This is a genomic window from Draconibacterium sediminis, from assembly GCF_000949475.1.
GTDB classification, from domain to species: Bacteria; Bacteroidota; Bacteroidia; order Bacteroidales; family Prolixibacteraceae; genus Draconibacterium; species Draconibacterium sediminis.
Window position 1 is genome coordinate 576,715 of sequence record NZ_JRHC01000001.1, and the last position, 57,671, is coordinate 634,385.

Here is a 57,671-nt window from a genome sequence, read left to right on the forward strand (position 1 = left end):
ACACACGCCTACAGTCGGAAAATATAAAAGAGTACAAGGAAGCTTTTGATCGCGCTAAAATGTATGTTTCGCATTTTATACAGGTGCTGCAGTTTGCATCAGAACGTGGCGAGATAAACGGTGGAATTAAGTGTTACGGAAACCTGGCTTCTTTTGAAGGGAAAGTGCCGCCACTAAACACCGAAGAAGATATAATTGAGTGGGGCAAAATAATGGTGGAAGGCGAACAAAAGCGTAAACAAAATGGTGGGAGTGCCATTTACAATCCATCAATAGCACTGGTAAAATTTAAGGTGGAAGAATTGCACGATGCTTCGGTATTTCAACAAACCTTAAAACGAAATACTTTGCGTTCGTTCGATAAAATGCAGAAACTGCGTAAGATTACCAACGACTTTATAAGCAAGCTGTGGACAGAGATTGAAGAGAGTCTTGAGGTGGAATCACCAAAAGTAAAACGTCAATTGGCACAGGAATACGGTATTGTTTATGTATTTCGCCGTAACGAAAAGAAAAAGCTTTCGGCAGAAGAAATGCAGACCGATCTCTTATTTGAATTTGCTTAGAGAAAATTATTGTATTGATATTTTAGATCCCGGATTGGTGAAAACTGATCCGGGATTTTTTTTATACCGGAATTTCTTTCCCTGCATTCTGGCGTTTCAGCATCATCAGAAACACAAACGTTAGCGCAAGACTGATTCCGGCCATGTAATAACTGTCGCCGGTAGATCCGATTTCTTCATATTGTGGATTCATCATCCCGTTATTTATAAAGTACATGGCAATTACGGCAATAGCATTATTCAGGAAATGGGCAATAATGGGCAACCACATCGAGCCGCTCCAAACCAGCATATAACCAAACAGAGCACCAAGTAAAACCCGTGGTACAAAACCATAAAACTGCATGTGCAAAGCGCTGAATAGTATGGCTGAAATCCAGATTCCCCAATGGTGACTGCGCGTCATTTTGCTAAAAATCTTCTGAATAACTCCACGGAACAAAAGCTCTTCGCCAACTGCAGGTAGCAGAGCAATCATAAACACATTGAAAGCAAGTCCGCCAATGGTTTTTACATTTAAAAAGGCTTCGGTAATATCGGCGGCATTTTCTTCTGCATTGCGCATCCATTCTTCCACTCCCGATAGCCAGTCGGGGAAACTCATATTGCTGTTTAATTCCCCGATCAGGTTAATAAGCGGAGAGGCAAAAAACATCATCACAACAACCAGAATAACACTTTGCGAATTGAAGGTTTTATCGAGATAAAGGTATTCGTTTGATTTGCCATGAAACAGGTAGCCCAAAATAAACGGAGGGACGATAAAAAAGCCGATTGCCTGAACAACCTGGATAAATTTATAGAGGTTAATAATATGTTGTGGCGTTTCGGAATTTATTGCCGGAAGGTGCAAAACAGTGTTGAATCCCCAGATTGGAATGGCCACAGCAAGCGATAATACAAAGAAGATTAAAATGCTGGCCACCACAACAAATGCGGCAAAAAACAATTGCGAGAAGGGTTTCAGATCTCTGAATGCAGTAAATTCCATTTTTAAAAATGTTTCGGGCAAAGATAATTTTTATTGAGAAACCTGTAGTCACTAAAAATTGGGCTTATAATAGTTGGCTCAAGTTGAAATTTGATCTTAGTTTTTTGACCCTCTAAATCCCCCGAAGGGGGACAATTCCTCTCCGTCAGCTGACGGAAGGTTAGGTGGGGTCTTGATATGCATCTAATATGGCTTTTGAAAACTTCAATTAAGCTGAAACTACAATTCCCTGATCTTAATATTCCGGAACATAGTCAGTCCGCCATGATCCTGCAAGCCGATATGCCCCGATTTTGCCATACCATAGTCCGGAACTTCAGCCCACTTGCTTGCAGCTTTATTTTGCAGCCATTGGTCGGTCCAGAGTTCATATTCCACAACTTTGGTTCCGTTTAGCCAGTGCTCAACGTGGGGGCCTTTAACAATTATTCGCGTTGTGTTCCACTCGTCAACCGGTTTTACCTTTGCATTTTGAGGTGGATTCATACCGTAATTGGCGCCTGAATGCTGCCAGCCTTCCAGTTCGGTTGGCAACCCTTTGTCGTCAATCAACTGGTATTCCGGGCCCGATTCGTAAATGACGTCTGTAAGTCCTTCCTGAACGTGGTAAAAAACACCCGAGTTGCTTTCAGGTGTTACTTTCCACTCCAGGTACAATTCAAAATTGGTGTATTGTTTTTTTGATATAATGTCGCCGCCATGATCCGCCCCAATGCCTGAATTGTGCAATTCGCCGTTAATTACCTTCCATCCGGTAACTGCACCTCCGTTAAAGGTTTTCCAGTTATTGGTGGTTTTACCGTCGAACAGCAATTCCCATCCGGCCTCAATTTCTTGTTTTGTTAAGGTGTTTTCGCTTTTCTCCGTTGAACATGACAGGAAAATTAGTGCATAGCAAACGAGCAAAAGGGAACTATTTTTCATCTTTTGTTTTTTTGACTTAGGTTACAGGATGTAAATGTACAAAATCAGTGGCAATCAAAACGATAAGTGAATTGTTTTTGGTGATCGGCAGAAATTCCATCAATTCAGTTAACTTTAAGGAAACAAAATAATAAAGCGTGGAACTCAACAAATCAATAATCGGGATGGTGCATGTAAGCGCCTTGCCTGGTACTCCCAAATACCACCTTACTATACCGGAAATTATTAAAGCCGCTATCAGTGACGCACAAAAGCTTGAGCAAGGCGGTGTGGATGTCATTATGATCGAGAACATGCACGACCGGCCTTATCTGAATCGCGAAGTTGGGCCCGAAATTGTGGCTGCAATGACCGCCATTGCAACAAAACTGAGACAGGAGGTTTCGCTTCCTTTGGGAATACAGATTTTGGCCGGAGCCAACAAGCAGGCGCTGGCTGTGGCCTATGCTGCAGGTTTCGATTTTATCCGGGCCGAAGGATTTGTATTTGGGCATTTGGCCGATGAGGGAATGATGAACAGCGATGCTGCAGAACTTCTGCGTTACCGGAAACAAATCGGTGCCGACGACATAAAAATCTGGACCGATATTAAAAAGAAACACTCATCGCATGCCATTTCAGCCGACATTTCGATTTGTGACATGGCGAAAGCTGCCGGGTTCTTTTTAGCCGACGGTGTTATTGTTACCGGAAATGCAACGGGCGAAGAAGCATCGATAAAGGATGTGCAGGCTGTAGTTGAGGCGGTTAGGCTGCCGGTGCTGATTGGCTCCGGAATAACGGAGCAAAATATTGCCGGTTTCTGGCCGTATGCCGATGCCTTTATTGTGGGATCATCGTTTAAATACGATGGCAACTGGCAAAATGAAGTGGAATTGGAAAGGGTTCAGTCGTTTATGAGCCGGGTGAAGCATTTACGAAACAATTATCGACATTCGTTTGATTAAATTGCTTAGAATCAGTCGTGTGTGTCTGTTTGGGGCAAGGATGATGGTGTCGGGGCGTGGTCTAAAACGTCTGAAATACAATAAGATGCTAAAAAATTTTAATTTTATTTAAGTGTTAAATATCAGAATATTCTTTTTGCTGGTTGATTAATAATTAATGTTAATGCCATACATTTGATTAACAAATTGATAGAACATCATTTCCAAACCAACTTCGTACTAAAACAAATTTTAAGATTGAAAACAAGAACGATTCAGGAGAGCGTGCCGGATCGGTGATTGAAAGAAGGCTGTTGAGTTAACATCAGGCGCCGGATGGCAATTCATATAGCATTCTCTGAAATCAAGGCCGGGAACTGTTCTGTTTCACAAAAAACTTTGAATTATGAGTATAAAAAAACAATATTTAAAAAGTAAACCTGAGTGTAAAGTATCGTTTAGAGTAGCAAAAGCAGATGCTCCGGATGCTGATACAATTAAGATTGTGGGTGAATTTAATGGCTGGAACGAAAGTGTTGAGCCAATGAAAAAACTGAAAAGCGGTGATTTTACACAAACACTGAATCTTGAAACCGGTAAAGCTTACCAGTTTAAATATTTAATCGACAATTCGGTTTGGGAAAACGAAAGCGAAGCCGACAGTACTGCTCCCACCGGTATTGTTGAAGGCGAATTTAATTCGGTACTCGACCTGAATTAAACGCAATCAAGAAATTAAAAACAAAGGGATCTGTAGCCAGACGAAACGATCGTTTTCGCAGAACTAAGTTTGGAGTTTTGTTACGCCCGATTTCCCAAAGGGATGCAAAGCAGCAAGGTTAGCTTCACTGCAGATTGACAAAATAATTAGTCCGGACTGTCTGATCCGGGTTTCCAAAAAGGTATTTCACAAAGCCGCTTTATCTTTCCCGGTAAAGCGGCTTTTTCTTGTTTTTACACTGAATGCAGCTGGTTTTTCAGGCGACAGCAATTTTCATCACTTGATGTGATAATTCTAATCACAAGACAGCAAGAAATTTATCACTTGAGGAAAATAAAAAGATCACTTGAGGAAAAAACAAAAATGACAAGTGAAAAATATTCATGTGTCAAGACCCCCGGAAAGACAGAGCAGATCTCCTTTTAAGTCTGGTTTAATAATGCCCTTTCATCCTCCCCCACCCATCAAAATTTTTCTATATTTGCATGTTTTTTAAAATCAGTGGATTATAAGGTATTCTTATGAGTAATAAATTTCAGGAATATAAGCAGTTAGATTTAGCACAGATAAACAAGGATGTGCTTGCGCGTTGGGAGAAAGACGATACCTTTCATAAAAGTATTTCAACCCGCGAAGGGCACGAAACATTTGTATTTTACGAAGGACCGCCATCGGCAAACGGAATGCCGGGTATTCACCACGTGATGGCGCGTGCCATAAAAGATATTTTTTGCCGCTACAAAACCATGAAAGGTTTCCGTGTGCACCGTAAAGCCGGTTGGGACACGCATGGTTTGCCGGTGGAACTGAGCGTTGAAAAAGCGCTGAACATTACAAAAGACGATATAGGTAAGAAAATTACCGTTGAAGAATACAGCGACGCCTGCCGCAAAGAGGTGATGAAATACACCCGCGAGTGGGAAGAACTGACACGTAAAATGGGATATTGGGTAAATATGGACGATCCGTATATTACCTACGAAAACCAGTATATCGAGTCGGTTTGGTGGTTGCTGAAACAAATTTATAACAAAGGCTTGTTGTACAAAGGCTACACCATTCAGCCCTACTCGCCGGCAGCCGGAACAGGATTGAGCTCGCACGAGCTGAACCAGCCAGGATGTTACCGCGATGTAAAAGATACAACAGCCATTGCCCAGTTTAAAGCCTTGAGAAACGAAAGGTCGGAGTTCCTGTTCGAAGGAGTGGAAGCCGATCTTTATTTCCTGGCGTGGACGACCACTCCATGGACATTACCATCGAACACGGCACTGTGTGTGGGGCCGAACATTAAATATGTAAAAGTTCAGTCGTTTAATCCGTACACCGGCGATCCTGTAACATTGATTTTGGCGAAAGACCTTTTCCCGGTTTATTTCAGCTCGAAAAATGCAGAGTTGTCACTGGAAGATTACAAACCGGGCGATAAAAATATTCCATACAAAGTGCTGGCCGAGTACACCGGCGAGCAGTTAAGAGGTGTTCAGTACGAACAGCTGATTGATTGGGTAAAACCCGAAGGAAAAGCTTTCGAAGTAATTACCGGCGACTTTGTAACTATTGAAGATGGTACCGGAATCGTACATATCGCTCCTACTTTTGGTGCTGATGACGACCGCGTAGCAAAACAACACGGAATTTCGCCGCTGATCGTTATTGATACTGAAGGAAAACGTCAGGCTTTGGTAGACCGAAAAGGACGTTTTTACCCAACTATAGATTTAGATCCGGAGTTTGTTGAGAAGTATGTAAATACCGAAACCTATCACGAGTTTGCCGGCCGTTCGGTGAAAAACGAATACGACGACAAGCTGGAAGACGATGCTTCAACTGTTGATATCGATATTTCGGTAATGCTGAAACAGCAAAACAAGGCTTTCAAAATAGAGAAACATGTTCACAGTTATCCGCACTGCTGGAGAACTGATAAACCGGTATTGTATTACCCGCTTGATTCGTGGTTTATAAAATCAACCGCGGTGAAAGACAAAATGGTGGAGCTGAACAATACCATCAACTGGAAACCAAAATCAACCGGAACAGGACGTTTCGGAAACTGGCTGGAAAACCTGGTTGACTGGAACCTTAGCCGCTCGCGTTTCTGGGGAACACCGCTGCCAATCTGGAGAACAGAAGATGGTTCGGAAGAGATCTGTATCGGTTCGATGGAAGAATTGATGGCGGAGATCGACAAAGCGGTTGCTGCCGGATTTATGGCGGAAAATCCATTTGCCGAATTTAAAGTTGGCGATTACGAAAAAGCCAACTACGAAAAGATCGACCTGCATAAATCGCATGTCGATAATATCATTCTTGTTTCACCGTCGGGACAAAAAATGGAGCGCGAATCCGACCTTATCGATGTTTGGTTCGATTCGGGTGCGATGCCTTTTGCACAGCGCCATTATCCTTTCGAGTGGAAAGAGAATTTTAAAGATGTATTCCCGGCCGATTTTATTGCTGAGGGTGTTGACCAGACACGTGGATGGTTCTTCACGTTGCATGCCATTGCAACAATGATCGATGAGTCGGTAGCATTCAAAAATATTATCTCAAACGGACTGGTACTGGACAAAAACGGCGTGAAAATGTCGAAACGTCTGGGTAATGCTGTCGATCCGTTCGAAACCATCGATAAATACGGTTCCGATCCGTTGCGCTGGTACATGATTACCAATGCGCAGCCGTGGGATAACCTGAAATTTGATATCGAAGGTGTTGAGGAAGTAAAACGTAAGTTCTTCGGAACATTATACAATACCTACAATTTCTTCGCATTGTACGCCAATGTTGATGGTTTTACTTATGCTGAAGAAGAAATTCCTGTAGCGCAACGTCCGGAGATCGATCGCTGGATTATTTCGTTGCTGAACTCACTGATTAAAGAAGTGGGCGACAGCTACGAAAATTACGAGCCAACACGTGCAGGCCGTGCTATTTCGGAGTTTGTAAGCGAAAACCTGAGTAACTGGTTCGTACGTTTAAGCCGTAAACGTTACTGGGGTGGCGAATATTCTACCGATAAAATTTCGGCTTATCAAACGCTTTATACTTGTTTGGAGGTGGTGTCGAAATTAATGTCGCCAATTGCGCCGTTTTATGCCGACCTGCTATACAACGATCTGAATAAAGCTACCGGAAAAGCCGAAGATCAGAGCGTGCACCTGGTTGATTTTCCTGCTTTTGCGGAAGAACTGATCGACAAAGACCTGGAAGAAAAAATGGCCATTGCGCAAAAAGCTTCTTCAATGATTTTGGCACTACGCCGAAAAGAAAAGCTGAAAGTACGCCAACCACTCGCTAAAATTATGGTACCGGTATTAAATCCGCACTTTAAAGAGCAATTCGAGGCGGTTTCAAATATCATTCTGGCAGAAGTAAACGTTAAAGAAGTTGAGTTCTTAACCGATACGGCAGGGGTGATCAAAAAGAAGATCAAGCCGAACTTTAAGGCACTCGGTCCGAAATACGGTAAAATGATGAAACAAATTGCCGGAGCGGTAAATCAGCTGGATCAGAATGCCATTTCGGCTTTTGAAAGTACCGGAGAATATGAGTTGACAGTGGGAGAAGAAAAAGTTATGCTTTCGTTGGACGACGTTGAAATTCAAACCGAAGATATTCCGGGATGGACAGTGGCCACCGAAGGACAAATGACTATCGCTTTGGATATCAATGTGTCGGAAGAGCTGAAACAAGAGGGAATTGCCCGTGAATTTATCAACAAAATACAGAACTTACGAAAGGATAATGATTTTGAGGTAACCGATCGGATTAAGTTGCGTATTGCAAAACACGAAGAGTATAATGTAGCGGTTGAAAACCACAAAGAATACATTTGTACACAGACTCTTGCCGACGTTCTTGAATTGGTTGATAGTGCTAATTTGACAGGGGCCACCGAGGTGGAGATTGACAAAGAGGTAGTCGCCAAAATTGAGATAAAAAAGGTTAGCTAAATATTTGTTAACAAGGACAGCAAATGATGGACTTTTTTATTACTTTAGGGCCTTGTTGAAAAAAAAGAGGAACTTAAAACCCACGAATTATGGGAGACAAAAACAGATATTCGGATGAAGAGTTGATGGAATTCAAAAAGATCATTCTTGATAAGCTTGAAAAAGCGCAGGAAGATTACACAATGTACAAGAATTCAATCACTCAAAGCGATGGTAATGATATTTCTGATACCTCGCCAACGTTTAAAGTATTGGAAGAGGGCGCAGCTACACTTTCTAAAGAGGAAGCTGGAAAATTAGCTCAGCGTCAGTTAAAATTTATTCAGCACTTACAAGCTGCTCTTATTCGTATCGAAAATAAAACTTATGGCGTTTGTCGCGAGACCGGCAAGTTAATAGCTAAAGAAAGATTGCGTGCAGTTCCTCATGCAACACTTAGTATTGATGCGAAACAAGGAAAATAATAAGTAAAAGAAACGAATTGGAATTGCTCTTCGAAAATACTGATTAGAATTTTCGAAGAGCATTTCTGTTATAAAGGGTTAGTATATGTCGCGTTCCGTAAAATCACTGATAATTATATTCTCCATTTTAGTTGTCGATCAGGTTCTGAAATTCTGGATAAAAACCAACCTGTCGATCGGTGATGAGATTGTGGTGTTTAAAGATTGGTTTATCCTTCATTTTGTGGAAAATAACGGTATGGCTTTTGGTTTTGAGTTTGCCGGCGAATATGGAAAAATGTTCCTGAGTGTTTTCCGTATTGTTGCGGTAATTGCCATTGGTTGGTACCTGTTTAAACTGGCCAGACAAAAAGATGTGCCTTTTGGTTTTGTAGCTTGTATTGCACTGATTTTTGCCGGTGCCATCGGGAATATCATCGACAGTCTTTTTTACGGAATGATATTTAACCACAGCTACGGACAGGTGGCTACATTGTTTCCTGCTGAAGGCGGTTATTCCAGCTTCCTGCACGGAAGAGTGGTTGATATGTTTTATTTCCCGCTGCTTGAAGGTCGCTATCCCGAGTGGATACCAAGAATTGGAGGAAATCCGTTTATCTTTTTCCGTCCTGTTTTTAATATCGCCGATTCGGCAATTACAGTAGGTATCTTTTCAATTTTGCTTTTCTACCGCAAGTATTTTAATAAACTGGAAGAAAGCAAAAGCGATAGCGAAGAGGTGGAAGCTGAGCAAACAGCTTAGGTATTCAGAACCGCAGGTTAATTACGGTTTACCTTTATGCAGAGGGACTTGGTAACAGTCACAAAATCACTCATTTTGTTTTACCTTTGCAAAATCATACGATTTCAGAAAAATTATGAAACGAGCAGAGAACTACATGGAATTAATGGAAGCCATTAAGCAGCGAGTTACATATGATACCGCTGAAAACGAACAATTTTAATCATATGAATCAACTATACATTTATAATACGCTGAGCCGAAAAAAGGTAGCGTTTAAGCCACTTGTTGAAGGTCGTGTTGGTTTGTACGTATGCGGGCCAACAGTTTACAGCAACTCGCACCTTGGGCACGCCCGCCCGTTTATTACTTTCGATTTGTTGTACCGATACCTTACTTTTCTCGGAAACAAAGTTCGTTACGTGCGCAACATTACCGATGTTGGTCACCTTGAAGATGAGGTGGAAGGTGTTGGCGAAGACCGTATTGCCAAAAAAGCGCGTTTGGAGCAGCTGGAGCCAATGGAAGTGGTTCAGAAATACATGAACACTTTTCATCGGAATATGGACGATCTGAACGTTACACGTCCGAGCATTGAGCCACGTGCGTCGGGTCATATCATTGAGCAAATTCAGGTGATTGAGGGTATTCTGAAAAACGGGTATGCCTACGAAGCCAATGGCTCGGTTTATTTCGATGTAGATAAATACAACAACGATTACAAGTACGGAAAACTTTCCGGCCGTAATCTGGATGACATAAAAACCAACACCCGCAAACTTGACGGGCAGGATGAAAAGAAAAACTCTTTTGATTTTGCCTTGTGGAAAAAAGCGGCACCCGAGCACATTATGCGCTGGCCTTCGCCATGGAGCGATGGTTTCCCGGGATGGCACCTCGAATGTTCGGCAATGAGCACAAAATATTTGGGCGAACAGTTTGATATTCACGGTGGCGGAATGGATTTGACATTCCCTCACCACGAATGTGAGATTGCACAAAATACAGCTTGCCGCGGGCAGGAATCGGTGCGTTACTGGATGCACAATAACATGATCACCATTAACGGGCAGAAAATGGCGCGCTCGCTGGGTAACTTTATTACTTTGGATGAGTTGTTTACCGGTACGCACGAAATTCTGGAGCAGTCTTATTCGCCAATGACCATCCGCTTCTTCATTTTGCAGGCGCATTATCGCAGCACCATCGATTTCTCAAATGAAGCGTTACAGGCCTCAGAAAAAGGTTTGGAGCGTTTGATGGCTGCTATGAAGACCCTTGGCGAATTAACTTCTGCTGATACTTCTACAGTTGATGTAGCACCATTGAAGGAGAAATGTTTCGCTGCCTTAAGTGACGATTTAAACAGCCCGATTGCTATTGCGCATCTTTTTGACGGGGTAAAAATGATCAACTCGATTAAAGCCGGTACGGAGAAAATTTCTGCAGCTGATCTTGAAGATCTGAAAGCCTTTTACAATGCAGTGGTTTTCGATATTCTTGGTTTAAAAGAAGAAGGTGAAACAGGAAGCGGAAACAACGAAGTATTGGGTGGTGCTGTTGAATTGCTCATAAACCTGCGAAAGGATGCAAAAGCCAATAAAGATTGGGGAACTGCCGATAAAATTCGCGACGAATTAAATGCCATTGGCATTGAGTTAAAAGACACCAAAGATGGTGTAGAGTGGAGTGTAAAATAATTGTAGAATGATGAATGTGGATTAACGATTGATAAAGGAAGATCTGAAGTCAAAAATCGTTAATCGAAATTCGCAAATCAAAATATAAAGCTATGTTTTCAGGAATAGTTGAAGAATACGGAACTGTAGTTGCCGTTGAAAAAGAGCAGGAGAATGTGCATTTTACCTTAACCTGTTCGTTTGCCGACGAGCTGAAAGTTGACCAGAGTTTATCGCACAACGGCGTTTGTTTAACCGTTGTTTGGGTGGATAAAGCTGAAAAGAAATACAAAGTTACTGCGATTAAAGAAACGCTGCTTAAGTCGAATCTTGGCTTGCTGGAAGTAGGGTCGAAAGTGAATCTGGAACGCAGTATGATGATGAATGGCCGATTGGATGGGCACATTGTTCAGGGGCACGTTGACCAGACTGCAAAGTGTGTAAAAATTGAAGAGGCCGACGGAAGCTGGTATTACACTTTTGAATACGAGTTTGATCTGGATAAAGCTAAACAAGGTTATATGACCGTTGAAAAAGGCTCGGTAACAGTTAATGGTGTCAGTCTTACCGTGGTAAACTCAAAAGATAATTCTTTCCAGGTGGCTATTATTCCTTTCACGCAGGAAGTTACCAATTTCCACACTTTTGAAGTGGGATCGGTAATTAACCTTGAGTTTGACATTATTGGAAAATACCTGAGTAAATTGAATTCGTACAGCAAATAGAAAAACCACATAGTGTTTTTAATAGGGTCCGTTTTGCGGGCCTTTTTTTGTTTCAATTTTCTTCGCCTCATAAAGAAAAGATTTCACGCAGAGAACGCTAAGAATATCGCAAAGTATACAAAGTCGTGTTTAATACTTATATCATCTTTGCGAACTTTGCACTTCTTCATTTCTTTGCGTGAAAAGTTATATATAACCTTCCACTTCTGTTGGTTGTTCACGGAAATCACGTTTGTATTTTTGTGAACATAAGTCTGGCCATCCTGTTCTTATTAGAAAAAATAACTAACTTTTCAGAATGAAACGAGCACGTAAACATTCTCCTCTGTGATAATGATTAGATGTGCGAGTTACATACGATACCTTAAAAATAAACAGTTTTAATCGTATGAATCGAACAGCATTAATAACCGGAGCATCAAAACGTATCGGCCGATCGTTAACAGAACATCTGGCCGAAAAAGGCTGGAATGTTGTGCTGCACTACAATTCTTCGGCAAAAGGAGCCAATGAGCTGGTTGAAGAACTTGAGAAAAAATATCCAGATCAGGAATTCAGGGCAGTACAAGCCAACCTTGCGGAAACAGATAAGGTAGTGGCATTGATACCCAAACTGGCTGCCCGAAACATCAAAGTTGATTTGTTGGTAAATAATGCTTCTGTATTCGATCGTGGCTACCTGAAAGGCACCTCAGTTGAGCTTTTTGATTCACAGCTGGATGTCAACCTAAAAGCTCCGTTTTTTCTTATCCGTGACTTTGCCAATTATTTCAAATCAGGCAACATCATTAATTTTGTAGATACGCGAATAACCTCAAATGCTTCAAACTTTGCGGCTTATTCCATCTCGAAAAAAGCACTTTGGGAACTCACAAAAATGGCGGCCTTGGAATTTGCTCCCGATATCAGGATAAATGCTATTGCACCCGGTGTTACCTTGCCTCCTGAAGACGAGGATGAGGATTACCTGGAAAAGCTGGCGCAGGGTATTCCGATGAAAAAACCGGGAGGAGTGGAGCCGATTTTGAAAAGTTTGGATTATATTTTGGAAAATGATCATCTCACCGGGCAATTGCTGTTTGCCGACGGCGGAGAAAACCTTGGAAAAAACCTTTAAATATGGCTAAAATACGCGTAAAAGATTTGCTAATCAGAACCTACATCGGATTTAATCCCGATGAATTGGTGAATAAACAGGATGTAGTGATCAACCTTGAGATTGAAACTGATATTCCTGAATCGGCCCTCGAATCAGACGAGCCCGAAGACATTTTCAACTATAAAGTGATCACCAAAAAAATAATTACATTGGTTCAGGAGGGGCGCTTTAAATTACTGGAAGTGCTCACCAAACGTATTCTCGACACGATAATGGAGGATGAAAAAGTCAAGTGGGCTCGTGTTGAAGTGGATAAGCCACATGCTTTGCGTTTTGCTGAATCGGTATCGATGGAAATGGAGGCCAGTCGATGAACATTGTAATTATCGGCATAGGCTCAAACATAAACCCAGATGAGAATATTGCCAAAATGATTGAAATCCTGAATGAGGAGGTTACGGTGCTTGAAGTTTCTTCAATGATAAAAACCAAACCGATTGGAATTAAGTACCAGGCCGATTTTACTAACGGAGCGGTAAAGGTTTGCACACGTTTGACTGAGCCTGAACTGAAAAAGTTACTTAAACAAATTGAAGACCGGATGGGGCGCGACCGGACGGGGCCAAAATTCGGACCACGTTGTATCGATCTGGATATTGCCGTATGGAACGGCGAGGTAGTTGATGAAGATTATTACACGCGCGACTTTCTGAGAAATAGTGTGGAGGAGCTGGGTGGAGTAGCAAAAAAGTAAGGTCAAACCACCGGTTCTATATTTAATGATTTGACCTCCTATACCAATGTTGGTTAATTAACCATTCTTTTTATTTTACCCCCGACCCCTAACGGGGAGCAGGGCAAGTCCCCTTTAGGGGATTTAGGGGTAAAATAAATCCGTCTTCTATTATTTTTTATTCTTTAAAAACAGTTCGTTTAAACCTGAAATTCCGCCAACTTCTTCAAGGTCGGTAACCACAAAATCGGCACCGCCTTCAGCTAATTCCTTCTCGTTGTTTTCGCGGGCAATACCCAGTGTTAAGCCAAATTCTCCTTTTGCTCCGGCCTGAACACCTGAAACAGCATCTTCAACAACAATGGCTTTTGCAGGAGTGGATTTCAGCATATCGCAGGCAGTGGTAAAAATATCCGGTTCCGGCTTGCCGTGTAAACCCAGCTCTGCCGAAACTACGCCGTCAACGCGGGCACCAAACATTTTTAGCATGTCAACAGCCTCCAAAACCGGCGCACAGTTTTTGCTCGACGATGCCACTCCCAGTTTTATACCTGCTTCTTTAAGGTCGTTTAGCATTTGTGCTGTCGATTCGTAAACCTCAACGCCATCACGGTCAATGACTTCGTTAAAAGCTTCGTTTTTGCGGTTGCCTAGCCCACAAATCGTTTCCATACCCGGAGCATCGGAAGGATCGCCAAACTCGATGCTAATATTACGCGACTCTAAAAACGAAGCCACTCCTTTGTAACGTGGTTTTCCATCAACAAAAGCCAGGTAATCGCTTTGTGTAAATTCATTAAAAGTTTCTCCTGTTTCTTCAGCGTGTTTTTGCAGGTATTCGTCAAACATTTTCTTCCATGCTGCGGCGTGCGTTATGGCGGTTTTGGTAATTACTCCGTCCATATCGAAAATAACTGCTTCAAATGCTAAGTTTCCCATTTTCTATTCCTTTTTCTTATTTGCCACAAAATTAGGCATTTATTGCGGAAGAGGATTTAAAATTGCGTAAAACTGATATTTATCGTGTTGCAAATTGATTTAAGCGCGTTAAATTTGTAGCGTAGTAAAATTAAAAGTCATGATTAAATTTTTAATGGCTATCTACCTCCACAACCGAAGTTTCCTGAATATCAAAAACAGGGACGCTTACGCTATTCTGTAATTCATTCGCGTGCCGGGAAAGCTCCGGCTAATCAATTTTTTTTAGTAACACGAAAGTATTTTGTCTGGCAGCAGCGAGGCTATAATCTTTCATTCAATTATGAATTATGGAATTACCATTTGCAGAATCATATAAAATCAAGATGGTGGAACCCATCTATAAAAGTACGCGTGAACAGCGCAAAGAGTGGATAAAACAAGCAAACTACAACCTTTTTAATTTACGAAGCGAGCAGGTTTTTATCGACCTGTTGACCGACAGTGGAACCGGTGCCATGAGCCAAAATCAGTGGGCCGCAATTATGACCGGCGACGAAAGTTATGCCGGATCATCGTCGTATTATCATTTAAAAGATGCAATAAAAAACATTCTTGGTTTTGATTACTTTTTGCCAACTCATCAGGGGCGCGCTGCCGAAAATGTCTTGTTTTCGGTGCTGGTAAAAGAAGATGATGTAGTGCCCGGAAACAGTCATTTTGATACCACAAAAGGCCACATTGAATACCGGAAAGCATCGGCTGTTGATTGCACGATCGACGAGGCTTTTGATACTGAATCATTGCATCCGTTTAAGGGAAATCTGGATTTAAACAAGCTGGAAGCCGTTTATTCAACACACCCGGCAGAGCAAATTCCTATGGTTATTGTCACGCTAACCTGCAACACTTCAGGCGGGCAGCCGGTGTCGATGCAAAACTTACGCGATGTGCATACGCTGTCGAAAAAATATGGAATAAAAGTGGTGTTCGATTCGGCTCGTTTTGCCGAAAATGCCTGGTTTATTCAGCAACGTGAAGATGAATACCGCAACAGCACGATCAAGGAAATTGTGGCTGAAATGTTTTCATATGCTGACGCCATGACCATGAGCAGTAAAAAGGACGGCATTGTAAATATTGGTGGTTTTATTGCCATGAAAGACGAAGAGCTGTTAAAACAAGCGTCAGTTTTTAATATCATGTTCGAGGGTTTTAATACCTATGGCGGAATGGCCGGACGTGATATGAATGCCCTTGCTGTTGGACTGGACGAGGTTACAACAGGGTATTACCTTGAAAACCGGATTCAGCAGGTGGCATATTTGGGCAACAAATTGATTGAGTGGGGAATTCCGGTGCAGAAACCCATTGGCGGACATGCTGTTTTTGTTGATGCCAAAAAGTTTTTAGGGCACGTTCCTAAAGAGGAGTACATCGCGCAAACACTGGCCATCGAATTGTATCTTGAGGCAGGAGTTCGTGGGGTAGAAGTAGGAACATTGCTGGCCGACCGTGATCCCAAAACGCGTGAAAACCGTTATCCGAAACTGGAAATGTTACGTTTGGCAATTCCGCGCCGCACCTACACCAACAACCACATGGATGTAGTGGCGGTGGCGCTGAAAAATATCTTCGACCGAAGGGAAGAGATTGATCACGGTTACCGCATTAAAAAGGAAGCGCCAATTATGCGCCATTTCTCAGTAGAGCTGGAGCATGCCGAAAAGGGGCGTAAAAAATAAGCCGGTTTGTTATAATTGATCGGCGTAGTGATGGGTGAATTCTTTAAAGCTTAAGGCATAGGATTCACCCATTGTTTTTTCATATTTTGAACGAAACGACTCGAAATTGAACTTGGCTAAATGCGTATTATTTGCTTTTTGTAAAGCCCATATTTGCAGGTAAAGCGCTTCTTCGTTCAGGTCGTCGTAATCCAAAATACGTTGCGATACCTTTTCAACTTCTTTTGGTTTATTCTCTTTTTTATAATCGGAAGCCAGCTTTAACAAATTGTCAATTACCTGGTTGCCGGTAAATCCTCTCACTTCGTCGAGCCATGGCCAGTCCACTCCTTTTAAGAGCCGGCCTTTTTTAACCAAATGGAAAAACAACTGCAACTGCTGCCGCGACATGCCATCAGGAATTTTACAAAGTTGAAAAGCCTCCACGTAATCGCAGAAAAAGTCTTCCGAAAGATTTAAATTCAGATAACCATTCTGAGAGGTAATTTCTATTTTGTTGAAATGAACCAGAATCTTTCGCAATTTATTCAGTGTAACTGCGCGGTTGTTAGCCACCTTTTTGTCCTCAATTCCGTACCACAGCGTTTCGTTAACATCGGGAATAGGCGCACCAATTCCATTCTTCATAGTGTGGATCAGCGTGAAAATAAACAACTCCCGAACTTTTGGAGTGAATAGATCGGTAACATCTTCGTTTTTGTTGTTAATCGCCTTGAATTCGCCAAAAAGCTGAATCTGGTTTTTTGTTGGTGTTTCAGGTTTATTGACTAGTATCGAATGTTTTCGTGCATTCATTTTTCGGAGCAAAACAAAAATCAACACCAGGAAAACAAAGGTGATTGATCCCAGAATGGCAACAATTGTTTTGGTTGAAAGTAAGGTGCCCGGGGCTTCCGTTGTTTGGTAAGTAATTTCTTCATCGAGTGCCAGCCGGCTAATTTCTTCATTACCCAACGGACGGTTCCAGATATACAGGTTGTCGATGTACCCTCTAAGACTGGCTCCGCCTGAAAGGGCACTGCCAATAAAAATATCGTTGGTACCGGAGTAGGGTGGATGGCCATCGGAACCACCAACATACAGTCCATTCACAAAAATGGCTTGTTGGCCGGTTTCTAAAATATAGCGCCAGGTAAGGTGGTACCACTTGTTGGTTTCCAGTAGTTCGTCCGACATAAAATCGTTGGCCCATAGTCCGAAATAAGGATGCCCTGAGCGCAGCACCAGGTGAAGTCCTCTTCTGTATCCTGTTTCATCATTTCCTAAAATCGCATTATCTCCAAACTCCAGAATATCAATAAATTTTACAAAACAGCTAATGGTAAAACTACTGTTGGGCAGACCGTATAACTCGGGATGGCCAAGGTTTACATTGGCATTTTCCGGCAAGCGAAGTACGTTTCCACGGTCAATATCCTGGCTAAACGTAAAACCGTTTCCGTCAAAGGTACGTTCGGGGTTCGCTGCATCCGCCAGCTCGTTCTCGAAATGAAAACTGGCCATTAAACCCCGGTTAAGGTCGAGCGGAGTGGCCAGAATTGAATACTGTTCGGGTTTTACCATTTCGGCAGTGATGGTAAGTTGCGAAGGTGTTAAACTAAAACCCGGAACAAACGGGGTTAATATCATTTCTTCGCCACCACGAATGGGAAAGCTGAACTTCCCTCCGGTGATCAGCGTTTCGGCATTTTTCCAGAAAACACGCTCAAAGTTTTTTCCCACGGTTCGAACCTGTCCTTTTACGGCCTCAAAAGAATGTAGCTGTTCGATAATAAATCCAAAATTGTAGATGCTTCTTTCAACAAAAAGGAAATTGGGTTTTTTGCCGAATTTTGTCCAGCTTTCAAGCAGAAAGTTGATGTATTCAGGAAACATGTCGCGGTTAACCTGCGAGGTGGAAACACCGATTGGTAAACGGTCGAAATTACTGATTTTAAAAAGTTCCTTATTGATGTTCGCTTCCCTTTTCAGAATTGCAGAGTTGGGTGTGATCTGACTAGCACCAATCTCAAGCGCATAGTCGGAAGTTTCGTGCAGAATCCGGCTTTCGTTTTCGATGTCGCCCTCAACAAAAAATATAACCCTTCGGTTGGCCTGTACCAAATATTCTATCGAGGGCCATTTTTCTCCTTGTGGTAAAAAGAATATCTGATCGGAAAGACTGCTTGCGTTTATTACAGAGTCGAGTACATGTACATTGCCCGAATAGTTAATAAATACAGGTACTACCTTCGATTCTTTCTCTTGCAGTATCAATTCTATTTTTTCCAGAATTTCGGAAAATGGAACAGCGCTGTTTTGCAGGCGTATTCCTACAGAATCAGAAATAACGGCTAATTCTATTCCGGTCCAGTTATTATCTTTTATAAAATTTAGAAGTCGGTTATTTTGGTATTCGGCGGGTGTTAGTTGACCTATCAAAAAGGAGTTGTCGGCAAAATCGTTGGCTTTGCCAGGTAAACAAAAGGCAATTCCGGCAAAAAGCCATAAGAATAGCTTCAAAATTATCTTGTTCGGCATCCTGTATGTTCTTCTGATTGGAATGATAATGTCCTTAATTTGATATTATTTTCAGCCCAAATATATTAAAATATACGTAAACTGATATTTTTTCATTAAAAATTAAGTTTCTCAAAATGCTTTTTAATCAATATGTTATCGAAAAAATTAAGATTAAATTAAGAGGTCGTTAAGACACATTTAGCACAAATATTAAGAAGCAGCTAATTACGCGCGTGTATAATTGCGGTTCAAATTGACGACGAATGACTGATAAGACAATTAAACGCAAACACTACATGCTTTTTGTTGCGGGAGGACTGAGTGTAATACTCTTTTTGCTGTTATTTGATAAAACAGTTGACTATACTTCAACAAATGATTTTTGTAATTCATGTCATGTGCACCCACATGCTGAAACCAGCTGGAAACTATCAGTTCATCATAATACCCCCAGTGGCGTTTCTGTAAAATGTGTTGACTGCCACTTACCACCGGAAGATCAAACGGCTCGTTTTTTAACCCGTAAAGCTTATCATGGATTTCATGATTTGTACGCTTACCTGACAATGGATATTGAACAAATTGATTGGGCGGCTAAACGATCGGTTGAAGCCTCAAAACATTTCGTTTACGAAGATGGATGTTTGAAATGCCATACAAACATGTTTCCCTCAACGCTGAATGAGCAGGGATCTTTGCAACATATAAAATATATTCGCGATCCGGAGAATAACTCGTGTATGCAGTGCCATCATGATGTTGGACATTACCGTGGAGAACCCAACCTGCTGGCTGGATTGGAAGAAACGGTGGATCCGACACAAATCTATACTGAGCCTGCAAAAGTAAAAGCTTTTGAAACATTTGAAGAACAGATACCGGGAACAGCGGTATCGTTTAAAATGATTGCCATCCCAGGTGGTCAGTTTAAAATGGGAAGCCCGGCTGATGAGCCATACCGCGAAAGGGATGAAGGACCGGTTCGCGATGTGGAAGTAAGTAATTTCTGGATGGCAGAGATAGAAGTATCATGGGATGAGTACCTGGCCTTTTTTACGGCTACCGGCTCGCAGGGGCGGAAAGAAGCTGTGGAAGTTGATGAAGAAACCGATGGCGTTTCGGGTGCTACACCACCATGGGGAGCTCCGGATCAGGGCTGGGGAAAAGGAACACGTCCGGCAATTACTATGAGTCATCACGCTGCCGAAACTTATTGTAGGTGGCTGACTCAGGAAACCGGAAGAAAATACCGTTTGCCAACCGAAGCAGAGTGGGAATATGCAGCGCGCGGAGGAACACAAATGCCCTATTTCTTCGAAGGATCGCCTAAAGATTTTGAAGCTGATGGTTTTATCAAAAAATTATTTGGCAGCAATAAAGAAGTGATCAACCAGTATGTGATTTCGCACTTGAACAGTCCAAATAAAACTCAACAGCCCGATGCCGTTGAGGCCAATCCTTTTGGGTTGAAAAATATGTTGGGTAATGTGGCTGAATTTTGCCTCGATTATTACGATCCGCAGGTGTATGGTAAATACCCGAAAGGTGTGGTGAAAAATCCGAGAGGCCCACGAAACGGAATGGAACACGTGGTTCGGGGAGGTTCGTTCCGCAACTCGCCAAAAGACTTGCGTGTGGCTGCCCGCGACTTTACAAAAACCGATGCATGGTTAGTAACCGATCCGCAAATCCCAAAAAGTATTTGGTGGTATTCTGATACCAAAAGTGTTGGTTTCAGAGTGGTTTGCGAGTACAATGAAGAAATGTTTACAACAGAAAAAAATTAAAACAAAATACAATGAGTAAAGATCAACTATCACGCAGGAATTTTCTGGAGAAATCAGCATTAATCGGTGCTGCCGGAGTAATTGGTTTAAATGCACTGAGTTCTTGTAAGAACACAACAAAAGAGGTTGATTATGAATTTCCCCCGCTGCTTGATCAGGCTCCCGATGGAAAGGAGTTGAAAGTAGGATTGGTAGGCTGTGGAAACAGGGGAACCGGCGCTGCGTTGAACTTTTTGGCAGCAGGGCACGGGTTGCACCTGGTAGCACTGGCCGATGTTTTTGAAGATAAAGTATGGGATTGCCGCGATAAATTGTTAAAACAACGCGTTGAAGTACCTGAAGCAAACTGTTTCTGGGGATTCGATGCTTATAAAAGTTTGCTGGATGTGGATTTGGATGTGGTAATTTTGGCTACACCTCCGCATTTCCGCCCTATGCATTTTGATGCTGCGGTGCAGGCAAAAAAACATGTATTTCTTGAAAAACCTGTTTGTGTTGATCCGGTAGGAGCACGCCAGATAATGGCTACCTCAAAAAAAGCGGAGAACATGGGCTTGTCGGTAATTACCGGAACACAACGTCGCCACAGCCGCGATTACCTGGAGACTTACCGCCAGGTGGCATCAGGAGCTATCGGCGATTTGGTGGCTGCAAAAGCTTACTGGCTGCAGTCGCATGTTTGGTTCCGTACCCGCGAAGAAGGTTGGAGCGATATGGAATACATGCTGCGTAACTGGAACAGCTTCTGTTGGTTGGGTGGCGATCATATTTTGGATACCCATGTTCACAACATCGATATTGTAAACTGGTTTATGGGAAAAACACCCGAATCAGCAATTGGTTTTGGTGGACGTCACCGCAGGTTAACCGGTGATCAGTACGATTTCTTTAGTATTGATTTTGACTTTGGAAATGGAATTTCGTCGCACAGTTTTTCGCGTCAGATCGATGGTTGTGCTAACCAACTTGGCGAAGTGATTATGGGAACCGAAGGTTACACGAATTGTAAAAACACGGTCTTCAACCACGATGGTTCGGTGAAATGGACTTACGAATATCCAAAAAATAAGGATGGCCGTTCTACCGGAGTTGTAGCGGTTTCGCCTTACGTGCAGGAACATATTCACCTGGTAACTGCAATCCGCACCAACAAACCGGTTGTGGAGGCACACCGTACAGCCGAGTCTACATTAACGGCGATTATGGGACGAACCGCTGCTTATACCGGGCAAAAAGTAACCTGGGAAGATATGATGACTTCGAACGAAAAGCTGGGACCGGGAACGTACGAAATGGGCCCGGTTGACATGGAATTTCCAATACCAAAACAGGGAACTCAACATAAAGCATAAAAACAGAGTATGAAACTATCCGTTGTAATACCATTATTTAACGAAAGCGCCGTTTTATCGTTGCTGATAAACGAAGTGCACCATAACCTGATGACTTTGGGCGAAGCTTTCGAAGTGGTGTGTGTTGATGACGGAAGTGCCGATGATACGCTTCAACAGCTTCTCGAAATGAAATCGAAGAAGCCGGAGTTAAAAGTAGTATCGCTATCAAGAAATTTTGGATTGCAGGCTGCCATAGCTGCCGGTTTGGAATACACCAAAGGCGAGTATGTAGTAGTAATGGATGGCGATATGCAGGATCCGCCGGAGTTGATAAAAGAGCTTTACCAGAAAATAAGTGCCACCAAAGGCGATGTGGTTTCGGCTGTGCGTTCGGAGCGTGGCGAAAAGTTCAGCAAGCGTTTTTACATCAATGTATTTCATAAAATTTTCCGGAATATTTCGGAAGAACAACAACTGGAGCAGGCGGGTAACTTTTGTATAATGAGCCGCCGGGCTGTTTCGGCCATATTAAAATTTACCGAGCAGAACCGTTATTTCCCGGGCATCCGCAATTTTATCGGTTTTCAGCACGATACCATAGTTTACGAGCGTCCGGACAGAGCCGAAGGCATCGCCAAAATGACCAGCAAAAAACTGTTTGCGCTGGCGGCTGATGCTATTTATTCGTTCTCGAAATGGCCCATAAAACTGTGTTTGTATTTGGGTTTGTTGGGCGTTTTGGTGTTTTTACTTGCCATTATTTATACGCTGATTTCAAAATACACAGGGTTGGCGCCAACAGGTTGGTCGTCTACCTTTTTGGCGATTAGTTTTTTTGGCTCGGTGCAGCTTACTTTTTTGGGGCTCATCGGCGAATATATTTACCGCATTTACAAGGAAGTACAAAAGCGCCCGGTTTACCTGGTGAAGGAGTTTTATGAATAAATTAACCGACATATTAACTGCACGCAATGTGTTTCGCATCAGCTTGTTTGTTGCTGCTGCGATCTTGCTGTCGTTAGCGCCAAAGGCGGCTGTTAATGTCGATGAAATGTTGCATTACCCGCACGCCAAACGGGTGGTAAACTGGTATTCCACCGGTGGCGAAGATGCATCGTGCCTTGATACTCCTGTTGACAACCTGAAATATTACGGTCAGTCGGTTGATAACCTCACTGCACTGATCAACCGTGTACTCTCCATCGAAAATGAATTTCTGACACGACATTTTACTGGAGCTGTATTTTTCTTCCTGCTACTGGTGTTTGCCGGTTTGCTGGGAAAAGAAATTTCTAATTCATATTGGGTGGCAGCAACTGTCGTTTTATCGCTGATGCTCACGCCGCGTTTATTTGGGCAGGCATTTGGCAACTTAAAAGACATTCCGTTTGCAGCCGGTTATGTGGCCGGCATTTACTTCATAATAAAATACTTAAAACAATTCCCGAAAGTGAACTGGAGAACAGTGATCGGTCTTGGATTGGCCATCGCTTTTACCTGTTCGGTGCGTATTGGCGGATTAATTCTTTTTGCCTACCTCGGATTGGGAATTGTGGTTATCGTTCTTTTGAAGCCTTTTTTACTTAAATATATCGTTTCAACTAAATCTTGTTTTGTAAGGTTAATGGGCCAGTGGCTGGTAATAGTATTTGCAGGTTATTTCCTCGGACTATTATTCTGGCCCTATGCCTTGCAGGACGTAGTGCGTCATCCGCTCGAAAGTTTATCGGTGATGGAGCACTACAAAATCAGCATTAAACAGTTGTTCGAAGGCGAGGTAATCTGGAGTTCATCGCTGCCATGGCATTACCTTATAAAATGGATTTTGATTGCAACACCCGAGTTTATTTTGCTCGGGGCTCTATACTTCATAGCCTTTTTAACCTATAAGTTTTCTAAACCGTTAAGCGAACAACTCAGTATAGAGTTGTTCGTCTTTTTTACGCTGCTTTTCCCGGTGGTGTATGTAATTGTTATCGGATCGAACCTGTACAGCGGACTCCGGCAAATGTTATTTGTGGTTCCGGTGATGGTTGTTTTGGCAGTTAGTGGAGTGTTTCAGTTCTTAAAATCTGACATTAGCAAGAACGTAAAAATTCCGGCCATCGCGCTGTTTTTTGTGTTGATGATTTTGCCCTTTCAACACCAGGCGAAAACTTTTCCGGCAGATTATATCTATTTCAACGCCATTTCAGGAGGAAATAAAACGGCTTGGGGTAATTACGAATACGACTATTATTTCCACGGAATGAAGGAGGCAACTGATTATTTGATCTCCGAGATTGGTGATAAAGAATCCACAGTAGCGATGAATTGCCAGTTGCCCAATTATTTTGAGAAGATACCCAACATTGATTTTCAATACACACGATACCTTGAACGAAGCTCAGTAAATTGGGATTATGCATTATTTGGGGTGAATTATATTCATCCATATTTGCTGAAGAATGATACCTGGCAATCGACAAGGATTGTGAAAACATTTTACCATAAAGGCAATCCATTGGTGGTTCTTTTACAAAGGCAATCGAAAGACGATTTTGAAGGGATTGATCTTTTGAAACACCGAAAATGGGACGAAGCCGAAGTATTATTAAAAAAGGAACTGGAAACAGACCCCAATAATGTTTGGATGTTTGTAAATTTGGCGAATTTGAAACTGGCGCAACGCAAGTATGCCGAGCTTGACCAATTATTGGAAAAAGGCAGGACAATACATCCATACTACGAGCCGTTGTATTTGCTCGAGGCGCAAAAATTATTCGATCAGGGAAAGTTTGACGAAAGTTATTCGGTTTTGGAAGAGCTAATGGCAGTGAATCCGCGTTACAAAAATGCGGCACCACTATTGAAGAGAGTGAAAGAGAAATTAAATAAGTAATACGAATATTAAAATTTAGAGAAATGAAGAGAGTAATTGCAATGATCGGATTGTTCATCATGAGTTTACCAACAATGTTGCTAATGGCGCAAGACCAGGGAACATACATTGACAATTTGGGTGCTCAGGACAGTTCGTACTTGGAAGAAGTGCCGTTGGCTGGTGCTGAACAAGCTTCAGGATCCAATACTACTGTAATCATTATTGTTGTTGCAGTAGTAGTTATCGCGGCAGCTGTTTTCTTTTTTATGAAGAAAAAGAAAAAGTAATGTAGAGTTATACCAATCGTTTTTCAGTGTGAGCTTTAAGCGAAACAGTGAAATTACGGTGGTTAATACCGATAGAAATAGAATATTATCTGAAATAAGGTGCACTTTCATTTCACATCGGTATGAGATCTGATTACAAAAAAACCGGCTTGAATCAAGCCGGTTTTTTTTATGATATAAAGTGGTGTCGATTATATCTTTTCGATTGCTGTTTTTATACGTGCGATGCTTTCTTCTTTACCCAGCAGCTCGCAAATTACAAACAAGTCGGGGCCCATATTCCCGCCAACAAGCGCCAGTCGCAGCGGATTCATAATCGCGCCAAATCCCCATTCTTTTTCAGTCATAAAAGCTGAAAAAACTTCTTTTATGGCATCGGCTTTCCAGTTTTCAACAGTTTCAAAAACATTAACTATTTCAGATAACTGGGCCGAAGTATTTTCTTTCCAACGTTTTTTTACTGTTTTTTCGTCGTACTCGGTTGGGGCCACAAAAAAGTAGCTGCTCTGATCCCACAGTTCGGAAACAAATTCGCAGCGCTCTTTTATCTCGGCAACTACTGCATTTACTTTTTCATCCGATGCTTCTACTCCTTTTTCTGCAAGTATGGGTTTGAATAACTCCGAAAGTTCCTCAACCGATTTCTGCTGGAAATAATGTTTGTTAAACCATTTGGCTTTTTCCGGATCGAAACGTGATCCTGATTTTACCACGCGCTCCAAGCTGAAGATTTCTCCCAGTTCTTCCAGCGAGAAAAATTCCTGCTCAGTTCCCGGGTTCCAGCCCAATAATGCCAGCAGGTTAATAAAAGCCTCAGGGAAATAACCATCTTCGCGGTAGCCACGAGAAACGTCTCCTGTTTTTGGATCAGTCCACAACAATGGAAATACCGGGAATCCCAGCTTGTCGCCATCGCGTTTGCTGAGTTTTCCTTTTCCAACCGGTTTTAAAATCAATGGAAGATGTGCAAATCGAGGTTTGGTAGCCTCCCAGCCCAATGCTTTGTATAACAAAACGTGCAGCGGCATTGATGGCAACCATTCTTCGCCACGAATAACGTGCGAAATCTCCATCAAATGATCGTCAACCACATTGGCAAGGTGGTAAGTCGGCATTCCGTCCGATTTAAAAAGCACCTTGTCGTCGAGACTTTTTGTGGTGTTAAAAGTTACGTTACCACGAATCAGATCGTCCTCTGAAACGTCTGTATCCGCAGGCATTTTAAAACGAATTACATAAGCTTCGCCTGCTGTTATTTTTTGTTGAACTTCTTCTTCCGATAATTTGAGCGAGTTATTCAGCTTGTCGCGCGTGGCAATTCCGTACGCGAAAGTTTCCTTGTTGGCTTCCGCGGCCTGGCGCAGCGTATCAATTTCTTCAGGTGTGTCAAAAGCATAATAAGCCCAGCCGCTTTCTACCAGCTGATCGGCATATTTTTTATACAACTCTTTCCGTTCACTCTGACGGTATGGGCCAAAGTCGCCCCCAATTCCCGGGCCTTCAACCGGTGTTAATCCGCACCAGTTCAAGCTTTCAATAATATAATCTTCGGCACCCGGAACAAATCGGGTTTGGTCGGTATCTTCAATTCGGAGTATAAATTCGCCACCGTGTTTTTTTGCAAACAGGTAATTAAATAAAGCTGTTCGCACGCCACCCATATGCAACGGCCCGGTTGGACTTGGGGCAAATCGTACCCGTACTTTTCTTTCGCTCATTGTTCTTTCTTTATTTTGGCGCAAAGATAGAAGAAAATAGTGATCAGTTAGCAGTGGCAGTTAGCAGTTTTATTGATGTAACTTTGAACTTAGACTGCAAACTGAGACTGATAACTGTCAACTTGAAATTTCTGCCTTTTATCAATGTTTAATACTATTGCTTTCCATTACTTTGTGTAAAGTTTAAAACAACTGGAATCATGTACGGAAAAATTAAGAACGACCTAAGAAACACGCTCGAAGAATTAAAAGAGCAGGGATTATATAAAAGCGAACGGATTATTACGACATCGCAAAGCTCTGAAATTGCAGTATCAACCGGAGAGACGGTACTGAATTTTTGTGCCAACAATTACTTGGGGCTGGCCAACAATCCGGAGGTGGTTAAAGCTGCGCAGGACATTATGAACGACTGGGGATTCGGACTTTCTTCAGTGCGTTTTATTTGCGGAACACAATCCATTCATAAACAGTTGGAAGAAAAGGTTTCTGAGTTTTTGGGAACTGAGGACACGATTTTATACTGTGCCTGTTTTGATGCCAACGGCGGAGTTTTTGAGCCACTTTTAGGTGCTGATTCGGCGATTATTTCGGATGAGTTAAACCATGCTTCGATTATCGACGGGGTGCGTTTGTGTAAAGCACAGCGTTTTCGTTACAAACACTCTGATATGGCAGAGCTGGAGCAATGTCTAAAAGATGCATCGGGCGCAAAATACCGTTTAATTGTTACCGATGGTGTTTTTTCGATGGATGGAGATATTGCTAATTTACCCGACATTGTTAAGCTGGCTAAAAAATACGATGCACTGGTAATGGTCGACGATTCGCATGCCACCGGTTACATTGGAAAAACCGGCCGTGGTACTGCCGAACATTACGATTTACTGGGAGAAATTGATATTATAACAACCACTTTCGGGAAAGCCATGGGTGGTGGTAACGGAGGTTGTACCTCAGGTCGCCGGGAGATCATCGATATGTTGCGTCAACGTTCACGTCCGTATTTATTCTCGAATACTCTGGCACCGGCAACGGTTGGAGCAACTATGAAAGTTATCGAAATGCTTTCGGGTGGTGCGGATCTGCCAGCCAAAACAATGGCAAATGCCGATCGTTTCAGAACGAAAATGGAAGCCGCCGGTTTCGACCTGGTAAAAGGCGATACCGCTATTGTTCCGGTGATGGTTTACGATGAACCACTGGCCATAAAATTTGCCGACGAATTATTGAAAGAAGGCGTTTATGTTATCGGATTCTGTTTCCCTGTAGTTCCTCGCGGAAAAGCAAGAATTCGGGTTCAGCTTTCGGCAGCACACTCGTTCGAGGAAATCGACAGGGCTGTTGATGCCTTTACTAAGGTGGGTAAAGAATTGGGAATTATTTAATGATATTGTCATTTCGAAGGAGGAACAACTGAGAAATCTGTCACTTTGAATCTTCTGAGTTACAGATTTCTCACTATGTTCGAAATGACAGTTCTATTTTATCCCCCGAATAGATTGTGTTGAAATATCCTGACCAATTTTATCTGCAGCTTTTTTGAATTGAGCCGCAGTAATAGCTTCTACAAAAATTCCTACCGATCCGCCGGCCTTGTGAATACCAAATTCGGCAATCGCATTAAATTTATCTTCGCCATCTTGTTCCTCCCTGAATATAGCTGAGAAATTCTCGCTTTTAATCTTTGAAAGATCCCTGAATTTTATGGCGAAAAAACCTTCAGTTCCCTGGTAATAGTAAGTTTTGTTTTTCGGTTTGTAAGTGGCTTTGGTCATGGTTTCGTGTTTGGGCTTTTCCTTTATGTATTTTCCTTCCTGTTGCGGGAAAACCAAAAGCAATTTGTAGCTGCCTTCATCAAGGTGTTTAAAGCTTACTTTGCCTTTTTCGCCGGTGGCCTGAGATGCGATTAACCGGCCTCCCTTCTGCAGGTATACTTCGGTTTCTTCGGCCGGTTTGCCTGTGAAAATAGAGAGAATGCTAAAAAAGAATGCAATAAATAAATTCATAATAAGCTTAAAGGTCGGGAAATTGAAAAGGAATAAAAATGTGCGGGTGGATTTGTTTTAAACAGCGGGGTGTCAACAAAAGAAAAGGATGTTCAGAAAGCGTAATTCTATCTGAACATCCTTCATTATTATCATTTATGCGCTAAGCGCGTAAGTACCAAAAATTTTTGTTCTCAGCTTAAAAAGCGTCATCCAAAGTACGAATGGTAAGTACTTCGTTTAGCTTTTCTTCCGAAATATCGGTTTTTAAGTGGATCGATACCTTATCGTTTGGCAGCATATCAAAGTAATTGTCGGAGAAGAAACCTTCTTCGTCGCCAATTTCCAGGAACAGGTTTTTCGCCAGTTTGTCGGTTCTTAGCGCAATGTCAAAACCGTTATCGGCTTTTGTTATGGCATATTCAACCTGTGGTGCTTTAACGCTAAGGTTTTTAAATGGCAGGAAGTAGTAGTAGTTTTTCGAAAGAACATTACCATTTTCAACCAGTTCGGTGGTGAATACAACGTTTTTCAGATTTCTTCTGTATTGGTAACGCCACTCGTTTTTGTTTACATCAAAATAGTCGTCGCTCGAGTTGGCAGGAATATCAACCAGGTGAGCTTCTTCCCAAATCACTTTGCCATCGAAATCAACCATTTGCATACGAAGCTCGGCTTGAATTGGCTCCAGTCGGTCGTTAACAATACCCACTTTAAACTTAATTCCTTCTTCGTAGGGGCTAACCAAAACCTGGCTAAATCCTTTTTTAACGTAGTATTGCAACGCTTTCCATTTTTGATAATAATCGGTTGAGCTCCACGAAGCCACCGGCCAAACATCGTTGATCTGCCAGTACAAACTTCCCATACAGAACGGCATTGCGCGGCGGTGTCCTTCCAATCCGAATTTAATACCGTCGGCTTGCAACACGTGGTTTACATACAGGAACGACTCAAAATCTTTTGGTTTTTTGTATTCCTGAAGCATGTAATATTCGATGGTTCCGTTACCGATCGATGAGCGCTGGTGCGACTCCATCACTTCCGAGTAGATATCGTAATCTTCCGGCTCGGCATATTTACGTACCGACGCCATTTCAGGGAAACTCTGGAAACCATACTCGCTCATAAAACGAGCCAGGTGAGTGGCATAAGTGCTGAACGGCTCTTTAGCCCACCAAACACCCCAGTAGTGTTCGTCTCCATTTACAAGGTCAGCCTGTACACCAAGACCCGATGATGGACTTGATCCCCAGTAACTGCGCGCAGGATCGTATTCATTCACTACGTCGGGCAAGGTTTTATGGAAAATATCAACATAAGCCTGCCATACTTTCTCAGTTACATCATCGCCCTGGTCGGCAGCAATTTTTTTCCATCCCCAGGTGTTCCAGGCAGTCAGAATTTCGTTGTTGCCACACCACAAGGCAATACTTGGGTGATTGCGCAGGCGTTTTACATTGTCAATCGCTTCGTGTTTAATGTTATCCAAAAACTCAGGATTATTCGGGAACATGGCACAGGCAAACATAAAGTCCTGCCAGATCAGTATTCCGTTTTCATCGCAGAGGTTGTAGAAAATATCGTTTTCGTAAATACCACCTCCCCAAACACGCAACATATTGTTGTTTGCATTTTTGGCATTCATAACCACCTTGCGGTAATTTTCGTCGGTAACGCGTGGCAGGAACATGTCGTTCGGAATATAGTTGGCACCTTTCATAAATACCGGGTGCCCGTTCAGTTTGAAGTAGAACGAAGTACCGGCATCGTCTTTCTCGCGAACCAGTTCCAGCGTGCGAATACCAATTCGGGTATCTTCAGTAACCGTGCGGCCTTTTACATCCAGAACTCCTGAAAGATTGTATAAATGTGCTTCTCCCAAACCGTTTGTCCACCAAAGCTGTGGGTTGGCAATTTCAAAATCAACCGAATATTTATTTACTCCCGGAGTAAGACTAACTTCACTTGAAGCCAAAGTTTGTCCATCGTTATTTACAGCAATGGTAGCTTTTGTTTTCTTAACTGCGTCTACTTCGAAAACAGCGGTGAATGTTGCTTTTTCGTCAGAAACTTCGTTCTGAACAATTTGCAGATTTTCGATAGTTGCATTGTCCCAGGCTTTCAGGTAAACCGGTTTCCAGATACCGCTGGTTACCAAACGTGGACCCCAGTCCCAACCATAATGGTAACCGGCTTTACGCGTGTATATACTAACACGTTTGTTGCCTTCTACTTCTCCGCGTTCGGCCTGGTCGTTTTCGGCTCCGGGATACACAAAACCGTTGGCATCGTATTTTTTCAACCCTTCAACAATTGGCGAGCGAAAAACAATGTGTATTTCGTTGTCGCCTTCTTTTAACAGGTCTTTTACATCCACCTGCCACTCGCGAAACATGTTGTCGGCCGAAAGTACTTTTTCGCCGTTCACCGAAACATCGGCATAAGTATCAAGACCTTCAAAATCGAGAACCACTATGTCGCGGGTTAAAAATGTTTTGTCAACCGTGAAAGTGCTTTTGTATTCCCAGTCCACTTTGTCGATCCATTGCTGATCCAGTTCATTCAACCGATAAAAAGGATCTTCAATTTTTTCGTTGGCCAGCAAATCGGTGTGAACTGTTCCCGGAACTGTGGCGGGCAACCATTCGTTTTCACCTGCCTGGCTAAAGGTCCAGTTGGTGTTCAGTTCTTTTTGTATCATAAGGTCGGGGCCGGATTCATTAGTGGTGCACGCCACCGTAAAAAGCAGCGCCAGAATGGCCAGAAGCGGCCAGCGGTTAATCGCATTCATAGTATAAAAGTTTAATACTCTTCAAAATTGATAAAAACACAAGGAATAACCTAAATATAGCTCCTAAATATATTTAAATTTCTTGTTTTAAAGACTATTTGAGTCGAGGATAAAAAGAGATTGGAGGGGGCAATATTTTGACATTCAGCAACATTCTGAAATGAGTACTGATAATTGTTTAGCGGGTAAACTTTAAATTATTGAAGTTGCAAAAACCGCGGTTGTCGTTTATTCGTCCTTTCCGGTAGTAGAAATATTTAGTGGGAAATACAACGGACAAAACCTAAAAAGCCCGGTGGCCAATGGAATAATGCCAATTAAACCCCACCAGCTGTCGAAAATAGCACCGATAATAGCAATTATCAATCCTGCAATAATTCGTATTAACCTGTCAATTGATCCTACGTTACCTTTCATTTTTTCCTGTTTTAAGTTTGTTATGGAACAGTTGGATGGGGGGTTATGTTCAAGGGAAAGAATTGGCAGACAAAGAAAGTCGGAGAATAAAAATTTGACCCATTCTTATTTTTTTCTACAATCAGTTTATAGTTGCTTTCGGTTTATTTCGTCCGGGGCAGCGAACAATCTCTATTCAGCTTTCTTCGCCGAACGAGATTGACTTAATTTTCTTTCCCGGCGCTTACTGACTGTCGTCAGTCGCACCGGGTTATTGCTTTTCGCCCCTTTGGGGCTCCTAATTAAAAGCGCTGAAAGTGCGTTTTATTTTAGCCCGGGGCAAAGTAATTCTTTGAATTACGCCGCCCCGGGTAAAAGGTTGTCAGGGAGATCGTCCGGCGAAGAAAGCTGTTCAACGATGATGGTTATTCCGGACGAAAACAAAAACAGCTCCATTTAATAGAAGTGAAGAATAAAATAGCTGCTTTTAATCAAGATTGAATAACACAAAAAAGCCCGGTTCAAAACGAACCAGGCCTTTGAAAATATTGTAACCTTCTTATCAGTTCTACCCTTTAGGGAAGCCAGAAGGGTTATTATTCGCCACGAACAGCAGCAACACCAGGAAGCGTTTTTCCTTCAAGGTATTCCAACAGCGCGCCACCTGCAGTTGAGATGTACGAAACACCATCAGCAAATCCCAATTGATTAACCGCAGCAACCGAGTCGCCACCGCCAACAAGCGAGAATGCACCTTTTTTTGTTGCTTCAACAACAGCTTCACCAACTGCTCTTGTTCCTTCAGCAAAAGCTTCCATTTCGAAAACACCGATAGGGCCATTCCAGAGAATAGTACCCGATTTTTCAATTACTTTCTTGAATTCTTCAATAGCATCAGGGCCGGCATCCAATCCCATCCATCCGTCAGGAATTTCGCCAATAGGAAGAACTTTTGTGTTGGCATCGTTGCTAAATGCATCGGCAGCAATAACATCGCTGGCCATGTATAAATTCACCCCTTTTTCTTTCGCCAGCTTTTCAATATTTAAAGCTGTTTCCAGGAAGTCGTCTTCGCATATTGAGCTACCAACTTTACCTCCGTGAGCTTTCGCGAAAGTAAATTTCATGCCACCACCCAAAATCAGGTTGTCTACTTTATCCAACATGTTTTCGATAATGGTAATTTTCGACGAAACTTTAGCTCCACCCATAATTGCAGTAAGCGGACGCTTTGGCGCTTTTACTACTTTGTCGAGGCTTTCCACTTCGCTTTCAATCAGGTAACCAAACATTTTGTCGTTCGGGAAAAACTTAGCGATTACAGCAGTTGAAGCGTGTGCACGGTGAGCAGTACCAAAAGCATCGTTTACCCAGCAGTCGCCGTTTTCAGCTAGTTTAGCAGCAAATTCTTCGTCGCCGGCAGTTTCTTCTTTGTAAAAACGCAGGTTTTCAAGAATCAAAACTTCACCTGGTTTTACATCCTCAGCCATAGCTTTTACTTCGTCGCCAATACAATCAGGAGCGATTTTTACCGTAGCACCACCAAGCAGTTCGCTCAGGTGATTTACCAATGGTTTCAGCGAGAATTTTTCTTCCGGACCGTTTTTCGGACGGCCAAGGTGCGACATGATGATTGGTGAACCACCGCCTTCGATAATTTTTTTGATTGTTGGAAGGGCGGCACGCATACGTGTATCGTCGGTAATCTCGAATTTGTCGTTTAAAGGCACGTTGAAATCAACGCGGATTAGAGCTCTCTTTCCTTTAAAGTCATAGCTGCTAATAGTTTGCATGATATTATATTTTTAGTGTTTTTTGAAAAATTCAACCAAAGATAGGAATTAATAGCACGAAAAAACAGCAGAATTTTAAGGCCTTTCATAATTTAATGTTGCGGTAAGATAACGAGGAGTGGAGGAGTGGTTGAATATTAGAATGTTGGAATAATGGAATACGAAAATGCATAAATGCTTTAATGCATAAATGTGAGCATTAGAATTGTGATTGCAGAAGGGGAGGAAAGTATACAGTTTTCAGTCGCAGTTTTCAGTCGCACCCAACAGTTTTGCAATTTAACAGTTTAGCAGCAGACGTGTGAATGAATTATTGAGAGAATGAGGAGGAAATGTAAAACATTGAATTACGAATGAAGATTAACGATTTCAGATTTCAGAAGAGGGAAGAAAGTTTTCAGTTTTCAGTTTTACAATTTAGCAATAGAACAGTTTTGCAATTTGACAGTGGAACTATTTTGCAGTAGTACCCAAACCTATTGTGTCCAATGTGCCTAATGTGGTTTAGTTTTTAGTGTCATAGGGTCTTTGTGTTTAAAAGTTTCTCCAAAGAAGAAAAGCTAGCGGCTAGTAACTAGCAGCTCGCAACTTTGCCTACTGCATTTTGCCAACCGCCAACTTTTTCTTTCGGCATATTTCTCTATTCTTCCACCGCCGAACAGGCAGAAAATACTATTTTTGGCTTATGTTTTTCAAAGACGTAGTAGGACAAGAGAATATAAAAAGCCGCCTGATCAGGTCGGTGCAGGAGCAACGAATCAGTCACGCACAGTTATTTTCGGGCCCGTCGGGAACCGGCAAGCTGGCCATGGCTTTGGCTTATGCGCAGTATGTTTCGTGCAAAAACCGCAGCGAAACCGATTCGTGTGGTACCTGCCCGTCGTGCCATAAATACCAAAAAATGGCGCACCCCGATTTGCATTTTGTATTCCCGATTTTTAACGCCAAACAGTTTAATAAGCCGGTTAGCGACGATTTTCTTCCGAAGTGGCGCGAGAAGGTTTTGGCCAACCCGTATTTCGAACTGAGCGACTGGTTGAGCCACATCGACGCTGGAAATGCACAAGGCGAAATTTACGAACGCGAAAGCGAGTCGATTCTACGAAAACTGAATCTCAAATCGTTTGAGTCGGAGTTTAAAGTGATGATCATCTGGTTACCTGAAAAGATGAACATCGCCTGCTCGAACAAGCTTCTGAAAATGATTGAGGAGCCGCCCAGCAAAACACTTTTTATTTTGGTTACCGAAAACGAAGAGGGTGTGATCGGCACCATTCGCTCGCGGGCGCAACTGGTAAAGTTTCCGTTTGTCGATAATCAATCGATAAAAAATGCATTGCTGAAAATTGAGGGAGTTGATCCGGCAATTATTCCCGATGCGGTTCACCTGGCTTCGGGAAGTTACCTGAAAGCGTTGAGCTATTTATCACCGTCGGACGATGAGCAGTTTTATTTCCAGAAATTTCAGGAAATGATGCGTTTTGCCTATGCCCGGCAAGTGAAAGATATGATTGACTGGGCCGATGAAATGGCAAAGATTGGCCGCGACAAACAAAAAGCCTTTTTTGCAGCGTCGTTGCGTTTGGTGCGCGAGTATTTTGTGTCGAATATGAAACGCAGCGAAATTGTGTATATGAACCGCGCCGAAAAAGACTGGGGCAAAAAATTCGCACCTTTTATTAACGAGCGCAACATTGTGGCTTTTGCCGACGAATTTGAGCTGGCCATAAAACACATCTCTATGAACGGGAATCCGCGTATTGTTTTTATGGATACCGGTTTGCGCATGGTACGGTTGATTAAACGGTAGTTATTCCGTCTTGCTAGTTTCCCTTTTTAGATTCATTTTAAAAACCAAGCCTCTAGCTATCAAATTGCTATTAATCATTACTTTTGTGAGGTAAATGATTATCTTGGCATTGCCGGATAAAACAGGCCTTTGAAGAATACTGGAAAGCCGGGGACTTAAGCCTAAAGAATGAAAGAAGTAAATACCACAGATAGAGGGATTTGTCAAACGAAAGTTGGAAACTGCGGAAAACTGCAGGTTACCGACTGGCTTGGCGATGTACAGCCTGCTTATAAAGGCGAAGACATTGTTGAGGTGCGTTTTAAAAATACCCGAAAAGACTATTATAAAAACGTAAATAACCTAAAACTTAAAGTTGGCGAACTGGTGGCCGTTGAAGGGAATCCGGGTCACGACATTGGTATTATTTCCCTGAAAGGGGAGTTGGTGTTTGAGCAATTGAAACGCCACAAAGTAACCCTGAATAACGGCGAATACCGCAAAGTGTACCGCCACGCCAAACCGGTTGATATCGATAAGTGGAAAGAAGCCATTTCGCTGGAACACGAAACCATGATCAAATCGCGGCAAATTGTGAAAGACCTGCGCCTTGATATGAAAATTGGCGATGTGGAATACCAGGGCGATAAAACAAAAGCCATTTTCTATTACATTGCTGATGGCCGTGTTGATTTTCGCCAGCTGATAAAAGTTCTGGCCGAAACATTCCGTATTCGCATCGAGATGAAACAGATCGGTGCTCGCCAGGAAGCCGGCCGTATTGGCGGAATTGGCCCTTGCGGACGAACGCTGTGCTGCTCAACATGGATGAGTAATTTTGTGTCGGTAACAACCAATGCAGCACGTCATCAGGAGATTTCGCTAAATCCGCAAAAACTGGCCGGGCAATGTGGTAAGTTAAAGTGTTGCCTCAATTTCGAGGTGGATGCTTACATTGATGCACAAAGAGATTTCCCGCCAAACCATATTCCGCTTGAAACGGAACATAAGACCTATTCCTTTTTGAAAGCCGATATTTTTGGTGGAATATACTGGTATGCACCTCGCGGCGAAGGTCCCGGAACATTGGTACCCGTGCCTGTAAAACGCGTAAAAGAGGTGTTGCGTTTAAACCGTAGTGGTAAAAAACCGGAAAAACTGGTGGTTGAAAAATACGATGCCGGAGCACAAAAGAACGATACTTTCCACAATGTGGTGGGACAGGAAGACCTGGATCGTTTCGACCGGGCAAAGAAAAGCAGCCGTTCGAAAAAACGGAGCAACCGTCGTAATCCGAACCGGGGCAGAAATCAAAATCAGCCCAGTGCGCAGGGACAGAATCCCGATCGCAGGCAAGATAGCGGCCAGGGAGACGGACAAAACCGCAAACCAAAGCAAAACCGAGGGGGAAGCCAAAACCGGCGATCAAATCAAAATCGAAGCCAAAACCGTAATTAAAGAAAACAACTTGCGTTTTATAACGTTTGATGTATTGATCTTTCGAAAAAAAATAGTTGAAGCAGAATGAGTCGTTTTTTTCAGGTTATACTTTTTACGGGAATTGTGCTGATTATGGCAGCTTGCAATTCGCAAAGTATTTACGATAAATACAAGCCAATAAACAAAGGCGTTTGGAACAAAGATTCGCTGGTGGTGTTTCAGGTGCCGGTTACCGATACCCTTCAAAATCACAATCTTTACATTAATGTGCGCAACAAAGTGGATTACCGCTACAGCAACCTATGGCTGTTTGTTTCCATTGAGCAACCCGGTGGCAAAACGGTGAAAGATACCTTCGAAATGGTGCTGGCCGATCCGTCGGGGAAATGGCTGGGCGAAGGTTTTGGCGGATTAAAAACCCGTGAGGCAATATACCGGCGCAATGTGTTTTTCCCCCGCTCGGGCGATTACACCATCAGTTTGCAGCAAGGCATGCGCAACGACGAGCTAAAAGGAATTTCCGATGTGGGTGTGCGTGTGGAAAAAGTGGAATAGAATATCAAGGAAATTTATAAATACCAATAGTTTATTTTTTAGAGGTGGGAAAAGGAAAGCTGAAAAAGTTTGATGAAATGAAGAGCTATGAACATGTTGTTCAGGCGCCGTTTCATAAGGTTGGCCACGATGATTTTCATTTAAAAGGAAAATGGTCGGCCGAATTTTTTAAAAACGATCAGCCCATAATCTTAGAGTTGGGTTGTGGCAAGGGGGAGTATACCGTTGAGCTGGCGGCAATGAATCCGAACATCAATTACATTGGTGTGGATATTAAAGGCGCGCGGCTGTGGAAAGGTGCAAAACAGGCCTTCCAACGCGAAATGACAAATGTGGGATTTTTGCGTACCAATATCGAACTGATTACGCAGTTTTTTGGCAAGGATGAGGTGGATGAAATTTGGCTCACTTTCCCCGATCCGCAAATGCGGAAAGCCCGGAAACGCCTTACCTCAACAACGTTTCTGAATAAATACCGGAATTTTCTGAAACCCGGCGGTGTGGTGCATTTAAAAACCGACAGTAATTTTCAGTACAACTACACGCTTGAAATGGCGAAATTGAATCAATTCGAAATACTGGCTGAAACCGATAATTTGTACGAATGGGAAGGATTAACTGATGTGCTGCGCATCCGTACGTTTTACGAAAAGCAGTGGCTCGACCGCGGAATACCAAGTAAATACCTGGCCTTTATTCCACACGACGGCGAATACACAGAGCCCGAAATAGATATCGAACGCGACGAGTACAGGAGCTTTGGGCGTAGTGCACGGGACTTATAAAAGAGAGTAGGCAGTTTTCAGTCGCAGTTGGCAAAGCGTAAAATTCGAATATTCCGATATTCTAACATTCAAATATTCCAAACGTGAGTGATTTCTTTAACCAGGTTTACGAAGTAGTAAAGCAAATTCCGCCGGGACGAGTAACATCGTACGGAGCAATAGCTGCTTGTCTGGGTTCGCCGGGAGCCGCGCGAATGGTGGGCTGGGCGATGAATGCCAGTCACTCGCACCCGGAGTTTGTGCCGGCGCACCGGGTGGTGAACCGTAATGGACTACTAACCGGGAAACATCATTTTGATAATCCAAATGCCATGCAGGAACTTCTTGAGGCTGAAGGGCTGAAGCTGGATGGCGACAAAATCCTGGATTTCAAGGAAAAATTCTGGGATCCGATGAAAGAATTGTAGTTGAACATTTTCTCATTCGCAGGAAAGTAGCTCGAATCAATCAAATGTTCATATTGATAATCAAAACATTTCCGTGTTTAAACTGTTCATCTAATTGCAATTATTAAATTTGCAGCTACAAATAATTTTTCAAAAAAGTGAAATAAGCATTTTAAAATGGCAGATATACCAAGAAAATTAATTGTCCCGAAAGATGTTACCGATGCGCTGCGCACCGTAAAATATCCGGGAAGCGACGAAGATGTGGTGCAACTGGAGATGCCACAGGAAATCCGCATTGCCGGACAACGAATCAGTTTTTCGCTGGTTTTTCAGAAAAGCAACGACCCAAATATTGAAGCACTGGTTTTGGCTTGCGAAGCGGCCATAAAAAAATACATTGGCGAACAGGTTGAAATTGAAGACAACATTGCCGTGAAATTTATTCACGACATGGAGCGCCCGGTTTTGCCCAACGTTAAAAACATTGTGGCCATTGCATCGGGTAAAGGTGGTGTTGGAAAATCAACTGTGGCGGTAAATACAGCTGTTGCACTGGCAAAAAGTGGAGCAAAAGTTGGTTTGCTCGATGCCGATATTTTTGGCCCCTCAATTCCAAAAATGTTTGGTGTTGAAGGCGAACGTCCGGCAGGAATAAAGATCGACGACAGAGAAATGATCAATCCGCTGGAAAAATATGGTGTTAAATTCTTGTCGGTAGGCTTTTTTGTTGATCCCGACAGTGCCATTATCTGGCGCGGACCAATGGCATCGAATGCATTAAAGCAACTGATTTCGGAAGGAAACTGGGGCGAACTGGATTATTTGCTGATCGACCTGCCTCCGGGTACCAGCGATATTCACCTTACTTTGGTACAAAGTGTTCCGGTAACCGGAGCTGTGATTGTAACCACTCCGCAGGATGTGGCTTTGGCCGACGTGGTTCGCGGAGCCAGCATGTTCCAAAGTAAATCGGTTGATGTACCTGTGCTTGGTTTGGTAGAAAATATGGCGTGGTTTACACCGGAAGAACTGCCTGAAAATAAATACTACATTTTTGGTAAGGAAGGTGGTAAAAAACTGGCCGATAAACTGGGTTTGCCCTTGCTTGGTCAAATTCCAATCGTTCAGAGCATTCGCGAAGGTGGAGATGAAGGAACACCCGTAGCTGCCAGCGGCGATACAATTACGGGGCAGGCTTTTGCCGATGTAGCTGATAAAGTGAAACACCGTGTGCATGTGCGCAACATACAAATGGCGCCAACTAAAAAGGTAAAAATTTCACGAAAATAAATTGAAAAGGCAGAGGTGTACAAGGCGTTCATCTCTGCCTTTTTTCAGGGCCAGAATCCCTTTGAAATTTATAATCTTCCCCATCCGGTAATTAATTCCGTTGAACACTCATTTTTTCTTATTTTTACAGCGTTTACAAAATGCAACAATTCAGGATGTACAGGCAATAATCTTGTGATTCCTGAGTTTATTCAATGAGTTAACAAAAAACTGCTTGAAGAAACGATTTTTACATACCATATTCCTGTTCTTATTGGTTTCGATTTTTGCCGGCTGTTCTACTGAAAAAAATACCCGTGCATCACGAACTTTCCATAATGTTACTTCGCGTTACAATATTTATTTTAATGCCAACGAGGCAGTAAAAGAGGGTGTTGCAACTATTGAAGAGCGCATTGAGGACGACTTTACGCGGATTTTGCCCATTTACAAAGAGAGCGATCCATCGGTAGCGCGCATGGTAAAATCGGATATGGATTATGCGGTTGTAAAATGTTCGAAACTGATCGAGATCCACTCCATTACCAAAAAACCAAAACGTAAAAGAGGAGGTGGTTCGCGCAAATACCAGGAGTTTGCCAGCCAGGAGGAGTTTAACAATTGGATCGACGACAGTTACCTCTTAATGGGGAAAGCCTATTTCTACCAGCACAATTTTTTTGCGGCCATTGATAATTTCTCGTATGTGGTGCGTAAATACCCCGACGAAGAAACGGCCGATGAGGCACAGGTTTGGCTGATTAGGGCTTACACCGAGATGGAACGTTTCATTGAAGCCAACGAAGTAATTCAGGCCATTCAGTCGTACGACGATTTTCCAAAAAGTCTGGAGCGCGATTTTGCCATCGCCACGGCTTTCTATTACAAAAAGCAGTTTGAATACGACAATGCCATTCGCCTGCTCGATATTGCCATCGACAAAACATTCTGGAAACAAGATAAAGCCCGCCTGCAATATATTGTAGCGCAGTTGTACCAGGAACTTGGCCAGAACGAGGCGGCTGCTGAAGCCTTTAGAAAGGTAACCAAAATGAATCCTGATTACACCATGGCGTTTAACGCGATGATAAACGGGGCAGGTGTATTTTCGGGCGAAGGAAATACGGAAGATCTGAAAAAGCAGTTGAATAAAATGCTGCGCGACAAAAAGAATGTCGATTTCCGCGATCAGATTTATTATGCCTTGGGTAACATTTTTTTCCGCGAAGGAAACCGCGATGTAGCCAAGGATAACTATAAAGAATCAGTAGCTACGAGTTTTAAAAATCAATACCAGCGGGCCTTGTCGTCAATTACTTTGGCCGATATTTATTTTGAGGATTTGAATTACCGCGGTGCACAGTCGTACTACGATAGTGCAATGATCATTATCGACGAAACATATCCGAATTACGACAATGTGTCGGCACGTTACCGGAGTTTAACCAACCTGGTCGACAATATTCTGTTGGTTGAACGTGAAGACAGTCTGCAAAGAGTAGCTCAAATGTCGGATGTTGAGCGCGAAGCGTTGATTGCCAGCCTGATGAAAGAAGAGCAGGAGCGCCAGCGCAACATGGAAAATCTGACTCTGCAGGATGCGCAAAGTCAGGGCTACTACCGCTCAAACCGTTACCGCATGGGAATGGGAAATTCAGGTGGCGGCGGCTGGTATTTTTACAATCCGCAAACGGTGTCGTACGGGCGGGTAACGTTCCAGCAACAATGGGGGCGACGAACGCTTGAAGACGATTGGCGACGATCGAACAAGGCCACTGTGTCGATGGCAGAAGGCGAAGAAATGGCAGAGGTTGAACCCGAAGAACAACGTGTGGAAGACCCATTGAAAAAGGAATTCTATACGCAGGATTTACCTTTAACCGACTCGATGATGGCAGTGTCGCACGAACGAATTCGCGATGCACTGTACAACTCAGGAAAAATATTTAAATCGGAATTTGAAGATTACGAGCGTTCAGCCGAGGCTTTTGAGGAGCTGATAGAACGTTACCCAAACAATATTTATCTCTTGTCGGCTTATTTTGATTTGTACGATTTGTATGAATTGATGGGCGATAAAGAAAAATCAAACTACTACCGTAACCTCATTATTTCACAGTATCCGAAAAGTAAGTTTGCGCAGTTTTTACAAAACCCGAATTTCTTTGTTGAAATGGCAGCCAAAACGGATAGCATGAATCGTTTGTACCAGGAAACATTCCGGAATTACAAGCAGGGAAGGTACCAGGCCGTGCAGTCGCTTACCATGCAAATGAAAAGAATGGAGCCCGATACAGTGATCCTTCCGAAAATTGATTTTATGGAAATGGTTGCCGATGGCGTGTTAACCGATGTGCATAATTTTGAAGCCTTGTTAAAAGGCTACCTGGCTGAATATCCGGCAAAAGAACCATCGCCACTCGCTGGGGAAATACTTAAGCTTATTCAGGACAGTACCTTAACCGACTACCAGAAACTGGTGGAAATGGGATACATCAGCGAAGAGATTCAAAACGAGGAATTGTTGCCCGAAAATTTCTTTGCCGACGATGAGTTTGGCGGAAAATTCAGTTACGACGAAGATCTGTTGCATTACTTTGTAATTGCCTATCCGCGCGACGAAGAAGACAATATCGATTTGAATCGCCTGAAGTTTGATATTGCCAATTACAACATTGATCACTATACAAAAATTGATTTCGATATTGAAACCGAATACCTCGATGATAAACTGGCTTTTGTGCTGGTGCGCTCGATGACCAACAAAGAAAATGCGCTGATCTATCACGGAGCGATCATCAGAAAAGCTTCAGTGTTTAAAGCCTTACAGGGAATTGATTATATGAACTTTGTGATATCGTCGACCAACTACCGGGCGGTAATGCAGGAACGCTCAACAGCCGATTACATGAAGTTCTTTGTGAAGAATTACAGTCGTTTTATCCGTTCAAATTTCAGCGACGACGATTTGGATATCTCGCCTGAAGAGCTGATGGCGCGTGCCGCAGCCGAAGACAATGCGCTGAACGAACGTGGTACTTTTGTTACGGTAAATGCTGGTCCGGCCGGATTGTACGATACAAATGTTGATACCACACAGAATTTTGTGATTGCCGTAAAAGACAAAAACCTGTCGTTACGACCATTAATGCGTGGATTTGCTGATTTTAACCGGGACCAATTCCGTGCCTGGGGACTGGCATTGCAGGCAAAAGAAGTGGGCGATTATCGTTTGCTGGTGGTTCACGGAATTCCGGCACTCAACGAATCGATGTCGTATTTCCGCAGGGCAATTACCACACGTAGTTTGTTCGAGCCGCTGGGGCAATCCACTTACCGCAACTTCCTGATTACCGATGATAACCTGCAGGCTATGCTCGACGAGAATAAAGTGGAAGAGTACATCGTTTTCTTCCGCGACAATTATATTCAGCGCAGGGCTTCCGATTCGTCGACGGATACCGAAAGCCAGACTACAACACCTACACAAACAACAACAACGCAAACTGCTGAGTCAACTACGAATACTCAGGCTGAAGCGGCTTCGCTGGCCGATACGCCGTACAACCAGAACATTGAAGGGCCACACCGCATTGTGTTTGTAATTCCGGCAACAGGTGTATTTAAAGATGCGTTTATTAGCGGTATTGCAGCGTATAACCAGTCGAATTTTGCCAACTCGGGTTTTGTCATCGAAGAACAGCAGCTTGATCAGGTGCGTCAGCTCATCATTGTAAAAGGAATGGAAGACGAGGCAACGGCACGTCAGTATTTTAGCGTGGTGGTGCGCAACCGCGATCTGTTCGATCCGCTTGGAACGGCGCAGTACCGTAATTTCCTGATTTCGGATGAGAACTTCGGTATTTTCCTTCAAGAGAAGAACATTACCGAATACATGGATTTCTACAAGCAGGTATACCTCAATAAATAGCACCATTTATTACTTCCCTTAGGAGTAAAGAACTCTTAAAGTTTGTTAAGCACATACTTTAACGGCACCCATTTTGTTCTTATCTTTAACTGATAGGAACGAACGAAACAGAAAACATAAAAAGAATGAATAAGCCAAGAATACTTTGGACAGATGACGAAATAGATCTCTTACGCGCGCACATTATATTTTTGCAGGAAAAAGGTTACGAAGTTGAAACAGCGAACAACGGCCTTGATGCGATTGAGAAAGTTGAAGCCGGTTATTTCGACATAATTTTTCTCGACGAGAATATGCCGGGCCTTACAGGTTTGGAAACGCTGACAAAAATTAAGGACCTTGCACCCAATGTGCCGGTGGTAATGATTACCAAAAGCGAGGAGGAAAATATAATGGATGAGGCAATTGGCGCTAAAATTGCCGATTACCTGATTAAGCCGGTCAATCCAAAACAGATATTGCTGACACTGAAAAAGAACATCGATCAGAAGCGGCTGGTTACCGAACAAACCACATCGAAATACCAGATGCAGTTTGCCCAGATCGGGATGAAACTGAACGACCGCCTGACTTTTGATGAATGGAAAGATATTTACCGCCAGTTGGTGTACTGGGAACTGGAGTTGAGCGAGTCGGAAGATTCGGCCATGGACCAGGTGCTAACCATGCAGAAGGAGGAGGCCAACAAGGCGTTTTTCCGTTTTATAAAAGATAACTACCAGGATTGGTTTGATGCCGATTTTGAAGATCGGCCAATGTTGTCGCCCGATATTTTTAAACACCGTGTTTTTCCAAACCTTAACGATGGGAAAAAGACCTTTGTGCTGGTGGTGGACAATTTGCGCTACGACCAGTGGAGGGTTATTAGTCCCGAGATAAATACCTATTTCCGCACGGTAACGGAAGAGTTGTACTGCGGAATTTTGCCCACCGCCACCATGTATGCGCGTAATGCTATGTTTGCCGGCTTAATGCCTTCGGAAATTGAAAAGTTGTACCCGCAGCTTTGGCTCGACGACGATAACGAAGGCTACAAAAACCGCAACGAAGAGGAGCTGTTGCGTAAACAGCTGGAGCGTTTTTCGCGCAAAGAGAGCCTGTATTTCGAAAAAGGATCGGGAGCTAAAAAGGAGCGCTGGGTAAACGATAATCTCAACAATATTCTGAAAAACGATCTTTCGGTAATGGTGGTGAATTTTGTGGATATGATTTCGCATGCCCGCACCGAAATGGACATGATTCGCGAGTTGGCTAACAACGAAAAAGCTTATCGCTCGTTAACCTTAAGCTGGTTTAAAAACTCGTCGTTGCTGGAGTTGTTGAAGGCGCTGGCCGATGAGAATATTCGTGTGGTAATTACTACCGACCACGGTGCCATTCGTGTTGATAATCCGGTGAAAATTATTGGCGACCGCGAAACCAATACCAACCTGCGTTACAAGCTGGGTAAGAACTTGAATTTTAAATCGAAGAATGTATTTGAGATTCGCGACCCGCGGAGCATTTATCTGCCATCGCGAAATGTGAGTACCAGCTACGTTTTTGCGCAGGGAACCGACTTTTTTGCTTATCCGAATAATTACAATTATTACGCTAATTATTACAAAGATACGTTCCAGCATGGCGGTATTTCTATGGAGGAATTGATTATTCCGATCGTTACTCTGGATCCTAAAAAGTAGAATTGAAACACAAAGAATTTTACCGAAAAGACGCTAAGGCGCAAAGGTTTTGAAAACACTTTAAAGTTTTTATTGTTTGCTTACTGTTATTTGCCTATTGCCAATTTATACCTTTTTAAATTTTTCTATTGTCAAATTGTAGAACTGCAAACTGCGATTGCAAACTTTTCTCACACTTCTGCAATCTAAAATCGTTAACCATCATTCGCAAATCTTTGTGTTCAGTTTTTGCTTCGTTTCACCACAAAGTCCCCTTTTTCGGCACCAACCTTTTGGCCGATAACAGGGCATTTTATCATCAGCAGGTAAAACAGGCGCGGATCGTTTTGGTCCATTAATCCTTCAAAATTTCCCATACCTTTTGAAATGATGAGGTCGGCCGATCGGTAGATTTCCAAAAACTCTTTGCTTACCCGGTGCAGCAAGGTTGACGGCGTATTATCGCCATTGGTGATCAACGAAGCAACTTCGTGCAAACCAACTTCACGGGCTTCTTTTAAAGTGGCATCGTTTAAAATGGGCTGGTCGCGAACAGCAAAAATCACATTCGGGTGATCAATCGTTTCCAGGAAAAGTTTGTCCATTACAATCTCGCCACAATTGTCGCCCAGGTACAAAATGGTCTTAGCCTTTTTTATCGCTGCTTCTAATGCCTCCGAATCGTCAACGGCAAACGAGGTTTGGAATACCCGCTCAATGGTTTCGTCCACATCAAAACGGTGTGTTGGTCCAAAGTCGATAATGTTTCCGGCAATGGCGTATCGCAGTGCCGTATCGAATTTATCGACTGAGGTTTCCACCTTTGTTTTAAATTCGCTGTAACGACTCAACAATGCCTGGTTGCTTTCTTCTTTTTCAGTGCTATACGGATCTTTTACATCCGATTCTTTCGCCAGTTCCCTTAAAATATTTCTGGTAATCTCGGGCGAAAAACTTTTTTCGAGGTTAATGCCGGCAATGGATGAAATGGCCTGACTTACAATTTTATTTCGTTTTTCCTCTGCAATTTCGTACTTGTCCATACGTTTTTGCAGCGCTTTTACCTGGCAGATTAGGCATTCGTAGTTCATGCTAAAAAAGTTTGAAGCCGGAAGTCAGAAGTTCTGGTTCCGAGTTGGGAGTAAAAGTAACAGAAGTTTCTTAATTGAAGCGTATTGAGCTAATGTTTGAAAATATATTTATTATAGAGTTAATTTTTTATATTACTGCCCCTTCTTCATCTGTGCATAAAGTTTATTCGCAAAAATAAAATCTTCGAGTTTTTGGTTGTCCGATTTTAGAATATCTTCCTTGGTACCTTCCCATTCTTTCTGGCCATGCGAAATAAACAGCACCGACTCGCCAATTTCGATCACCGAGTTCATATCGTGGGTGTTGATTATGGTGGTCATCTGAAATTCTTTGGTAAGGGTTTGAATGAGTTGATCGATAACCGTTGCAGTTTCAGGATCGAGGCCCGAGTTGGGTTCGTCGCAAAACAGGTATTTCGGATTCAGTGCTATGGCACGGGCAATGGCAACACGTTTTTGCATACCACCACTAATTTCGCTGGGCGAAAGATTAAAAGCCTGTTTATCAATGTTTACATGGTCGAGGCAAAATTCAACACGTTTTTGTTTTTCCGCCGGACTCATTTTGGAAAACATATCCAATGGGAAACGAACGTTGCCTTCCACCGAGATGCTATCAAACAAAGCACCACCCTGGAAAACCATTCCCACCTCACGGCGCAGAATTTTTCGTTCCTTTTGATTCATCTGAGTGAAATTGCGGTCGTTGTACCAAATCTCACCACTATCCACCTCGAACAGACCCAGTGTTGATTTCAGCAAAACAGTTTTTCCCGAACCGCTTCGGCCAATGATCAGGTTGGTTTTTCCCTGTTCAAACACGGTTGAAATATTATTCAGAACCGTATTGCCGTCGAATGTTTTTACAATGTTTTTAAGCGTAATCATGTTAATAGCAAGCGGGTTAAAATTAAATCGAAAAACAGGATAAGAATATTGGTGTTAACCACGGCTTTTGTACTGGCTTTACCCACTTCGAGGGCACCGCCCTGCACGTAGTAACCAAAATAGGCCGGCACCGAAGCCACCAGAAATCCAAAAAACAAAGATTTTATTAACGAGAAAGTAATGTAATAGGGGTAAAACAGCCACTGGATACCGGAAATATAATCGGGAATAGATATTACCCCTGCAATTGGCCCCGTAACCATACCGCCCAGCAAACCAAAAAACACACTGATGATATACAAAAACGGAAAGACAAATACCACTGCAATAATCTTTGGAAGAATAAGGTAGCTTGCCGAATTTACGCCCATGATTTCAAGCGAATCGATTTGCTCGGTAACACGCATGGTGCCAATTTCGGATGTAATATTTGAGCCTACTTTCCCGGCCATAATAAGGGCCAGCATGGTTGACGAGAATTCGAGTAAAAGCGTATCGCGTGTACCCAAACCAACCAGCTCAACAGGGTAAAGAGGATTTGCCATACTGTAGGCGAACTGGATAGTCATAATTCCGCCAATAAAAACCGAAATGATAATTACGATTCCAACCGAGTTTACGCCCAGGTTATCGATTTCGTGAAACAATTGCCTGATATACAGCTTGTGTTTCTCGGGTCGGGCAAAAACCCGTTTCAGCATCGAAAAATATCGACCAATATGAAAGAAAAACCCCATTGTTTATAGTTTCTTGCTAATGTAATCGGCTAAAATTACAACTTAATATGCGGAAACAAAATTTTTATGAATTTGAATCGGGCTGAGGCAACAATAACAAAATAATTCCGTATTTTCAAAGTTACAATCTCAGGGAAGATTAATAATACGAACAAAACACATTCAGATGGCTAACAATTTTTGTGTGATAATGGCTGGTGGAGTAGGAAGTCGATTTTGGCCACTTAGCCGTACAGCACGTCCAAAACAGTTTTTAGATATTTTAGGAACAGGAAAAACATTTATTCAACAGGCATACGAGCGGTTTCAGGAGATCGTACCCAAAGAAAACTACCTTGTTGTAACAAACGCATTATATAAAGATCTTGTAAAAACGCAGCTTCCCGAGCTTAAAGACGAGCAGATTTTGCTGGAACCCCTGCGACGCAATACTGCACCGTGTTTGGCTTATGCTGCCAATAAAATTGCCCTCACCGATCCTGACGCAAATATCATTATAACGCCGTCGGATCATTTTATACTGAAAGAGGAGGAGTTTAAAAAACAAATCCGGAACGGGTTGGAATTTGTTTCAGAAAAACCGGCTTTATTAACGTTGGGAATAAAACCCTGCCGTCCGGAAACCGGTTATGGTTATATACAGGTGAAACGGAAAAAGGAGTTTAAGGATCTTGACAACCTGTATAAGGTAAAAACCTTCACCGAGAAGCCCAACGAAGAGATGGCGAAGATTTTTATCGAAAGTGGAGAGTTTTACTGGAACTCGGGAATTTTTATTTCGTCGCTGTCTACCATGCTCGAGTCGCTGCAACAGCATTTAACCGAAATTGCATTAAAATTTGAACATGGACGAAAGCTGTTGAATACCGCCAGTGAGGAGCCTTTTATCCGGAAAACATACTCCGAATGCCAGGCCATATCAATCGATTATGGCATTATGGAAAAAGCGAAAAATGTGTATGTGCTAACGGCTGATTTTGGCTGGAGCGACCTGGGAACCTGGAGTTCGTTATACGAAAACAAGGAAAAAGATGTACAGGGTAACGTAATTCGGGCCGATAATGTGATGTTGTATGATACCGAAAACTGCATTGTAGATATCTCGAAAAATAAAATGGCAGTAATTCAGGGACTTGATGGTTTTATTATTGCAGAACGAAACGATACCTTAATGATTTGCCGACGCGAAGATGAAGATCAGATAAAGAAATTTGTTACCGATGTTCGCATTCAGAAGGGCGATTCGCTGGTATAGAATTCTAAAATAATTGTACGCAGATAACGCAGATTTCAGGAGTAAGATATTTTTTCTCCTCGATAATTACAATAAAAAAACGGGTAGTCAATAATGGCTACCCGTTTTCTGTTAAAAGCACCGGTTTATTCCGATACTTCTGCTTTTTTAGGTCTATTTTCTTCCGGTAAATTACCGGTCCATTTTTTTATGGTGTAATTAATCCGGATGGTAATCATATACATCACCGGAGAAAGTAACAGGGTTAAGAAAGTGGCAAAGGTAAGACCAAAAATTACAGTCCACGACATTGGCCCCCAGAACGCTACACTTTCGCCTCCGATTGATATTTGCGGATCGAAACGTGAGTACAAGGTAAAAAAGTCGAAGTTTAGTCCTACAGCCAGAGGTAACAACCCTAAAACAGTTGTAACTGCGGTAAGTAATACCGGGCGTAAACGGGTTTTTCCGGCATGTACCAATGCGTTTAATTCTACATCTTTAGGTAGAAATGCTTTCTCTGAATAACCAAGTTCCAATCGCTTGCGTTTACGGGTAAGATCGATATAGTCGATAAGTACAATTCCGTTATTTACAACAATTCCGGCCAGCGAAATAATTCCAATTCCGGTCATTATTACTACAAATTCCATTTGGAAGATTCCCAAACCGAGGAAAACGCCAATGGTGCTGAATATTACTGTTGCTATGATAATTGCAGGGCGGATAAACGAATTAAACTGGGTTACCATAATAATCATAATCATGGCCACCGCAATAAGGAGTGCAAAGAACAGAAATTCCATACTTTCGGCTTGTTCTTTCTGTTCGCCCGTAAACTCATAGCTATAGCCTGCAGGCATTTCGTAATCAGCCAGAATTTGCTCAATACGTGCATTAATTTCATTGGCATTGTATCCTTCTACTACTCCCGATGAAATAGTAATTACGCGTTTAAAATCGATGCGACTGATTTTATCGTATGAACTGGAAAACTTAAACTTAGCTACTGATGAGATAGGTATAGAATTATCATTTACATGTATCTTTTGATTCATCAATGTAGAAACGTCATTTCTGTACTTTTCATCCAGGCGAACGAAAATGTCGAACTCGTCTTCACCATCCTTAAACTGACTGGCTTCGTATCCGTAAATTGCATTTCGGAAAGCCATTGCTATTTGTTGCGTAGAAAGTTCGTATAATCGTGCTTGCTCACGGTCCACTTCAATCAGCATCTCCGGTTGGTTCGTATTAATGTTCAACTTTAATTCATCGATTCCAGGGATGTTGTCTTCTTCAATAATTTGCAGGAAATCGTCAGTAATTGCAATTAGCTGGTCAAATTCATCGCCGCTAATATCTATGTTTACAGGATTTCCGGTAGGTGGTCCCATGTCGCCACTTTCAACAAATATTTTTGCGCCAACAAAGCCATCCAGATCTTTAGAAATTTGCTGCATAATGGCACTGGTATTGGCTCCATCCCGATACTTAAATTGTACAAAGCTCACCGAGATTAAACATTTGTTTGGGCTTGATTCGTCCTCAAACATTCCTCCTTTTCCAACACCTACGTTAGTTGTTACCGATTTAACAATATCGCTATATGGCGAAAGTGTATTTTTTACAATTGCTTCAACTTCGCTGGCCACTTCATCAGTGCGCTCTATGGAAGTTCCAAGAGGCAGTTCCATACTAACAAAAACGGTATTTGGCGGAACGTCGGGGAAGAATACCATTTTCGGATTACCTCCAAAATAGAATCCCATTGAGAATAAAAGCAGCAATATCGTTCCTCCAAAATAAATATAGGGCCATGGTCCCGACAATGCATGTCGCAACTGGCGCGTATAGAGGTTCTCAAGTTTAACGAGTAATATAGTTTGGAACCAACGTGCCAGACCTCTTAAAACAAACAGATTTAAAAGCATCAGACCAGCTATTGTTGCCAATAAGTTAGCTACTAGAAATATTTGTCCGGCATAGAAAAAAACTGCTGCTCCGCCAAGAATTGCAGCATTTCGCAATACACGCTTTTTATTTGCCTTTTTTGTGATATCATCAATTTTCATAAATCCTGCAATAAAAGCAGGATTAAGAATGAGGGCCACAAACAATGAAGAGGCAAGCACAACAATTAATGTTTGCGGGAAGATTTTCATAAATTCACCTATCATGCCTTCCCATGCAAGAAGTGGGAAAAAGGCGGCCAGCGTAGTAAGTGTTGACGAAATAATGGGAAAGGCGATTTCGCTTACCCCGTGTTTTGTGGCTTTTAGTAGCGGAACTCCACTACTATATAAGCGGTAAACATTTTCAACCACTACAATGGCATTGTCAACCAACATACCCAGTGCCAGTATTAGCCCGTAAAGTACCATTGAGTTTAAGGTAATGCCCAATTGTTGAAGAATAACAAAGGACAAAAACATAGACAAAGGAATGGAGAGGCCGGCAAAAAGTGCATTCCTGAAACCAAGAAACAGAAACAGCACAAAAGTTACCAGTATCATTCCGAGAATAATACTGTTTTCAAGACTCGAAATGGTATTTTCAATCTCGATTGTCATATCATCAGTAACCACAATATTCAGATCTTTGGGAATTTGCCCGCGAGCTTTTAACTGGTCTATTCCATTAAAAACATTTTCGGAGGCAGAAAGAATATTTTCTCCTGATTTTTTGGTTACCGACAGCGTTACAACGGGTTTATTATCTACCCGGGCAATGGTTGCCTGTTCCTTATAGTCATCAACAACAGTGGCAATATCACGAATATATACGGGTTTGCCCATGTTTACTTTTACTATGGTATTGGCAATTTGGTCGATACTGGTATAATTGGCATCGGTACGAATGGTTCGTCGGGTTTGGTCGGCAGTAAACTGACCGGCCCCCATGCTGATGTTTTCCAGCTGAATAGCAAAGGCTACATCATCAAATGTAAGGCCTACGGCATCAAGCTTGAAAGGATCAATGTTAATTTGGATTTCTCTTTCTTCAACTCCACGGATGTTTGCCTCCGAAATTTCGCTGTAGCTTTCGAACTCCTCTTGCATTATTTCAGCATATTTCTTCAAATCACGAATACTGTACTCTCCCGAAACATTTACATTCATAATTGGATATTCGGATAGGTCGAAATCAGTGACAAAGGGATCACTCGGCAGGTCTCCGGGAAGTTCCGATTTGGCTTTATCAACACGGTCTTTAGTATCCTGTAGTGCCTGTTTAATGGTAACGTTCGTATTAAATTCAACAATAATAACACTTGCATCCTGATATGATGCTGACGATACTTTTTTTATCCCTTTCAGGCCTTTTAGCTCTTTTTCGATTGGCCGGGTGCACAAATTCTCAATATCAACCGGTGAGTTTCCGGGGTATAAAGTTTGGACAAAAATATACGGCACAACAATTTCAGGCATAGCTTCGCGGGGCATTTGGTTGTACGAAAAAATACCAAATACCACCAGCAGGGCGGTGAAAATGTATACTGTTATTTTATTTTTTAATGAAAGAAGCGTGGGCTTAAACACACGCGTAATTTCAAATTCTTTGTTTTCAGGTTCTTTCTCCATCATGAAGAGTTTTAAGGTAGTTGTTTAATTGATTTGTACAGCTGTTCCGTTAACAACCTGATTATAACCCTCTGAGATTATCCTCATTCCGGCGCTTAGCCCATCAATAATTTCAGTCATGTTGTTGTTGGTAACACCAGGAGTAACATAAACTTTTCGAGCTACATCTTCTCCATTTTCTTTTTCAACAACATAAGTGTAGTGGCCGTTAAAGTCTTCCTTAATATAAAGCAAAGGCACAACAATAGCCGAATCGTTTACATAGTCGCGTAACGAAATCACGGAAACCAGGTTGGGCTTGATAAGGTTTGTGGGATTATTGATGTTGATACGCACGCGGAATGTACGGTTATTAGGATCGATGGTATTACCGATCTGGTTAATTTTGGCATCAACAGTTTTGTCTAAGGCCGGAAAACGAATTTCAACATTGTCGCCCTGGTGTACTTTGGTAATGTACGATTCGGAGATATCGCCGTAAATTTTAATGTTGCCGGTATTAATTACCTTGGCAAACGGTGTTTGCGGGCTGCCGATGTTTCCTTTCTTTTGGTAAACAATGTCAACCACCCCGTTAATAGGCGATTTTACCTCTGACATTTCAATTTGCGTATTTAAACTTTGAATCCTCTTTTCAAGACTTTCTTTATTGTTTTTGGCCTGCAGGTATTGCATTTCAGAGCCAATGTTCTGGTCCCAAAGGTTTTTCTGACGCTCGTAATTTGTTACGGCCAAATCCAATTGTACCTGCAGCTCTTCAATCGAACGTTCCAAAACATCGGTGTTAAGGCGCGCCATAACCTGCCCTTTGCTTACCTGTTGTCCTTCAGATACCAGTACTTCTTTTATAATTCCTGCCGATTCGGGACTTACATTCACATCCTGCTCGGCTTCAACTTTTCCGGTAACTTCAATAAAGTGTTCAAACTTTTGATTTTCAAGCGTGTTGGTTTTAATATTAACCAGTTCTTCGGTTTCGTTAGCAGATAGTTCCATTTCAAGCACGTGTATTTGTTGCTCAAGCGTGTGAACCTGCTGCTTTAATTCCTGCAATTGTTCTCGTTTGGCGGCTTCGTCGGTAACCTTTGTATTTCCGCAAGCCGAAACTATAAGTGCGGTTGTTAAAATGAATAGAATCTTTTTCATCGTATATATTTTTTTTGTTTTCGTTTATAATGCGCCGGCGGCTTTTTTCAGATTTAAATCGGCTTGCAGCAACGATAACGTTGAGGTAACCAATTGTTGCGAGGTGGTTATGTACTGTGTTTCCTGCTGTGAAAGCTCGGCACTGCTAACCATTCCGTTATTAAATTTTATTTGTGTTTTATCCAAAATGCTTTTTGCCAGATCGCGGTTTTCGCGTGTGTTTAAAAACTGTTCGCGTGCCGTTTCCATATCAGCCGATGCCATTAAGTAATCTTTCTGAAGTGTTACCTCAGCGTAACGCATATCGTTTTCTGCTTTGTCGAGTTCGATACGCGCCCGTTGTACTTTTGCACGTTTATTACCTGAATTGAAAATGGGAATCGATGCCTGCACTCCTATTAGCGACGACGGGAACCACTCTTCTTTAAACAGGTTGGCTTTGTTGCCGTATGATGTACGTGAGTAGCTGTAAAAAGCATTAAGCTTTGGCAAATAAGCTACTTTTTCCAATCGGTACAGTTTGTCTGAAACTTCAAAATTCGACTGGGCCAAACGGTAATCGATGTGGTTGATCAGATCAAGATCGATAGAATTCAATTCCTGCACCAATGGCGAAACGAAAACATCCAGGTCATCAGTTAATTCAATCTCCTGGCTCAGATCGAAGCCCATGGTATATTTCAGAACCGTTTTGGCAATTGTTAATTCTCTTTCCGAGCGAAGTACTTCGTTTTCGGCATTTTTTTGCAAAATTCTTAGCTGGTCAACATCTTGTTGTTCGCGAAAACCATTTTCGTAATACACCTTGGTTTCTTCGTACAAACGGGTGCTGTTTTCCAAACTTTCAAGCATAACCTCGCGATAACGTTGGCTAATTAACACGGCGTAGTAGGCCTGTGCCACTGCACTTCGTATGTCGATCTCCGTTTTTTCGTTGGCTTGTTTGGCCAGGTTTAAATACAATTCGGCCGAGCTCACTCCAACAATCCACGAACCATCGAAGATTTGTTGTGATACGCTGAATCCGAAGTCGGCATTGTAGTCCTGACCAAATTTTACAGGAATGTAAGTACCAGGGTCTCCTCCAAAAAATTCACCGGGAATTAGAGAAACCGGCAGATTCAGAAATGCGTTGTAATTAGCTGTTCCCGATACCTGTGGCAATCCGGTTGTAATGGTTTCCCACACCTGTTTTTGGGCGATTGTCACATCTTGTTTCGTATTGAACAAAACATACGAGTTTTGCATGGCATATTGTGTGGCCTGGTCGAGCGAAAACCCGGTGTTTTCTTCCTCCTGAGCTTTCAGCGACAGTCCCACAACTGACAAGAATAAAAACAAGATGATTTGTTTAATTTGTTTCTTCATACTGAACTTTGTTAAGCTGTTTTTTATAATATTTTATTCCTTTCTCGGTACAAATAGCATTCATGTGGTAGTCCATCATGCTATCGAAAAATGCGAGCGAGTTTACTTCGTACTCTTCAAAAATTCCATAATCCGGATTCATGGTGTACAACATTCTTCCCACCTGTAGTTTGGCAATCAGGTACGGATCAAGATCGGTGCGATACAGGTCTTGCGTCATTCCCAGTTTCAGGTTATCGATGGTACTGGTAAAAATGCGCTCGCGTTTTACCTCATTAATCTTTTTATACAATCCGGGATAATATTTTTTTAGGTCCTTCTCAATGCCATTGTTGTAGAACTTAAAAATGAATGCCATATGCTTGCGAATGAGTAGAATACTATCGATGGCATTTGTATCATCCAACTCCTTAAAAGTTTTTCCACTTTCTTCAATATAGAACTCGATAACCTGGTTTACCAAATCTTCTTTATCGGTAAAATATTGGTAAAGTGTTTTTTTCGATATCCCGAATTCGGCTGCCACGGTGTCCATGGTAACCGCACGTATGCCTTTCTTAAAATAAAGATGGCCCACGTTTTCTATAATGTATTTCTTCTTTTCTTCCACGCGGCAAAAGTATGCTTATTTTCTCAGGAAACTTTAGTCGTGTAAAAAGTTTTTCCACGACAGTGCGTTTAAACTTCCCAGTTCTATAGCCTTTTAAATCGTATAATAGTTACACAAAACTATTCGATTTGAAAAAGTTTCCGTGGTTTTAATCGGTGAATGGCGAATATTTACCAATAAACGCCGATTATGCTATTGTGGAAAAAGAAAGGTTTTGGCGATGATAAGATCCTGGGGCCAGGTAATTTTAATGTTTTCGCGGTTGCCATTAACAAGATGAATTTTATGTCCGGCGTTTTCAAGTACGGAAGCATCGTCGGTAAAATTTTCGTGTTGAGCCTTTTGGTAGGCTTCCTTTATGGTTTGTACATCAAAAGTTTGTGGTGTTTGTACCAAAAAATATTTACTTCGGTCAACCGATTTATTGCCATGTTCATCCGAATAACGAATCGACTCTGCCGGAGGAACAACCGGTAAGGCGTTACCCGATTTTTTGGCTTCCGAAAAACAGTGCTCAATGGTTTCCTTTGTAACAAGCGGACGAACGCCATCGTGGATAAAAACAATGCCATCGTCAACAATTTGTGCGAGCCCGTTTTTTACCGATTGAAAACGATTTTCGCCGCCAAAAGCAAGTTTGTACGATGTTGCGAAAGCATGTTCTTTGCAAAGTTTCTTCCAGTGTTCAAGCTGTGTTTCGGGTAAAACCAGTACAAATTCAATGTTGGGGTCAAAACGTAAAAAGGCTTCAAAAGTGTACATCAAAACGGGCTTCCCTTCGATTTCGAGAAACTGTTTCGGAACGGAAGCCCCCATTCGGTTTCCGCTGCCGCCCGCAACAATTAAGGCAAACTTTTTTAGCATCAATTCTGTTTTTTGTTTACATTGAAAGCTAAAATAGTGCAAAATATTCTACTATGGAGAAAGTTCTTGGATTTTTAAAGCAGCTGGAGGAAAACAACAATCGCGAGTGGTTTAACGATAACCGAAAATGGTACGATGAAAGCAGAGAAAAGCTGCTTTTTCTTACCGATGTGCTGATTAATGAGATTGGTGAGTTCGATCCGGCGGTGAGGGGTTTACAACCCAAAGATTGTGTTTTTAGAATCTTCCGCGATGTGCGGTTCTCAAAAGATAAACGCCCGTACAAAACCAATTTTGGCAGTTTTATTTGTAAAGGAGGCCGGAAAAGTATGAATCCGGGTTATTATTTTCATATTGAGCCCGGTGCTTGTTTTATTGCCGGCGGAGTATATATGCCACCGGCACCGGTGCTAAAATCGATAAGGAATTATGTGGCTGACCATGCCGAGGAATTTCTGGAAATTACCAATGAACCCGAATTTAAAAAACAGTTTCAGGAAATGTATGACGATAAATTAAAGCTGGCTCCAAAGGGTTTTCCGAAAGATCATGAGCACATTGATTTGCTGAAATACAAATCGTATATTTATTCAAAACCGCTGGAAGATAAGGTAGTTACCAGCGATAGTTACATTAAAAAAGTGGTGCAGCTTTACGAACAACTTTATCCGGTTAACGTATTTTTATACGAAGCCCT

Annotated in this window: 45 protein-coding genes (2 of these 45 only partly in view); 28 read left to right on the forward strand and 17 right to left on the reverse strand. The window is 42.3% G+C overall.

Annotation, left to right across the window (positions count from 1 at the left end; genetic code table 11):
- Positions 1–566 carry the 3' portion of a hypothetical protein gene (locus LH29_RS02290; protein WP_045025923.1) on the forward strand. 172 nt of this gene lie to the left of the window's left edge, so the window shows 566 of its 738 coding nt (coding positions 173–738); the start codon falls outside the window, past its left edge; the stop codon is at positions 564–566.
- A gap of 61 nt (positions 567–627) precedes the next feature.
- Here LH29_RS02290 and LH29_RS02295 read toward each other — a convergent pair whose 3' ends face one another.
- Both LH29_RS02295 and LH29_RS02300 read right to left on the reverse strand, forming a co-directional pair.
- Entirely contained in the window at positions 628–1,557 is a 930-nt protein-coding gene (locus LH29_RS02295; protein ID WP_157493538.1) for a CPBP family intramembrane glutamic endopeptidase, read from the reverse strand.
- A gap of 219 nt (positions 1,558–1,776) precedes the next feature.
- On the reverse strand, positions 1,777–2,481 hold the full coding sequence (locus LH29_RS02300) for a 3-keto-disaccharide hydrolase (RefSeq protein WP_052670552.1): 705 nt from the start codon (positions 2,479–2,481) through the stop codon (positions 1,777–1,779).
- 137 nt (positions 2,482–2,618) lie between these two features.
- Here LH29_RS02300 and LH29_RS02305 point away from each other — a divergent pair, with 137 nt between their 5' ends.
- The 10 genes from LH29_RS02305 to folK all read left to right on the forward strand — a co-directional run bounded on the left by LH29_RS02305 (position 2,619) and on the right by folK (position 13,529).
- Positions 2,619–3,428, forward strand: coding sequence for a BtpA/SgcQ family protein (locus LH29_RS02305; protein WP_045025924.1), 810 nt, complete (start codon positions 2,619–2,621; stop codon positions 3,426–3,428).
- A gap of 385 nt (positions 3,429–3,813) precedes the next feature.
- A complete protein-coding gene (locus LH29_RS02310; protein ID WP_045025925.1) occupies positions 3,814–4,128 on the forward strand; it encodes an isoamylase early set domain-containing protein in 315 nt (104 codons plus the stop codon).
- Between the two features lie 521 nt (positions 4,129–4,649).
- The gene (gene ileS / locus LH29_RS02315) at positions 4,650–8,087 is read left to right on the forward strand and encodes an isoleucine--tRNA ligase (protein ID WP_045025926.1); all 3,438 of its coding nucleotides are present in this window, start codon (positions 4,650–4,652) and stop codon (positions 8,085–8,087) included.
- Positions 8,088–8,176: 89 nt separating this feature from the next.
- Complete coding sequence (locus LH29_RS02320; RefSeq protein ID WP_045025927.1) at positions 8,177–8,551, forward strand: TraR/DksA family transcriptional regulator; 375 nt, start codon at positions 8,177–8,179, stop codon at positions 8,549–8,551.
- 85 nt (positions 8,552–8,636) lie between these two features.
- Complete coding sequence (locus tag LH29_RS02325) at positions 8,637–9,293, forward strand: lipoprotein signal peptidase (protein ID WP_045025928.1); 657 nt, start codon at positions 8,637–8,639, stop codon at positions 9,291–9,293.
- 206 nt (positions 9,294–9,499) lie between these two features.
- Positions 9,500–10,972 (forward strand): cysteine--tRNA ligase, encoded by a 1,473-nt coding sequence (cysS, locus tag LH29_RS02330; protein WP_045025929.1) that lies wholly within the window; start codon positions 9,500–9,502, stop codon positions 10,970–10,972.
- A gap of 92 nt (positions 10,973–11,064) precedes the next feature.
- A complete protein-coding gene (locus LH29_RS02335; RefSeq protein ID WP_045025930.1) occupies positions 11,065–11,676 on the forward strand; it encodes a riboflavin synthase in 612 nt (203 codons plus the stop codon).
- Between the two features lie 388 nt (positions 11,677–12,064).
- Entirely contained in the window at positions 12,065–12,793 is a 729-nt protein-coding gene (locus LH29_RS02340) for an SDR family NAD(P)-dependent oxidoreductase (protein ID WP_045025931.1), read from the forward strand.
- 2 nt (positions 12,794–12,795) lie between these two features.
- Positions 12,796–13,149, forward strand: coding sequence for a dihydroneopterin aldolase (locus tag LH29_RS02345; protein ID WP_045025932.1), 354 nt, complete (start codon positions 12,796–12,798; stop codon positions 13,147–13,149).
- Positions 13,146–13,529 carry a 2-amino-4-hydroxy-6-hydroxymethyldihydropteridine diphosphokinase gene (gene folK / locus LH29_RS02350; protein WP_045025933.1) on the forward strand — a complete coding sequence of 128 codons (384 nt, stop codon included), beginning with the start codon at positions 13,146–13,148 and terminating at the stop codon, positions 13,527–13,529. Before LH29_RS02345 ends, folK begins: the two co-directional genes overlap by 4 nt.
- A 150-nt stretch (positions 13,530–13,679) precedes the next feature.
- Here folK and LH29_RS02355 read toward each other — a convergent pair whose 3' ends face one another.
- Complete coding sequence (locus LH29_RS02355) at positions 13,680–14,447, reverse strand: HAD family hydrolase (RefSeq protein WP_045025934.1); 768 nt, start codon at positions 14,445–14,447, stop codon at positions 13,680–13,682.
- Positions 14,448–14,776: 329 nt separating this feature from the next.
- On the opposite strand from LH29_RS02355, the gene LH29_RS02360 reads away from it, so the two are divergent.
- On the forward strand, positions 14,777–16,171 hold the full coding sequence (locus LH29_RS02360) for a tryptophanase (protein WP_045025935.1): 1,395 nt from the start codon (positions 14,777–14,779) through the stop codon (positions 16,169–16,171).
- 9 nt (positions 16,172–16,180) lie between these two features.
- On the opposite strand, the gene LH29_RS02365 is transcribed toward LH29_RS02360, so the two are convergent.
- Positions 16,181–18,673: a LamG-like jellyroll fold domain-containing protein gene (locus LH29_RS02365; protein WP_198152327.1), complete on the reverse strand. Its 2,493-nt coding sequence runs from the start codon at positions 18,671–18,673 to the stop codon at positions 16,181–16,183.
- 263 nt (positions 18,674–18,936) lie between these two features.
- On the opposite strand from LH29_RS02365, the gene LH29_RS02370 reads away from it, so the two are divergent.
- Genes LH29_RS02370 through LH29_RS02390 form a run of 5 tightly spaced genes read left to right on the forward strand, consistent with a single transcriptional unit; the run spans position 18,937 to position 24,944 of the window.
- Positions 18,937–20,460 carry an SUMF1/EgtB/PvdO family nonheme iron enzyme gene (locus LH29_RS02370; protein WP_045025937.1) on the forward strand — a complete coding sequence of 508 codons (1,524 nt, stop codon included), beginning with the start codon at positions 18,937–18,939 and terminating at the stop codon, positions 20,458–20,460.
- An 11-nt stretch (positions 20,461–20,471) separates the two neighbouring features.
- Complete coding sequence (locus LH29_RS02375; RefSeq protein WP_045025938.1) at positions 20,472–21,812, forward strand: Gfo/Idh/MocA family protein; 1,341 nt, start codon at positions 20,472–20,474, stop codon at positions 21,810–21,812.
- A 9-nt stretch (positions 21,813–21,821) separates the two neighbouring features.
- Positions 21,822–22,739, forward strand: coding sequence for a glycosyltransferase family 2 protein (locus LH29_RS02380; RefSeq protein WP_045025939.1), 918 nt, complete (start codon positions 21,822–21,824; stop codon positions 22,737–22,739).
- Positions 22,732–24,675, forward strand: coding sequence for a phospholipid carrier-dependent glycosyltransferase (locus LH29_RS02385; RefSeq protein ID WP_045025940.1), 1,944 nt, complete (start codon positions 22,732–22,734; stop codon positions 24,673–24,675). Before LH29_RS02380 ends, LH29_RS02385 begins: the two co-directional genes overlap by 8 nt.
- Before the next feature lie 23 nt (positions 24,676–24,698).
- Positions 24,699–24,944, forward strand: a complete 246-nt coding sequence (locus tag LH29_RS02390) for an LPXTG cell wall anchor domain-containing protein (protein ID WP_157493539.1) — start codon at positions 24,699–24,701, stop codon at positions 24,942–24,944.
- A 191-nt stretch (positions 24,945–25,135) separates the two neighbouring features.
- Here the strand turns inward: LH29_RS02390 and gltX are convergent, their stop codons facing one another.
- Positions 25,136–26,662 (reverse strand): glutamate--tRNA ligase, encoded by a 1,527-nt coding sequence (gltX, locus tag LH29_RS02395; protein ID WP_045025942.1) that lies wholly within the window; start codon positions 26,660–26,662, stop codon positions 25,136–25,138.
- 200 nt (positions 26,663–26,862) lie between these two features.
- On the opposite strand from gltX, the gene kbl reads away from it, so the two are divergent.
- On the forward strand, positions 26,863–28,050 hold the full coding sequence (gene kbl / locus LH29_RS02400) for a glycine C-acetyltransferase (protein WP_045025943.1): 1,188 nt from the start codon (positions 26,863–26,865) through the stop codon (positions 28,048–28,050).
- 93 nt (positions 28,051–28,143) lie between these two features.
- Here kbl and LH29_RS02405 read toward each other — a convergent pair whose 3' ends face one another.
- The 4 genes from LH29_RS02405 to LH29_RS02420 all read right to left on the reverse strand — a co-directional run bounded on the left by LH29_RS02405 (position 28,144) and on the right by LH29_RS02420 (position 33,633).
- On the reverse strand, positions 28,144–28,671 hold the full coding sequence (locus LH29_RS02405; protein WP_045025944.1) for a hypothetical protein: 528 nt from the start codon (positions 28,669–28,671) through the stop codon (positions 28,144–28,146).
- A gap of 178 nt (positions 28,672–28,849) precedes the next feature.
- Positions 28,850–31,444, reverse strand: coding sequence for a beta-mannosidase (locus tag LH29_RS02410; protein ID WP_045025945.1), 2,595 nt, complete (start codon positions 31,442–31,444; stop codon positions 28,850–28,852).
- Positions 31,445–31,672: 228 nt separating this feature from the next.
- Positions 31,673–31,861, reverse strand: a complete 189-nt coding sequence (locus LH29_RS02415) for a YgaP family membrane protein (RefSeq protein WP_045025946.1) — start codon at positions 31,859–31,861, stop codon at positions 31,673–31,675.
- Positions 31,862–32,436: 575 nt separating this feature from the next.
- The gene (locus tag LH29_RS02420; protein WP_045025947.1) at positions 32,437–33,633 is read right to left on the reverse strand and encodes a phosphoglycerate kinase; all 1,197 of its coding nucleotides are present in this window, start codon (positions 33,631–33,633) and stop codon (positions 32,437–32,439) included.
- 685 nt (positions 33,634–34,318) lie between these two features.
- Here LH29_RS02420 and LH29_RS02425 point away from each other — a divergent pair.
- The 8 genes from LH29_RS02425 (at position 34,319) to porX (ending at position 45,473) form a co-directional block, all read left to right on the forward strand.
- Positions 34,319–35,443, forward strand: a complete 1,125-nt coding sequence (locus LH29_RS02425) for a DNA polymerase III subunit (protein WP_045025948.1) — start codon at positions 34,319–34,321, stop codon at positions 35,441–35,443.
- A gap of 168 nt (positions 35,444–35,611) precedes the next feature.
- Entirely contained in the window at positions 35,612–36,880 is a 1,269-nt protein-coding gene (locus tag LH29_RS02430; protein ID WP_045025949.1) for a PSP1 domain-containing protein, read from the forward strand.
- Positions 36,881–36,946: 66 nt separating this feature from the next.
- Entirely contained in the window at positions 36,947–37,417 is a 471-nt protein-coding gene (locus LH29_RS02435) for a gliding motility lipoprotein GldH (RefSeq protein ID WP_045025950.1), read from the forward strand.
- A gap of 44 nt (positions 37,418–37,461) precedes the next feature.
- Positions 37,462–38,202, forward strand: a complete 741-nt coding sequence (gene trmB, locus LH29_RS02440) for a tRNA (guanosine(46)-N7)-methyltransferase TrmB (protein ID WP_045025951.1) — start codon at positions 37,462–37,464, stop codon at positions 38,200–38,202.
- Positions 38,203–38,285: 83 nt separating this feature from the next.
- Positions 38,286–38,609, forward strand: coding sequence for an MGMT family protein (locus tag LH29_RS02445; RefSeq protein WP_232302810.1), 324 nt, complete (start codon positions 38,286–38,288; stop codon positions 38,607–38,609).
- A 156-nt stretch (positions 38,610–38,765) separates the two neighbouring features.
- On the forward strand, positions 38,766–39,881 hold the full coding sequence (locus LH29_RS02450) for an Mrp/NBP35 family ATP-binding protein (RefSeq protein ID WP_045025953.1): 1,116 nt from the start codon (positions 38,766–38,768) through the stop codon (positions 39,879–39,881).
- A 214-nt stretch (positions 39,882–40,095) separates the two neighbouring features.
- Positions 40,096–43,791: a type IX secretion system periplasmic lipoprotein PorW/SprE gene (porW, locus tag LH29_RS02455; RefSeq protein ID WP_157493540.1), complete on the forward strand. Its 3,696-nt coding sequence runs from the start codon at positions 40,096–40,098 to the stop codon at positions 43,789–43,791.
- A gap of 125 nt (positions 43,792–43,916) precedes the next feature.
- Positions 43,917–45,473 (forward strand): T9SS response regulator signal transducer PorX, encoded by a 1,557-nt coding sequence (gene porX / locus LH29_RS02460; RefSeq protein WP_045025955.1) that lies wholly within the window; start codon positions 43,917–43,919, stop codon positions 45,471–45,473.
- A 221-nt stretch (positions 45,474–45,694) separates the two neighbouring features.
- Here the strand turns inward: porX and LH29_RS02465 are convergent, their stop codons facing one another.
- The 3 genes from LH29_RS02465 to LH29_RS02475 all read right to left on the reverse strand — a co-directional run bounded on the left by LH29_RS02465 (position 45,695) and on the right by LH29_RS02475 (position 48,168).
- On the reverse strand, positions 45,695–46,543 hold the full coding sequence (locus LH29_RS02465) for a damage-control phosphatase ARMT1 family protein (RefSeq protein WP_045025956.1): 849 nt from the start codon (positions 46,541–46,543) through the stop codon (positions 45,695–45,697).
- A gap of 132 nt (positions 46,544–46,675) precedes the next feature.
- Positions 46,676–47,431 (reverse strand): ABC transporter ATP-binding protein, encoded by a 756-nt coding sequence (locus LH29_RS02470; protein ID WP_045025957.1) that lies wholly within the window; start codon positions 47,429–47,431, stop codon positions 46,676–46,678.
- On the reverse strand, positions 47,428–48,168 hold the full coding sequence (locus tag LH29_RS02475; RefSeq protein WP_045025958.1) for an MlaE family ABC transporter permease: 741 nt from the start codon (positions 48,166–48,168) through the stop codon (positions 47,428–47,430). Before LH29_RS02475 ends, LH29_RS02470 begins: the two co-directional genes overlap by 4 nt.
- Positions 48,169–48,334: 166 nt before the next feature.
- On the opposite strand from LH29_RS02475, the gene LH29_RS02480 reads away from it, so the two are divergent.
- Positions 48,335–49,423, forward strand: a complete 1,089-nt coding sequence (locus LH29_RS02480) for a mannose-1-phosphate guanylyltransferase (RefSeq protein ID WP_045025959.1) — start codon at positions 48,335–48,337, stop codon at positions 49,421–49,423.
- A 125-nt stretch (positions 49,424–49,548) separates the two neighbouring features.
- On the opposite strand, the gene LH29_RS02485 is transcribed toward LH29_RS02480, so the two are convergent.
- The 5 genes from LH29_RS02485 to LH29_RS02505 all read right to left on the reverse strand — a co-directional run bounded on the left by LH29_RS02485 (position 49,549) and on the right by LH29_RS02505 (position 56,974).
- Positions 49,549–52,989 carry an efflux RND transporter permease subunit gene (locus LH29_RS02485; RefSeq protein ID WP_052670554.1) on the reverse strand — a complete coding sequence of 1,147 codons (3,441 nt, stop codon included), beginning with the start codon at positions 52,987–52,989 and terminating at the stop codon, positions 49,549–49,551.
- 21 nt (positions 52,990–53,010) lie between these two features.
- Positions 53,011–54,132, reverse strand: coding sequence for an efflux RND transporter periplasmic adaptor subunit (locus LH29_RS02490; protein WP_045025961.1), 1,122 nt, complete (start codon positions 54,130–54,132; stop codon positions 53,011–53,013).
- Between the two features lie 24 nt (positions 54,133–54,156).
- Entirely contained in the window at positions 54,157–55,500 is a 1,344-nt protein-coding gene (locus LH29_RS02495; RefSeq protein WP_045025962.1) for a TolC family protein, read from the reverse strand.
- On the reverse strand, positions 55,484–56,110 hold the full coding sequence (locus tag LH29_RS02500; protein WP_045025963.1) for a TetR/AcrR family transcriptional regulator: 627 nt from the start codon (positions 56,108–56,110) through the stop codon (positions 55,484–55,486). The genes LH29_RS02495 and LH29_RS02500 overlap by 17 nt, the downstream gene beginning before the upstream one ends.
- Before the next feature lie 192 nt (positions 56,111–56,302).
- On the reverse strand, positions 56,303–56,974 hold the full coding sequence (locus LH29_RS02505) for a 2-C-methyl-D-erythritol 4-phosphate cytidylyltransferase (RefSeq protein ID WP_045025964.1): 672 nt from the start codon (positions 56,972–56,974) through the stop codon (positions 56,303–56,305).
- 53 nt (positions 56,975–57,027) lie between these two features.
- Here LH29_RS02505 and LH29_RS02510 point away from each other — a divergent pair, with 53 nt between their 5' ends.
- Positions 57,028–57,671, forward strand: partial view of a DUF2461 domain-containing protein gene (locus tag LH29_RS02510; RefSeq protein ID WP_045025965.1) — the 5' portion only. 7 nt of this gene lie beyond the right edge of the window; the window shows 644 of its 651 coding nt (coding positions 1–644); it begins with the start codon at positions 57,028–57,030; the stop codon falls past the right edge of the window.

Bases quoted from the DNA above. Each gene is read 5' to 3' on its own strand.
- LH29_RS02295 (WP_157493538.1), bottom strand. From the start codon at position 1,557: ATGGAATTTACTGCATTCAGAGATCTGAAACCCTTCTCGCAATTGTTT.
- LH29_RS02300 (WP_052670552.1), bottom strand. From the start codon at position 2,481: ATGAAAAATAGTTCCCTTTTGCTCGTTTGCTATGCACTAATTTTCCTG.
- LH29_RS02310 (WP_045025925.1), top strand. From the start codon at position 3,814: ATGAGTATAAAAAAACAATATTTAAAAAGTAAACCTGAGTGTAAAGTA.
- ileS (WP_045025926.1), top strand. From the start codon at position 4,650: ATGAGTAATAAATTTCAGGAATATAAGCAGTTAGATTTAGCACAGATA.
- LH29_RS02320 (WP_045025927.1), top strand. From the start codon at position 8,177: ATGGGAGACAAAAACAGATATTCGGATGAAGAGTTGATGGAATTCAAA.
- LH29_RS02325 (WP_045025928.1), top strand. From the start codon at position 8,637: ATGTCGCGTTCCGTAAAATCACTGATAATTATATTCTCCATTTTAGTT.
- cysS (WP_045025929.1), top strand. From the start codon at position 9,500: ATGAATCAACTATACATTTATAATACGCTGAGCCGAAAAAAGGTAGCG.
- LH29_RS02335 (WP_045025930.1), top strand. From the start codon at position 11,065: ATGTTTTCAGGAATAGTTGAAGAATACGGAACTGTAGTTGCCGTTGAA.
- LH29_RS02340 (WP_045025931.1), top strand. From the start codon at position 12,065: ATGAATCGAACAGCATTAATAACCGGAGCATCAAAACGTATCGGCCGA.
- LH29_RS02345 (WP_045025932.1), top strand. From the start codon at position 12,796: ATGGCTAAAATACGCGTAAAAGATTTGCTAATCAGAACCTACATCGGA.
- folK (WP_045025933.1), top strand. From the start codon at position 13,146: ATGAACATTGTAATTATCGGCATAGGCTCAAACATAAACCCAGATGAG.
- LH29_RS02355 (WP_045025934.1), bottom strand. From the start codon at position 14,447: ATGGGAAACTTAGCATTTGAAGCAGTTATTTTCGATATGGACGGAGTA.
- LH29_RS02360 (WP_045025935.1), top strand. From the start codon at position 14,777: ATGGAATTACCATTTGCAGAATCATATAAAATCAAGATGGTGGAACCC.
- LH29_RS02370 (WP_045025937.1), top strand. From the start codon at position 18,937: ATGACTGATAAGACAATTAAACGCAAACACTACATGCTTTTTGTTGCG.
- LH29_RS02375 (WP_045025938.1), top strand. From the start codon at position 20,472: ATGAGTAAAGATCAACTATCACGCAGGAATTTTCTGGAGAAATCAGCA.
- LH29_RS02380 (WP_045025939.1), top strand. From the start codon at position 21,822: ATGAAACTATCCGTTGTAATACCATTATTTAACGAAAGCGCCGTTTTA.
- LH29_RS02385 (WP_045025940.1), top strand. From the start codon at position 22,732: ATGAATAAATTAACCGACATATTAACTGCACGCAATGTGTTTCGCATC.
- LH29_RS02390 (WP_157493539.1), top strand. From the start codon at position 24,699: ATGAAGAGAGTAATTGCAATGATCGGATTGTTCATCATGAGTTTACCA.
- gltX (WP_045025942.1), bottom strand. From the start codon at position 26,662: ATGAGCGAAAGAAAAGTACGGGTACGATTTGCCCCAAGTCCAACCGGG.
- kbl (WP_045025943.1), top strand. From the start codon at position 26,863: ATGTACGGAAAAATTAAGAACGACCTAAGAAACACGCTCGAAGAATTA.
- LH29_RS02405 (WP_045025944.1), bottom strand. From the start codon at position 28,671: ATGAATTTATTTATTGCATTCTTTTTTAGCATTCTCTCTATTTTCACA.
- LH29_RS02410 (WP_045025945.1), bottom strand. From the start codon at position 31,444: ATGAATGCGATTAACCGCTGGCCGCTTCTGGCCATTCTGGCGCTGCTT.
- LH29_RS02415 (WP_045025946.1), bottom strand. From the start codon at position 31,861: ATGAAAGGTAACGTAGGATCAATTGACAGGTTAATACGAATTATTGCA.
- LH29_RS02420 (WP_045025947.1), bottom strand. From the start codon at position 33,633: ATGCAAACTATTAGCAGCTATGACTTTAAAGGAAAGAGAGCTCTAATC.
- LH29_RS02425 (WP_045025948.1), top strand. From the start codon at position 34,319: ATGTTTTTCAAAGACGTAGTAGGACAAGAGAATATAAAAAGCCGCCTG.
- LH29_RS02430 (WP_045025949.1), top strand. From the start codon at position 35,612: ATGAAAGAAGTAAATACCACAGATAGAGGGATTTGTCAAACGAAAGTT.
- LH29_RS02435 (WP_045025950.1), top strand. From the start codon at position 36,947: ATGAGTCGTTTTTTTCAGGTTATACTTTTTACGGGAATTGTGCTGATT.
- LH29_RS02450 (WP_045025953.1), top strand. From the start codon at position 38,766: ATGGCAGATATACCAAGAAAATTAATTGTCCCGAAAGATGTTACCGAT.
- porX (WP_045025955.1), top strand. From the start codon at position 43,917: ATGAATAAGCCAAGAATACTTTGGACAGATGACGAAATAGATCTCTTA.
- LH29_RS02465 (WP_045025956.1), bottom strand. From the start codon at position 46,543: ATGAACTACGAATGCCTAATCTGCCAGGTAAAAGCGCTGCAAAAACGT.
- LH29_RS02470 (WP_045025957.1), bottom strand. From the start codon at position 47,431: ATGATTACGCTTAAAAACATTGTAAAAACATTCGACGGCAATACGGTT.
- LH29_RS02475 (WP_045025958.1), bottom strand. From the start codon at position 48,168: ATGGGGTTTTTCTTTCATATTGGTCGATATTTTTCGATGCTGAAACGG.
- LH29_RS02480 (WP_045025959.1), top strand. From the start codon at position 48,335: ATGGCTAACAATTTTTGTGTGATAATGGCTGGTGGAGTAGGAAGTCGA.
- LH29_RS02485 (WP_052670554.1), bottom strand. From the start codon at position 52,989: ATGATGGAGAAAGAACCTGAAAACAAAGAATTTGAAATTACGCGTGTG.
- LH29_RS02490 (WP_045025961.1), bottom strand. From the start codon at position 54,132: ATGAAAAAGATTCTATTCATTTTAACAACCGCACTTATAGTTTCGGCT.
- LH29_RS02495 (WP_045025962.1), bottom strand. From the start codon at position 55,500: ATGAAGAAACAAATTAAACAAATCATCTTGTTTTTATTCTTGTCAGTT.
- LH29_RS02505 (WP_045025964.1), bottom strand. From the start codon at position 56,974: ATGCTAAAAAAGTTTGCCTTAATTGTTGCGGGCGGCAGCGGAAACCGA.